39 protein-coding genes are annotated in these 48,635 nt (G+C 42.0%); 30 read left to right on the forward strand and 9 right to left on the reverse strand.

Annotated features, from left to right (window positions below):
- A partial coding sequence (locus tag KUG63_RS03835; protein ID WP_287554111.1) for a DUF1731 domain-containing protein occupies positions 1 to 361 on the forward strand: 361 nt, incomplete at its 5' end.
- Between the two features lie 14 nt (positions 362 to 375).
- Positions 376 to 1,395: a ferrochelatase gene (gene hemH, locus KUG63_RS03840; RefSeq protein WP_287554113.1), complete on the forward strand. Its 1,020-nt coding sequence runs from the start codon at positions 376 to 378 to the stop codon at positions 1,393 to 1,395.
- Positions 1,396 to 1,497: 102 nt separating this feature from the next.
- Here the strand turns inward: hemH and KUG63_RS03845 are convergent, their stop codons facing one another.
- Positions 1,498 to 2,949: an NAD-dependent succinate-semialdehyde dehydrogenase gene (locus tag KUG63_RS03845; RefSeq protein WP_020932856.1), complete on the reverse strand. Its 1,452-nt coding sequence runs from the start codon at positions 2,947 to 2,949 to the stop codon at positions 1,498 to 1,500.
- Between the two features lie 314 nt (positions 2,950 to 3,263).
- Between KUG63_RS03845 and KUG63_RS03850 the strand changes: the two genes are divergently transcribed.
- The 3 genes from KUG63_RS03850 to KUG63_RS03860 all read left to right on the forward strand — a co-directional run bounded on the left by KUG63_RS03850 (position 3,264) and on the right by KUG63_RS03860 (position 6,244).
- Positions 3,264 to 4,226: a dihydrodipicolinate synthase family protein gene (locus KUG63_RS03850; RefSeq protein ID WP_016389700.1), complete on the forward strand. Its 963-nt coding sequence runs from the start codon at positions 3,264 to 3,266 to the stop codon at positions 4,224 to 4,226.
- Between the two features lie 5 nt (positions 4,227 to 4,231).
- Positions 4,232 to 5,245, forward strand: coding sequence for a ketopantoate reductase family protein (locus KUG63_RS03855; RefSeq protein WP_020932854.1), 1,014 nt, complete (start codon positions 4,232 to 4,234; stop codon positions 5,243 to 5,245).
- A 93-nt stretch (positions 5,246 to 5,338) separates the two neighbouring features.
- On the forward strand, positions 5,339 to 6,244 hold the full coding sequence (locus KUG63_RS03860) for a DMT family transporter (RefSeq protein WP_016389697.1): 906 nt from the start codon (positions 5,339 to 5,341) through the stop codon (positions 6,242 to 6,244).
- Positions 6,245 to 6,455: 211 nt separating this feature from the next.
- On the opposite strand, the gene KUG63_RS03865 is transcribed toward KUG63_RS03860, so the two are convergent.
- A complete protein-coding gene (locus KUG63_RS03865) occupies positions 6,456 to 7,325 on the reverse strand; it encodes a bile acid:sodium symporter family protein (protein WP_016389696.1) in 870 nt (289 codons plus the stop codon).
- A 216-nt stretch (positions 7,326 to 7,541) separates the two neighbouring features.
- Here KUG63_RS03865 and htpG point away from each other — a divergent pair, with 216 nt between their 5' ends.
- Positions 7,542 to 9,446 (forward strand): molecular chaperone HtpG, encoded by a 1,905-nt coding sequence (gene htpG, locus KUG63_RS03870; RefSeq protein WP_015005485.1) that lies wholly within the window; start codon positions 7,542 to 7,544, stop codon positions 9,444 to 9,446.
- Between the two features lie 607 nt (positions 9,447 to 10,053).
- Here the strand turns inward: htpG and queF are convergent.
- On the reverse strand, positions 10,054 to 10,443 hold the full coding sequence (gene queF / locus KUG63_RS03875; RefSeq protein WP_016389693.1) for a preQ(1) synthase: 390 nt from the start codon (positions 10,441 to 10,443) through the stop codon (positions 10,054 to 10,056).
- A 134-nt stretch (positions 10,444 to 10,577) separates the two neighbouring features.
- Here queF and smc point away from each other — a divergent pair, with 134 nt between their 5' ends.
- From smc to KUG63_RS03960, 17 genes are all read left to right on the forward strand, one after another.
- A complete protein-coding gene (gene smc / locus KUG63_RS03880) occupies positions 10,578 to 14,078 on the forward strand; it encodes a chromosome segregation protein SMC (RefSeq protein WP_287554117.1) in 3,501 nt (1,166 codons plus the stop codon).
- A 32-nt stretch (positions 14,079 to 14,110) separates the two neighbouring features.
- Positions 14,111 to 14,806, forward strand: a complete 696-nt coding sequence (locus KUG63_RS03885; protein ID WP_020932851.1) for a cell division protein ZipA C-terminal FtsZ-binding domain-containing protein — start codon at positions 14,111 to 14,113, stop codon at positions 14,804 to 14,806.
- Positions 14,803 to 16,824, forward strand: coding sequence for an NAD-dependent DNA ligase LigA (gene ligA / locus KUG63_RS03890; RefSeq protein WP_020932850.1), 2,022 nt, complete (start codon positions 14,803 to 14,805; stop codon positions 16,822 to 16,824). The genes KUG63_RS03885 and ligA overlap by 4 nt, the downstream gene beginning before the upstream one ends.
- 16 nt (positions 16,825 to 16,840) lie before the next feature.
- Positions 16,841 to 17,974: a sensor domain-containing diguanylate cyclase gene (locus KUG63_RS03895; protein ID WP_020932849.1), complete on the forward strand. Its 1,134-nt coding sequence runs from the start codon at positions 16,841 to 16,843 to the stop codon at positions 17,972 to 17,974.
- A gap of 257 nt (positions 17,975 to 18,231) precedes the next feature.
- A complete protein-coding gene (gene gyrA / locus KUG63_RS03900) occupies positions 18,232 to 20,808 on the forward strand; it encodes a DNA gyrase subunit A (protein WP_015005492.1) in 2,577 nt (858 codons plus the stop codon).
- 19 nt (positions 20,809 to 20,827) lie between these two features.
- Complete coding sequence (gene serC, locus KUG63_RS03905) at positions 20,828 to 21,910, forward strand: 3-phosphoserine/phosphohydroxythreonine transaminase (protein WP_020932847.1); 1,083 nt, start codon at positions 20,828 to 20,830, stop codon at positions 21,908 to 21,910.
- A gap of 32 nt (positions 21,911 to 21,942) precedes the next feature.
- Entirely contained in the window at positions 21,943 to 23,106 is a 1,164-nt protein-coding gene (locus KUG63_RS03910) for a phosphoglycerate dehydrogenase (RefSeq protein ID WP_015005494.1), read from the forward strand.
- A 9-nt stretch (positions 23,107 to 23,115) separates the two neighbouring features.
- A complete protein-coding gene (gene pheA / locus KUG63_RS03915; RefSeq protein ID WP_015005495.1) occupies positions 23,116 to 24,198 on the forward strand; it encodes a prephenate dehydratase in 1,083 nt (360 codons plus the stop codon).
- 34 nt (positions 24,199 to 24,232) lie between these two features.
- Positions 24,233 to 25,354 (forward strand): histidinol-phosphate transaminase, encoded by a 1,122-nt coding sequence (hisC, locus tag KUG63_RS03920; RefSeq protein WP_020932845.1) that lies wholly within the window; start codon positions 24,233 to 24,235, stop codon positions 25,352 to 25,354.
- 1 nt (position 25,355) lies between these two features.
- A complete protein-coding gene (locus tag KUG63_RS03925) occupies positions 25,356 to 26,225 on the forward strand; it encodes a prephenate dehydrogenase (RefSeq protein ID WP_020932844.1) in 870 nt (289 codons plus the stop codon).
- A gap of 6 nt (positions 26,226 to 26,231) precedes the next feature.
- Positions 26,232 to 27,533: a 3-phosphoshikimate 1-carboxyvinyltransferase gene (gene aroA / locus KUG63_RS03930; protein WP_287554122.1), complete on the forward strand. Its 1,302-nt coding sequence runs from the start codon at positions 26,232 to 26,234 to the stop codon at positions 27,531 to 27,533.
- Positions 27,530 to 28,204, forward strand: coding sequence for a (d)CMP kinase (cmk, locus tag KUG63_RS03935; RefSeq protein ID WP_020932842.1), 675 nt, complete (start codon positions 27,530 to 27,532; stop codon positions 28,202 to 28,204). Before aroA ends, cmk begins: the two co-directional genes overlap by 4 nt.
- A gap of 134 nt (positions 28,205 to 28,338) precedes the next feature.
- Positions 28,339 to 30,006 carry a 30S ribosomal protein S1 gene (rpsA, locus tag KUG63_RS03940; protein WP_015005500.1) on the forward strand — a complete coding sequence of 556 codons (1,668 nt, stop codon included), beginning with the start codon at positions 28,339 to 28,341 and terminating at the stop codon, positions 30,004 to 30,006.
- Between the two features lie 60 nt (positions 30,007 to 30,066).
- Entirely contained in the window at positions 30,067 to 30,369 is a 303-nt protein-coding gene (locus KUG63_RS03945; protein ID WP_015005501.1) for an integration host factor subunit beta, read from the forward strand.
- A gap of 120 nt (positions 30,370 to 30,489) precedes the next feature.
- Positions 30,490 to 30,780: a lipopolysaccharide assembly LapA domain-containing protein gene (locus KUG63_RS03950; protein WP_015005502.1), complete on the forward strand. Its 291-nt coding sequence runs from the start codon at positions 30,490 to 30,492 to the stop codon at positions 30,778 to 30,780.
- 4 nt (positions 30,781 to 30,784) lie between these two features.
- Positions 30,785 to 31,924 (forward strand): lipopolysaccharide assembly protein LapB, encoded by a 1,140-nt coding sequence (gene lapB, locus KUG63_RS03955; protein WP_287554125.1) that lies wholly within the window; start codon positions 30,785 to 30,787, stop codon positions 31,922 to 31,924.
- Between the two features lie 133 nt (positions 31,925 to 32,057).
- Complete coding sequence (locus KUG63_RS03960; protein ID WP_287554126.1) at positions 32,058 to 32,321, forward strand: ComEA family DNA-binding protein; 264 nt, start codon at positions 32,058 to 32,060, stop codon at positions 32,319 to 32,321.
- Between the two features lie 63 nt (positions 32,322 to 32,384).
- Here the strand turns inward: KUG63_RS03960 and KUG63_RS03965 are convergent, their stop codons facing one another.
- The 6 genes from KUG63_RS03965 to KUG63_RS03990 all read right to left on the reverse strand — a co-directional run bounded on the left by KUG63_RS03965 (position 32,385) and on the right by KUG63_RS03990 (position 41,165).
- Positions 32,385 to 34,169 carry an acyl-CoA dehydrogenase C-terminal domain-containing protein gene (locus KUG63_RS03965; protein ID WP_287554128.1) on the reverse strand — a complete coding sequence of 595 codons (1,785 nt, stop codon included), beginning with the start codon at positions 34,167 to 34,169 and terminating at the stop codon, positions 32,385 to 32,387.
- A gap of 2 nt (positions 34,170 to 34,171) precedes the next feature.
- Positions 34,172 to 36,496, reverse strand: a complete 2,325-nt coding sequence (locus KUG63_RS03970) for a 3-hydroxyacyl-CoA dehydrogenase/enoyl-CoA hydratase family protein (RefSeq protein ID WP_287554130.1) — start codon at positions 36,494 to 36,496, stop codon at positions 34,172 to 34,174.
- The gene (locus KUG63_RS03975) at positions 36,496 to 37,632 is read right to left on the reverse strand and encodes a thiolase family protein (protein ID WP_015005507.1); all 1,137 of its coding nucleotides are present in this window, start codon (positions 37,630 to 37,632) and stop codon (positions 36,496 to 36,498) included. Before KUG63_RS03975 ends, KUG63_RS03970 begins: the two co-directional genes overlap by 1 nt.
- A 486-nt stretch (positions 37,633 to 38,118) precedes the next feature.
- Entirely contained in the window at positions 38,119 to 39,780 is a 1,662-nt protein-coding gene (locus KUG63_RS03980; protein ID WP_287554132.1) for an AMP-binding protein, read from the reverse strand.
- A gap of 75 nt (positions 39,781 to 39,855) precedes the next feature.
- The gene (locus tag KUG63_RS03985; protein WP_287554143.1) at positions 39,856 to 40,134 is read right to left on the reverse strand and encodes an outer membrane protein transport protein; all 279 of its coding nucleotides are present in this window, start codon (positions 40,132 to 40,134) and stop codon (positions 39,856 to 39,858) included.
- A complete protein-coding gene (locus KUG63_RS03990) occupies positions 40,131 to 41,165 on the reverse strand; it encodes an OmpP1/FadL family transporter (protein ID WP_287554134.1) in 1,035 nt (344 codons plus the stop codon). The genes KUG63_RS03985 and KUG63_RS03990 overlap by 4 nt, the downstream gene beginning before the upstream one ends.
- A 120-nt stretch (positions 41,166 to 41,285) precedes the next feature.
- Between KUG63_RS03990 and KUG63_RS03995 the strand changes: the two genes are divergently transcribed.
- The 7 genes from KUG63_RS03995 to KUG63_RS04025 all read left to right on the forward strand — a co-directional run bounded on the left by KUG63_RS03995 (position 41,286) and on the right by KUG63_RS04025 (position 48,538).
- Positions 41,286 to 42,113: an enoyl-CoA hydratase/isomerase family protein gene (locus KUG63_RS03995; RefSeq protein WP_287554136.1), complete on the forward strand. Its 828-nt coding sequence runs from the start codon at positions 41,286 to 41,288 to the stop codon at positions 42,111 to 42,113.
- An 18-nt stretch (positions 42,114 to 42,131) separates the two neighbouring features.
- Positions 42,132 to 43,397 carry a nucleotide sugar dehydrogenase gene (locus KUG63_RS04000; RefSeq protein ID WP_287554138.1) on the forward strand — a complete coding sequence of 422 codons (1,266 nt, stop codon included), beginning with the start codon at positions 42,132 to 42,134 and terminating at the stop codon, positions 43,395 to 43,397.
- A 180-nt stretch (positions 43,398 to 43,577) separates the two neighbouring features.
- The gene (rnr, locus tag KUG63_RS04005; RefSeq protein ID WP_287554140.1) at positions 43,578 to 45,830 is read left to right on the forward strand and encodes a ribonuclease R; all 2,253 of its coding nucleotides are present in this window, start codon (positions 43,578 to 43,580) and stop codon (positions 45,828 to 45,830) included.
- On the forward strand, positions 45,830 to 46,585 hold the full coding sequence (rlmB, locus tag KUG63_RS04010; RefSeq protein WP_015005513.1) for a 23S rRNA (guanosine(2251)-2'-O)-methyltransferase RlmB: 756 nt from the start codon (positions 45,830 to 45,832) through the stop codon (positions 46,583 to 46,585). The genes rnr and rlmB overlap by 1 nt, the downstream gene beginning before the upstream one ends.
- Before the next feature lie 317 nt (positions 46,586 to 46,902).
- Entirely contained in the window at positions 46,903 to 47,331 is a 429-nt protein-coding gene (gene rpsF / locus KUG63_RS04015) for a 30S ribosomal protein S6 (protein ID WP_016389668.1), read from the forward strand.
- A 32-nt stretch (positions 47,332 to 47,363) separates the two neighbouring features.
- The gene (rpsR, locus tag KUG63_RS04020; RefSeq protein WP_015005515.1) at positions 47,364 to 47,600 is read left to right on the forward strand and encodes a 30S ribosomal protein S18; all 237 of its coding nucleotides are present in this window, start codon (positions 47,364 to 47,366) and stop codon (positions 47,598 to 47,600) included.
- A gap of 35 nt (positions 47,601 to 47,635) precedes the next feature.
- Positions 47,636 to 48,538 carry a DUF2232 domain-containing protein gene (locus tag KUG63_RS04025; protein ID WP_020932830.1) on the forward strand — a complete coding sequence of 301 codons (903 nt, stop codon included), beginning with the start codon at positions 47,636 to 47,638 and terminating at the stop codon, positions 48,536 to 48,538.
- Positions 48,539 to 48,635: the final 97 nt, after the last annotated feature.

A 48,635-nucleotide genomic window follows, 5' to 3' on the forward strand; every position in this document is an offset into this window, starting at 1 on the left:
ATTAGGCCTTGGGGGAAAGCTCGGCTCTGGTCAACAATACATGCCTTGGGTGCATATTAACGATATGGTACGCTTGCTGGCGTTCCTTGCTGATAACGAGCAAGCCCAAGGGCCATTTAATGCGTGCTCTACTAACCCAGTACGTAACGATGAACTTACCAAAACCTTAGCGCAGACCCTACATCGTTATGCGTTTATTCCAATCCCTGCTTGGTTACTTAAAGGCGTATTAGGTGAAATGTCTGGCTTATTATTAACAGGGCAACGAGCCATTCCCGAGAAAGCTCATGCAATGGGTTTTAACTTTGCTTATTCTGATTTACAAACAGCGTTAACAGATATTTTACAAACCAAACACTAACAGCGGACGACATAATGACAAACAAAGCAGTATTATTGGCTAACTTAGGATCACCAGACAATACCGATACAGCCTCAGTTCGGCGCTATTTAAATCAATTTCTAATGGACCCCCACGTTATTCAGTTACCGTGGTTATTGCGCCGAATGATTGTTAGCCTGTTTGTATTACCAACGCGGCCAAAAGCTTCTGCTGAAGCCTATAAAAGTGTCTGGATGAATGAAGGTTCGCCGTTGATTGTTTTATCAGAGCGGCTTAAAAACGCATTGCAATCTCAATTAGATATGCCTGTTGCAATGGCCATGCGCTATGGCAAGCCCAGTATTGAGACGGAATTATTAGCGCTCAGTCAACAAGCCGGTATAGAAGAAGTCCTGTACATCCCACTGTATCCACATTTTGCCGATAGTACCGTCACCACCTCTATTGAAGAAGCCGAGCGGGTTATTAAAGAACACGATCTAAACATCAAGCTTAACGTTGTTGCACCGTTTTATGACCAACCTGACTATATTAATGCCTTAGTAAACAGCGCCCAGCCTTATTTAGAGCAAGCCTACGATCACATCGTTTTTAGTTATCACGGCCTACCCGAATCGCATATTACAAAACGTGACCCAACGGGCCAACATTGCCTGCAAAGTGCAGACTGTTGCCAACGCCCAAGCGAAGCGCATAAAACCTGTTATCGCCACCAAGTGATGCGCACCACGCAATGTTTTGTAGAACAGGCGCAAATAGCACCCGAAAAATACTCGGTTAGTTTCCAGTCTCGGCTTGGCCGCGCTAAATGGTTAGCGCCTAATACAGAGGACCGCTTGCGCGAACTGGCCCAATCAGGCGTTAAAAAAGTATTGGTGATTTGTCCCGCTTTTGTCACAGACTGTTTAGAAACACTCGAAGAAATAGCCATTCGTGCAGACGAGGTGTTTAAGGAAGCAGGGGGGGGCGAGTTACAGTTAATTCCGTGTCTTAATGATCACCCTGCATGGGTTAATACGCTAGGGGCGTGGTGCGAAGCGAAGGAGGGATAAAAAGCTTAAGCTTGGAACAATATCCTTGTATTTAATCGCAGTTTCAATAATGGGTGACTGAGTAAAAGCGACATTAATACTTTAACCTTGGCCCCGAATTGTTTACATGTTGCCTAGGCATAAATACTTGATTTCTACAAACTCATCGATACCATATTTAGAGCCTTCGCGGCCAATACCAGACTCTTTAACGCCTCCAAATGGCGCGACTTCTGATGAAATAATGCCCGCATTGATGCCAATAATACCTACTTCAAGCGATTCAGCAACTTGCCACACACGCTTAATGTTTTGTGAGTAAAAATAAGCGGCTAAGCCAAAAGGTGTATCGTTAGCAAGCTCAATGGCTTGCTGGTCTGTTGTAAAGCGATAGAGCGGGGCAACGGGGCCAAATGTTTCTTCATGAGTGATTTTCATCGCCGGAGAGACATTGCTTAATACGGTGGGTTGAAAAAAGAGCCCGCCTAATTCATGCGACGCTCCACCGGTTAGCACAGAAGCGCCTAATTGAACGGCGTTATCAACGTGTTCTTTAACTTTATCAAGTGCTGCGGTGTTAATCAGAGGTCCTTGCTCTGCGGTCGGCTCAATACCATTTGCAACAGTGAGTTGACGTACTGTTGCGGTTAGCTTTTCGGCAAATTCATCATATATACTGTCTTGAACAAATATTCGATTTGCACAGATACAGGTTTGCCCTGTGTTCCTAAATTTACTGGCCATCACGCCTTCAATAGCGGCATCTAGGTCGGCATCATCAAAGACAATAAAGGGTGCATTTCCACCTAATTCAAGGCTTATTTTTTTGATCGTATCTGCGCATTGGCGCATTAAGGTTTTGCCAACCTCTGTAGAGCCCGTGAATGAGAGTTTACGTACGATGGGGCTTGATGTTAGTTCTTCACCGATGGTGCTGGCTTGTCCGGTGACGACATTGAACACGCCAGGTGGTATTCCAGCTTGATCGGCTAATTCAGCCAGCGCGAGTGCAGAAAAGGGCGTTTCCGATGCTGGTTTAATGATAACGGGGCAACCAGCTGCTAGAGCCGGTGCGCATTTACGTGTGATCATCGCATTTGGGAAATTCCAAGGTGTGATCGCTGCAACAACGCCAATAGCCTGCTTGATGACGATGATTCTTTTATCATTACTGGGGGCGGGAATGGTGTCGCCGTATACTCGTTTTGCTTCTTCAGCAAACCACTCAACAAAACTAGCTCCGTATAATATTTCTCCACGTGCTTCGTTGATAGGCTTGCCTTGCTCTGTTGTCATTATGGTAGCAAGGTCTTCTTGATTGTCGATAATTAATTCAAACCATTTTCTTAGAATACTAGAGCGGTCTTTGGCGGGGCGTTTTTGCCATTTTTCCCATGCAGATTGAGCGCATAAAATAGCGTCTTGAGTTTGTTTTGCAGTAAGCAAAGGGACATGGCCTATAAGCTCATTATTTGCTGGGTTATAAACAGCAAGCCTTTGGTGGTCAGTACTATCTACCCATTGCCCGTTGATAAACGCGTGTTGTTTGAAAAGCTTTCTATTTTCAATGTGCATGATTTTATAGCGGCTTTATAAGACAGAAGATCATAGTAATATAAATTTAAAGGATTAAAAGCTTAAAGCAAATATTATTAGCATCGCGTTTTTAATTCTTACTACTGCAAATATTTAAGGGTAGGCCATGGCTTAATGCTCAATCTTGCAGTAAGGGAGTGTCAAGCTGATTGATTAAATATGAGCTGGGGTTATGATGTTAGAACACCTTGCAAATATCAAATAAAGGAGTAATGGTGAAGCAGTAATAAAAACAGTGGTAGATGTCATTGTGAAGTGCTAAAAAAATAATAAAGACTAAACAGGGGAAGAGCATGAATTACAGCAGAGAAACAGCGAAACAGTGGGCGAATGAACACATTAAGGGTTTGTTTATGTGTCCTATTTCACCAATGAATGATGACTTTACTTTTGATGAAGAAGGGATTCGTGAAAATATTGAAGCATTTATTGAAATGGGTGTGGATGGTCTAGTAGTGGGTGGTTTCATCGCCGAGTGCTGGAATGCAACGCTAGACGAATGGTACCGTTATCATGAGGTGGTTGCCGAAGCAGTTAATGGGCGGATTCCCTTATTTTCAATATTATTGGACCCCAGTGCTTATCAAACAATTGAAAAGATGAAGCGCCTAGAAGTACTTGGCTATGACGGTGTAGAAGTGATAAACCCCGTTGTTCAACTCAAAAGTGATGATGAAATTTATAATTGGTTTAAATTTATCACCGATAGCTCGGATTTGGCGGTTGTGCTATACAGAACGCCGGTTTCCGGCAAAGTACTCGGCTGGGATTTACTACAACGTTTGGCAGACCTGGAGACTGTTGTAGGAACAAAACAGGGCGTTATGAATCGCGTGGAAACGTTAAAAATTCGCAGCATCATTCGCCCTGATTTTATTGTAGCTGACCCGTTTGAATCTGTTTTTTGTGATGACCTGCGAAAGGGTGGGCAAACAGTATTTGGTGAGCTGTCTTATATTTTGTATGGCAAAAAACGTCATATCGTCAAAGATTATATGGCCTTGTCGGCAGCAGGCAAGTGGGAAGAAGCTTATCAAACAAGTGCACAGTTAAACGATATTCGAGAATTTTATAATGAAGTGTTTATTTGGGATGTAGTGCAAACATTCACCTATGCCAGTGCCTTAGCTAGTATGAAGGCATGGTTTGAAGAGATTGGTTTAAAAGCCGGGCCTATTCGTCCCCCTATCGAGCAATGCACGCCTGCACTAAAGGCGCGTATTCAGTCAACATTAAAAGAATTGGGCGTGAGTTAAATATAATGAAAAAAAAATTGCATATTTGCATACATGGCGCAGGCGGTTTGGGCTCTGTAATAGGGGGGTATTTAGCTAAATCTGGGCATCAAGTAACATTAATTGGTCGGCAAGCACATGCAGATGCTATCAATCAAAAAGGCCTGCAAATGGTTGGGCGCTTAGGTGACATGTTAATTAAGGATAATTTAAGTGCCGTTACCGTGCCGGATCAAGTAGAAGGCGTTATTGACTACTATATTTTATTAACCAAGGCCAAAGATGCACGGACCGCCTTAAATGATGCCGAAGTTTTAGTTAATCAAGTTAACTGTGCGTTAACGATGCAAAATGGTGTTGGTAAAGAGGCTTTGTTGATTGAACGTTTTGGTGTTGAAAAAGTGATTGGTGGCTCAACGATTGAAGGGGGTACTTTGCTTGCGCCAGGGAAGGTTAATAATCATGTCAGCGCGCCAATAACAGCCTTTTTTGGTGAACTTGATGGCGGCACTACAGAGCGAACCGAGCTATTAGCCGAGGCCTTTAGTGGGGCAAATTTAAAAGCAGAATCTGTTGACGATATTAATCACGTTTTATGGGAAAAAGCGGTTCAGGTATCTGGCGCGTCGGCCTGGGCTGCTAGTACGTTAAGTGCAAACCCAGCGCTAGATTACGCTGATGGTATTTCAGTACGCGAAGGGGCTGAGCATTATGTAACGATTGCCAAAGAATTAATTGATGCCTACAAAGCAATGGGATATGTTCCACAGGATTTTTATGCGCCTTTTTCTTTTCTTAAAGTATTGGATGACGCTACGTTTGAGGATGCTGTTCAAGTTTGCCTTGATTTAGGTGTGCATATGAAAACCTTGCGTCGGGGTATCCGGACATCAATGCATGAAGATGTTATTAATGGCAAATTGACAGAAGTAGATGCTTTGTTTTTACCTTTAATTGAAGCAGCAAAGGAAAATAACGTGGCAATCCCTACCTTCGTTGGTGCATATCGTGTTATTAAAACTATCGACAGCCTACGTTAGAGGTAAAAAAATTACAGGGCTTAGGTGCATTTGTTTAGTGCTTATAAGGCAAGTAGCGTGTAAGGTGTCGAGCCAACTTAAGAATTGATAGTCATGGATAAAGAAACAATAAAAGCATTACTGTATTTAAATGTTGCCAGTATTTTATGGGGGGGTAATGTTTTTTTTGGCAGTTACTTAAAAGACTTTTTAGGTCCATGGAGCATCATGAGCGTGAGAATGCTGATTGGTAGCTTTATATTTTTGTTTTTACTGCACCAAGCAGGGCACCTTAAAGGAGTGACCCGCTTACTCGGCTGGAAAGAGGTGTTTTTAATTGCATTGTCGGGAACAGTTGCCTATCAAGCAACCGTGTATTTTGGTTTGCGCTATACAACGGCCATTAATGTGGGTTTGATTAATTCGCTAGCGCCGATTGCTGTGGCTTTTGCAGCAGCGTTTTATTTAAAAGAAAAGTTAGGCCGTCAACATTGGATAGCGGCGTTTGTTTCGGTTATTGGCTTGGTATTTATTTTGAGTAAAGGGAGCATGGAGAGCCTTTATGCGTTGAGATTTAATAAGGGTGACTTATTTATTTTAGGGTCCATTTTTATTTGGGCCGTTTATAGTATTGCGGCGAAACTGGCAATGGCGAAGGTTACCCCTTTAGTAGTAACAGCCTTGGGTATTTTATTATCAACTTTCATTGTGATCCCGTTGGGGGTGTATGAAGCCAATTACCTTATTAAGCCGGTTATCAATGCTGAGGTTATTATGGCAGTTGTGTTCATAGGTATTGGTCCTACGGTGCTGTCTTTGCTGTTTTGGAATAAGGGAGTGATGATTATTGGTCCAGCTCGTGCGTCATTATTCCTTAATATGGTTCCAATTTATGTAATCGTCTTGTCGTCGCTTTTATTGGACGAAGTACTGCACGATTACCAGTTAATAGGTATGGTATTAATTATTGGTGGCAGCTTATATGCCAATAGGCAAAAGGTTGTTAGCAAGAAAGATTGATATTTCTTTGTGCTGACTGGGTGATGAGTGATTATTTGAATGAAGCCGAGTTGTATTTGTGTTATCTAGGTTTTGTTAAGTCGGGTTAACATACTATAAACACATTATTGTGTAAGGCTTCTGATGAAACCGTACGGTAAAAACTTTTCAATACATGTACTTAGGTCTGCTATTTGACGAATGGGCGAGCCAATAGTCAGATAATGTTCTGTTATATGTTAGCTTTTTGCAGCCTATCAACTCTGCTTGTCGTTAAGGCGTAGAGCCATAAAATGATAACCATGGTGACCCCATAAATAGAAGGGACCATCGCCACATCGGCATTGTTGAGTAAAAAAGGGCTAATAGCAATGGTGACACCTAGCATTGCATTTTGCGCACCTACTTCAATGGAAAGCGTTTTGGTTTGGGGCCTTTCAAGTTTTGCAAATTTAGCGATACCGTAGCCCAGTAATATAGACAGGATATTCAGGCAGATAGTTAATAGACCCACTTGTACGAAGTGTTCAAACCAAGACCCACCGTTTTGCATAAAAATCCCAACAATCAGGAAAGGCAAGAAAGCACCACAGCCTCTTCGCACCCATTGTTTAGAGGCTTTCGCAAAGCGTGGCGCATATTGTAATACCAACATGCCGCAGCTGACAGGTATGACGGTAATCAACATGATTTGGCTGGCTGTTTTCAGAAGAGGTAAACTCAGCTGAATGGTTTCATCGTTAAAGTAGATCATGCTTAGGTTAAGAATAACCGGTAACGTAAAGACGGTGATTAGGCTGGAAATGCTGGTCATCGTGACAGATAGTGCTAAATCGCCTCGTGCGATCAGGGTAAACATATTAGATAACACACCACCAGGGCATAGGGTTAATAACATAATGCCAATGGCTATAGCGCCACTTAGATTTAATGTATAACACAATATAAATCCAAGCAGTGGCAACATAATTAATTGCCCTATTAAGCCTGCCAAAGCGGCCTTTGGAATGGTAAAAACTCGGCTAAAATCTTGGATAGTGAGTCCAAGGCCCATGCCAAACATCAGTAAAGTTAAGAGAATAGTAACAAGGTAGCTGATCATGATATTTTTTTTATAGTTATCTTTTATCAGTATAGTCTTATATGTAAAGCAATGCTAATCAAGCCAGTTTTTGCTCAGCGCTTGGGCTGTTAATAGGCTTGCTGATTGATTTCGCGTTGTGAAATTTTAAGGCCTTGGTGAGAGGGCTTGAAAAATATTTCGCAAGACCCCATATCTGGATTTGCAAATAAACTTGATGGATAAAAGGTAACTTTAATGAGTGAAACAATAGAAAAGAATGAAAAACAAACGCTAGGCTTTGAGGCGGAAACGAAACAAGTATTAGATTTAGTGATCCATTCGCTTTATAGCAACAAAGAGATTTTTTTACGTGAATTAGTCTCAAATGCATCAGATGCTGCAGATAAATTACGTTTTTCGGCACTGTCTAATGAAGAATTATATGAAGGTGATGGTGAGCTGAAAGTTCGTTTGTCAGTTGATAAAGAGGCGCGAACGCTAACAATTTCCGATAACGGCATTGGTATGACGGTAGAGGAAGTAAAGAAAAACATCGGCACCATTGCGCATTCAGGTACTAAAAAGTTTTTTGAGTCATTAACGGGTGATGAAGGCAAAGATAGCCAAATGATTGGCCAGTTTGGTGTCGGCTTTTACTCTGGTTTTATCGTAGCTGATAAAGTGACAGTGGTAACACGCAAAGCAGGCGAAGATAAAAGCATGGGCGTTCAATGGGAATCATCAGGTGAAGGTGAATACACTATTGAAACCGTAGAAAAAGCGGCACGAGGCACCGATGTTATTTTGCATTTGAAAGAAGGTGAAGACGAGTTTTTAGAGTCATACCGTCTACAGGCCATTATTCATAAGTTTTCTGAGCACTTGGATATTCCGATTGTGATGAAAAATGAAAACAAGGATGAAGAGAAAGAAGATGAGCCAGACGATATTACCGTTAATAGTGCTAAAGCGTTATGGACAAAAGCAAAAAATGATTTAACCGAAGAAGACTATCATGAGTTTTACAAACAAACACTTCACGATTATCAAGACCCACTTGCCTATACACATAGTAAGGTAGAAGGTAAAAATGAATATACATTGCTGTTGTATGTGCCTGCAAAAGCACCATTTGATATGTGGGATAGAGAAGCAACCAGTGGTGTAAAACTATATGTAAAGCGTACTTTTATTATGGAAGGTGGCGAATTAATGCCACGTTACTTGCGTTTTGTTAAAGGTATTATTGATTCAGACAGCCTGCCGCTTAACGTTTCGCGTGAACTACTACAGCAAAGCAAACAGATTGATCTATTAAAAGCCGGCGCGGTTAAAAAAATATTGTCGTTGATTGAAGGATTGTCTAAAAACCACCCTGAAAAATTTGATACCTTCTGGGCAGAGTTTGGCGCAGTCTTGAAAGAAGGGCCTATCGAAGATGTAAAAAATAAAGATCGGATTGCTAAATTATTACGTTTTGCTTCCACAAAAACTGAGGGTAAACAAACCGTAACCTTGGCTTCTTATATTGAAAATATGCAAGAAGGCCAAGACAAAATTTATTACCTAACGGGAAGTGCCTACTCAACTGTTAAAAATAGCCCACACCTTGAAGTGTTTAAAAAGAAAGGTATTGAGGTGCTGTTATTGACCGACCATGTTGATGAATGGTTAGTTCAGCATATGCCAGAGTTTGACGGCAAGTCTTTACAATCAGTCGCTAAGGGTGATCTTGATCTGGATTCATCAGATAAGGATGAAGCGGATAAAAAGACCGATGATAAGAAAGAGGATGAATCGCTAAACAGCGTGCTTGAGCAAATCAAAAGCACGTTAGATGGTAAGGTTAAGGATGTGCGTGTTAGTTCAAGGCTAACCGATTCACCTGCTTGTCTGGTTGCAGATGAACATGAGATGGGCGCACACATGGAGCGCATTATGAAAGCGGCAGGCCAAGACATGCCGACCAGTTTGCCAATCTTCGAAATCAATGCAGACCATGCACTTATTCAACGCCTAAAGGATGAAGCGGATGATGAGCGCTTTGCTGACTTATCGAACTTGTTATTTGAACAAGCGTTGTTGAGTGAGGGTGGTCAGTTAGAAGACCCGGCAACATTTGTACACCGCTTAAATAAATTACTGCAATCTTTATTGTAAAAAGTAAAGTTCTTTTTCAATGCTAAAAAGAAGGCGGCCAAATGGCCGCCTTTTAAGTATGTGAGATATAAATCTCACAAGGGAAGGGGCTAAAATTTTAAATACAGGTTGAGTCCTGGGTTGTAGTAATTAAGACGGTTTAAGGCATTATTAAACCGATGGCCTGATTGGTAATTATTGTAGTGATAATGCTTTGGCCGGTAACTGTTATAATTATAATACTTAGGGTGGTTGTTATAGTTTGAATAACGGCGGTCGCGGTAATTATGCTGTGAATGCTTATTCGAATGTTTTCTTGCCTTCCAATGTTGCTTTGTCGAGTAGCCGTTTTGGTGTTTATTATGTGAATAGTGCTTGTTATGGTGGCTTGAAAAGCCAGTGTTACGATCGGTATGATCTGAGCGATCAGAATGTCTTCTGTCAGCTAACGTGTCCGCGCTTATTGTTAACAAAGAACAAAAAATAATAGCGGAAATAATATGTAGTGATTTCATCATCTTATCCTTAACTGCAAAAGCAGTTCTGTTAATGTGCAGTTAAAGGATAAGACTTAGTGATGAATTGAAACTGAATGCTGGCCTTGATGCAGAAAAGTTCGTTCGTTTTTTTACGGTAGTTGCACAGGCGTGCTAGGTTCCCAGTTACTATCCTTATGTTCAGCGACGACCGTGGTATAAACACCACCTCGTACATTAAACTCGGCTGAAAGGCGCATAAAACGTGGCTCACAGGCTTTAACCAAGTCTGCCAAAATGGAGTTGGTTACCGCTTCATGGAAGGCGCCTTTGTCTCGGTAAGACCAAATATAAAGTTTAAAGGATTTTAGTTCGATACAGCTTTCGTTAGGCACATACTCAAGCGTCAGTGTTGCAAAATCAGGTTGTCCCGTTTTTGGGCATAAGCAAGTGAACTCAGGGGTGTCTATGCGGATCGTGTAGTCACGCTCAGTATTTGGGTTAGGAAAGGTTTCTAAGTCGGTATTAGGTTGTGTGCTCATTAAAATATCATTGATGTTGTCTTTAAAAGCGCATTTTACATTGAATATAAAGCGAAGGGTGTTAATCGGCTTTTTTATCGGCTAAATTTACCAGTATTCTTTGTGAAAAAAGTACATTCCTGTATTGTTATTCGATGCGCTTGGAAAAAATAAAACTATCCGGTTTTAAATCATTTGTTGATCCAACGACCATTCCTTTTTCTAGTGATTTGGTCGGTATTGTTGGGCCTAATGGTTGTGGTAAATCAAATGTGATCGATGCCGTTAGGTGGGTGCTTGGTGAAAGTTCAGCAAAGCATCTGCGTGGTGACCAAATGGCTGATGTGGTTTTTAACGGTTCAACAACGCGTAAACCGGTTGGCCAAGCATTTGTCGAACTTATTTTTGATAATACCGATGCCACCATAACAGGTGAATTTGCTGGCTATCAACAAATAGCCTTGCGGCGACAAGTGAATCGGGAAGGGCAATCGGTATACTTTTTAAATGGCACGCGCTGTCGGCGTAAGGATATTACAGATTTATTTCTGGGTACTGGGCTCGGGCCACGTAGTTACGCAATTATTGAACAAGGTACCATTTCACGCTTGGTAGAAGCGAAACCAGATGAACTGCGTGTGTTCCTTGAAGAAGCGGCCGGCATCTCGAAATATAAAGAGCGACGTCGTGATACTGAAAATAGAATGCGCCGTACCCGAGAAAATTTGGAGCGTATCGCTGATCTTTGTGATGAAATTGAAAAGCAATGTCGTCATTTAAAGCGTCAGGCCACTACGGCCGAACGTTACAAGCTCTTAAAAGCAGAAGAGCGTCAATTTAAAGCACAGTTATTGGCATTACGTTGGCAGCGGCTTGATGAGCAAGATGAGGGGCAGCTTAAAGCCATTAAATTGCTTGAATTAAAAGTGGAGCAGACGCTAGCTGCACAGCGAGAGCTGGAAAAAAATATAGAGCAGCAACGTGAGCAGCATAGTCTGCAGCAGAAACAGCTAGGCGAAGTTCAGGCGGAGTTTTATGCGACCGGGTCAGAGATCGCCAAGGTTGAACAAGCTCTGCAGCACCAACAAAGCTTAAAAAAACAGCATGAGTCAGAATTGGAAAATGTTAGCAAATTGCTGACGCTGTCGACACAAGAGCAAGACGAAGGTGATAGAAAATTGGCAGAAACAAATGATGCCATTAAGAAAAGTGAAGCTGAACTGGTTGAGGTAAAGCAACGGTTAGAAACAGCGAATAAAACGCTAGCTGATCAAGAACAAGCAATGGCAGATTGGCAGCAATCATGGGATGAATTTACTTATCGAGTAGCCGAGCCTAAAAGAAGCATTGATGTTGAAAACGCTAAAATAGCTCAGCTTGACAGACAACTTTTGCAAGCGTCGAAACAATTATCTAAGTTTACAAACGAGCAAAAAACACTTCAGGAAGCTTTGGAACGTGTTGACTTAAGCGACCTTGAAAAACAACATGCTCTGTCTGAAACTCAGCAACAAAAGAGTCAATCAGCAGTGCAAGAGAATCGCGAAAAAATGGCTAGCATGCAGTCGTTAATTCATCAAGAAAGTGAGCTTTTAGCCGACTTGCGTGCTGAAAAGTCACGTTTAACGGCAAGGGTTGAATCAATAACTGTTTTGCAGCGCTCTAGTTTAGGTGAGCCAGATGAAACGGAAAGGCAGTGGTTAAAGGGCCTAGGCTTAGCGCAAGCACCTAAGTTAATTGAGAAAATAGACGTGGTAACTGGCTGGGAAAAAGCAATAGAAACAGTCTTGGGGGTAAGGTTACAGGCAATTTGTACTGAGGGTATGGATGCTGTCGTTGATGCTGGCATGCAATACCCAGTTGATGGCTTAACATTCTTTGATACAACGGTTAAGTCTCAACAATCACCTTGTAAAACGTCGTTAGCGAGCCTGATTACCTCTGATTTACCCGCAATGGCTTTGCTGAAAAATGTTCATTTTGCTGAAACGCTGGAGCAGGCAAAAGTCTTAATGAATGAATTAAAAGAGCATGAATCAGTTATCACTAAAGAGTGTGTTTGGCTGCATGTGGATAGTATTTATTTTCAGCATAATGCGCAAAAAGATAGTGCCTTGGCGCTAGAAAAAGAGAAAAAAGAGTTAACTCAACAATTGCACGTGGTGTCGACTAATGTTTTAGATAAAGAAGGTTGGTTAATAAAGGCGCGAGACGAGGTGTCTGAGCTCGAGAAGCAAGGTATTGAGTTGCGCCAACAAGAAGGCAATGCAGTCAGGCAAGTGTCGCAGTTGTGGATGCAGATAAATGAACAGCGTTCAAAACTGGAGATGGCGACGCAAAGGCTGGCAGAGCTAGAGGTTGATATTAATCAGCTCGTTGAGAACCAAGCGACCGATCAAGAGCGTTTAACAGAAAGCAAACGCGTATTGGAGCAGGCCATTGGTCAATCAGCACAAATAGAAACACAGCGTGCTGCATTACAAAAAGAGCGTTCAGTTAAAAAAGACCTCTTAGATAGGATAAAGCAACAAGTGCATAGTTCGCGTGAACGAGTGCATTCATTGATGTTAAAGATCGAAGCGCAACGTTCATCACAAGCGCTGATTGTTCAAAATGCTGAGAGGGTTAACGAGCGTTTGCTTCATGCAAAAGAAAAAGTGGCGGAATTGCAGGCTCAATTAACCATGAGCGATGAGCCAATAGAAGAAAAGGAAGTGACTTTGGCTGATCTACTTAAAAATCGAGTTGCTATTGAAAAACGTCTTGTAGAAGTCAGGACTACGGCTGAATCGACAGAACAAACAATTAGAAACTTGGAAACAACGCGTCATGAATTTGAGCAACTAGTGCAACAGGCAAGGGACAACACGTCTGCCGCAAAAATAGAACATCAGGCTATCTTGGTGCGAAAACAAACCTTAATTGAGCAGCTTGAATCATCGGGCGTTGAGTTGGCTGACACATTGAATGAGATGCCCAAGGATGCAAATGAGACTCATTGGCAAGAGCAGGTGGATGCGCTTGCTGAAAAAATAAATGGTTTGGGTCTAATCAACCTGACGGCAATTGAAGAGTATGAAACACAGTCTGAAAGAAAGCAGTACTTAAATGATCAGCAGCTTGATTTGACCGAGTCGTTGAGGATATTGGAAGAAGCGATTGATAAAATTGACCGAGAAAGCAAAGCGCTTTTTAAAGAAACGTTTGACAAAGTAAATGCAGGTTTTGAAAAACGGTTCCCAAAACTATTTGGTGGTGGGCATGCGTATTTGCAGCAAACAGGCGAAGATTTGTTGGAAACCGGCGTAACGGTAATGGCGAGGCCACCGGGCAAACGTAATAGCTCAATCCATTTGTTGTCAGGTGGCGAAAAGGCACTGACGGCCGTGGCCTTAGTCTTTTCAATCTTTGATTTAAACCCATCGCCTTTTTGTATGCTAGATGAAGTGGATGCGCCATTAGATGAGGCAAATGTTGGTCGTTTTGCTGAACTGGTTAAAGAAATGTCAGATAATGTTCAAATGATTTTGATTACACATAATAAATCAACGATGGAAATGGCTCAGCAGCTAGCTGGGGTCACCATGAAAGAACCGGGCGTATCGAGATTGGTTACCGTTGATTTGGAAGAAGCCGCTAAAATGGCAACTGGTTAAACGCTAAATAAACGAATTTTTAAGGATGGAAAATGGAAGAAAACTCGTTAAGGTTAATATTGCTCTTAGTGGGTATGGTCATATTGTTGGGGATATATTTTTATGACGTGCTAGAAAAAAAGAAAGCGACCGTTCAACAAGAAGAGCTAGATGACTCGGCATTTGATGAGCGAGTGGATCCGGTGATAGGTGGTGAACCGTCCTTTTCTGCGGTATTGGATGAACAGCAGGCCCCGACCATTCATGAGCATGTGGACGTGCCTGAAGCGCAAGAGTCAGACCCTTCACCCGTTGATCCAGTGGAGGATGTGCCAGTGGCAGAGCAGGCATTGGTCATTCAACTGGTTGTTTTGCCTCATAGTGGCGGCTCGTTATTGGGTACAGCTTTGATAGATGCGTTTACAGCCTTAGGTCTTGAGTTCGGTGATATGGGGATTTTTCATTATTACCAGCGACATGATGGTGTTGAGGCGCAACAGTTTCACGTGGCAAATATATTAGAGCCAGGCACTTTTCCTGTGGGTAATATGACTGAGTTTGAATCAACAGGGATCATATTATTTTTTCAAGTCAGTGATGTCGCGCAACCAAGTGAAGCGTTTGAAAATATGTTGAATGTGGCGCGTGAATTAAGTCAGCGCCTAGAGGCGAGGTTGGTCGATGCTGAAATGAACGAGTTGAGACCAGATAACATTATGAAAATTCAGTCACAGCTTTCTAATTTATGACAATGCATGACGATGTTAAGCGACGTGTGCAGACGCTACGTGAAGAGATAAATCAACATAACCAGAATTATTATCAGTACGACGCACCAAAAATTCCTGATGCCGATTACGATGCCTTATTGCGAGAGCTTCAGTTATTAGAGGCTGAAAACCCAGAGCTAATGAGTGATGATTCGCCGACGCAGCGCGTCGGTTCAGCCCCGTTAGACTCATTTCAGCAGGTAGAGCATGCGGTGCCGATGCTGTCATTAGATAATGCCTTTGACGATGATGAGTTTGAGGCATTTGATAAGCGAGTGCGAGAGCGAGCTGACGGGGTTGAAGACATCGAATACCTTGTCGAGCCGAAATTGGATGGCTTAGCTATTTCTTTGTTGTATGCGGACGGTGTGTTAGTACGCGCTGCAACAAGAGGGGATGGTAAACGAGGCGAAGACGTTACCGAAAATGTTAAAACTATTGGTGCCATTCCACTCAGTTTAAAAGGCGATAATCTACCATTGAGTCTAGAGGTCAGGGGTGAAGTGTTTATGCCGTTGTCTGGTTTTCAGCAGCTGAATCAACAGGCATTGGCGTTAGGTGAAAAGCCTTTTGCTAATCCAAGAAATGCCGCTGCAGGTAGTTTGAGGCAGCTAGATTCAAAAATAACAGCAACCCGTCCACTGGCTTTTTATAGCTATGGTATTGGGGTGGTAGAGGGTTACGAGCTACCGCAGACACAACAGGCGCTGTTTCAGCTGTTGGCTACATGGGGTTTGCCAGTGAGTGATCAGGTGACGACGGCAAGGGGCATGCAGCAATGTCACCAAGCCTATCAAGTGTTGGCGCAAAAAAGAGCGCTATTACCTTATGAGATTGACGGGGTCGTTTATAAAGTTAACGATTTTGCCTTACAGAAAGCCATTGGTTTTGTGTCAAGAGCGCCGCGTTGGGCAATAGCACGTAAATTTCCAGCACAAGAAAAAATGACCGAAGTAATAGGGATTGATGTGCAAGTGGGTAGAACAGGAGCCATTACGCCGGTTGCTCGATTGGCACCTGTTTTTGTTGGTGGGGTTACCGTTACGAATGTCACGTTACATAACGAAGGTGAAATGCGCAGGAAAGATGTTCGTGTGGGTGATACGGTGATTGTCAGGCGTGCCGGCGATGTGATTCCAGAAATTGTTTCTGTTGTATTGGAAAAGAGAAAGCCTGCATCGCAGCTTTTTGAAATGCCAATGTCTTGTCCTGTGTGCGGGTCAACAGTGGAGCGCGCGGAGGGAGAGGCGATCGCACGTTGTCCAGCTGGCTTGTTTTGTCGTGCTCAAGTGAAAGAGTCGATCAAGCATTTTGCCTCACGTAAGGCGATGGATATAGATGGGTTGGGTGACAAGATTATTGAGCAATTAGTCGCTCAGGATTTAGTTAAAACGCCGGCTGATTTGTATCGATTAACTCACGAGCAGTTGTCGAGTTTGGAGCGAATGGCCGATAAGTCTGCCAGTAATATTATCGCGGCACTTGAAAAAAGCAAGGTAACGACCCTGCCGAAGTTTCTGTATGCGTTGGGTATTCGAGAAGTAGGCGAGGTGACTGCGGCAAGCTTATCGAGCTATTTTGGACAGCTGGATGTGATACAGAGTGCCACTGTTGAAGAGTTGGAGAAGGTGCCTGATGTTGGGCCTATTGTTGCACAACATATCGTGGCTTTCTTTGAGTTGGCGCATAACCGTGAGGTAATAGCGAGCTTGAAAAACTTAGGGGTTAGTTGGCCCAATGTTGAAGCAGTTCCCCAAGATGATCAGGCTTTATCAGGTAAAGTCTTTGTGTTGACCGGTACATTGTCGACGATGGGGCGTATTGAAGCGAAAGAAGCCTTGCAATTATTGGGTGCAAAAGTGACTGGAAGCGTCTCGAAAAAAACCGATTATGTTGTTGCCGGGGAGGATGCTGGTTCAAAGTTGAAAAAAGCCCAGTCGCTAGGGGTGACGGTACTATCAGAAGACGATTTAATAAAGCTAATAGCAAAGGACTGAATATAACTGTAACGCTATGGATGCCGATTTAGAAACGCAAGTTTGCGTGTTACAAAGCCATATGGATGGCATGATTTCGCGTGCGCAAAAGAATGAGGAAATGTTGAAACGTTTTCAAGACTTGGAAATGCGTTTATTGTCACTGAATTCTTTACGTGAATTAATTGAGCATATTAACGACGATGCCCAATTAGCCTTTAATCTCGACTCTTTATCGTTGGTGCTCGCAGATGAAGATGATGAGATAAAGCAGTTTCTTACCGAGGATGGTTTTAGGTTTGATGAATACCCGAATATTATTTTTTTATCTAAGGGAGGGGTGTTTAAAGATGAGCTGGGTTTGTCTCAACGAATTTTGCTAGGCGCTGCTAATGATGTCCTACCCCAGGTTTTTTGGCCAGCTAATAAAACAGCGCCAAAGACAGTAGCGATTATTCCTCTTGTGCGGCGTGGTATTTATCTGGGCTGTATGGTGTTTGGTAGTGAAGATGAGGGACGTTTTCAAGTAGAAATGGCGACATATTTTTTGGAGCGTCTAGGTAAGGTGATGAGCGTGTGCATGGAAAACACGCTGAATTATGAACAGCTCAGGCGCACTAGCCTATTTGATACGCTGACAGGGGTGAATAATAGGCGGTTCTTTGAACAACGGATGGATGAAGAGATACTTCGCTGCTTAAGAACGGGTGATAGTCTGTCGTGTTTGTTTATTGATATAGACTTTTTTAAGGCGGTGAACGATAACTTTGGGCATCAAGTAGGTGATCTGGCGCTTCGACACGTGGCGGAGACATTACGTGGTCAATTGCGAGCAAATGACATTCTGGCGCGTTATGGTGGTGAAGAGTTTGTGGCGATATTGCCAACTGCCTCTGAGAAGAAGGGTATTGAAGTAGCAGAAAGGATGCGGCAGTCGGTTGCTAATGCCTCAATAGAAATGGCCGGCGAAAGTTCACTAGCGCTGACCGTTTCAATTGGTGTTTCAACGTTTGTTGTTGCAGAACCAGGGTTATCTAAGCCTTTGGGGGCTAGTCAGTTAATAGACGTTGCCGATAAGGCTTTGTATCAGGCAAAAAAATCTGGGCGTAATCTCGTGCGTAGTGGTGGAGAAGTAAAGTCGTGCTCAGTTGTTGATAAAAGAGCCGAGTAGCCGCAGGGTTTGTTTCTATGGTTCAGTATAGGGCGTAGCGGCTTCTTAAGGCCATATTTTATGGCGATGTAATGGCGAAAGCTTAGAAGCATTGTTTTGTGCGGGCAAACAAAGTTATCAAGAGCACCGTTTTTCGGGTATAATTTCGGCTTTATTTAGCATGAATTTTTTGGCGATAAAAAGCTGATGTGAAGTATATTTTTATCGCTTTCTTAATGTTTTTTTGAATTATTTGGCATCCTAGGAGATACCGATACATGTCTGAGCTTGTAAAAGAAACGATCCCCGTCAATATTGAAGATGAGATGCGCCAGTCTTATTTAGACTACGCGATGAGTGTTATTGTTGGGAGAGCCTTGCCAGATGTACGTGATGGCTTAAAGCCAGTGCACCGTAGGGTGTTGTACGCAATGAATGTGTTGAACAACGATTGGAATAAACCTTATAAGAAATCCGCCCGTATTGTTGGGGATGTTATTGGTAAATATCACCCTCATGGTGATACCGCTGTGTATGACACCATCGTTCGGATGGCACAGCCTTTTTCTATGCGTCATATGTTGGTGGATGGTCAGGGTAACTTTGGTTCAGTTGATGGTGATTCTGCAGCGGCGATGCGGTATACCGAAATCAGAATGTCAAAGTTGTCGCATGAAATGTTAACTGACCTAGATAAGGAAACAGTTGATTTTACTGCTAACTACGATGAATCAGAGCACGAACCCAGTGTGTTGCCTGCGCGTGCTCCTTTACTGCTCATTAATGGTTCGTCTGGTATAGCGGTGGGCATGGCGACGAATATTCCGCCACATAATCTTGCGGAAGTAACCTCAGCATGTCTGCGTTTGATTGAGGAGCCTGAAACAACCATTGATCAATTGCTGGAATATATTCCAGGGCCTGATTTTCCAACGGCAGGTATTATCAATGGTGCCACCGGTATTCGCGAAGCTTACCAAACAGGCCGCGGAAAAATTTACCTACGTGCGCGTTACCATGTTGAAGGCGAAGAAAGCTCAAATAGTAAGCTGTCTATTATCGTCACTGAATTGCCGTATCAAGTAAATAAAGCACGCTTGATGGAGAAAATTGCTCATCTTGTCAAAGATGGCAAGCTAGAAGGTATTTCAGGCCTGCGTGATGAGTCAGATAAAGACGGCATGCGTATGGTGATAGAGCTTAAACGTGGCGAAGTGCCTGAAGTGATTATCAATAATTTATATCAACACACGCAACTTCAGAATGTGTTCGGTATTAACATGGTGGCGCTGATCGATGGTCGCCCTAAATGTTTGAATCTTAAGCAAATCCTTAATGCGTTTATTGATCATCGACGTGAAGTCGTAACGCGCAGAACAATTTATGACTTACGTAAAGCGCGTGAGCGTGCTCATACCCTAGAAGGGTTAGCGATTGCGTTGTCGAATATTGATGAAATGATCGCGATGATTAAGGCAGCAAAGACCCCCGCCGAAGCAAAGGTGAGCTTGCTGGGAGCAGCTTGGGAGCCTGGTTTAGTAGCTGACTTATTATCAAAAGCAGACTCAAGCCGTTCTCGCCCAGATAAGCTTGAAGAGCAATATGGCATTGTTGATGGGCGTTATCATTTATCTCCTGCGCAAGCGCAGGCTATTTTAGAGTTGCGCCTGCACCGTTTGACAGGGCTTGAGCAAGATAAGATTCTTCAAGAATATAAAGATCTTCTTGTTGTAATTGATGACCTTTTAGATATTTTGGCGAACAGGGATCGCTTGATGTCAGTGATCAGTGAAGAGCTGAAAGCACTGATAGAAGAATATAAAGAAGAGCGTAGAACAGAAATTGTTGATAAGTTTTTAAACCTCACGGCAGAAGATTTAATTACCGAAGAAGATATGGTGGTGACTTTGTCGCATGAGGGTTATGTGAAATCACAGCCGCTTACTTCATATACTGCGCAACGTCGTGGTGGAAAGGGTAAAACAGCCGCAAACACAAAGAATGAAGACTTTATTGATAAGCTGTTTATTGCCAACACACATGACACGGTTTTATGTTTCTCGAGTAAAGGGAAAGTCTATTGGTTGCGCGTGTTCAATTTGCCGGTGGCCAGTAGGGTTGCGAGAGGTAAACCGATTGTCAATTTGCTGCCGCTAGACAGTGACGAACGTATTAACGCTATTTTGCCAATTCGTGAGTTCAATGAAGATGAATATATTTTCATGGCTACTGAATCGGGCACGGTTAAAAAGACCCATATTAAAGAGTTTGAAAAACCCCGTGCGAACGGCAAAATTGCTATTGATTTGCGTGATGACGATACCTTGGTTGGCGTTGCAGTCACCGATGGCGAAAAAGACGTTATGTTATTTGCTAGCTCAGGCAAGGTAGCTAGTTTTAAAGAGGCAGATGTTCGGGTGATGGGACGTACAGCAAGTGGTGTTCGGGGTATGCGTTTAAAAGATGAAGAACATATTATTTCATTGATTATTTCAGAACCAGGCACTGTTTTAACATTAACCCAAAATGGTTACGGTAAGCGCACAAAAATTGAAGAGTATCCGATTCATAAGCGTGGTGGGCAAGGGGTTATAGCAATGCAAACCAGTGAACGTAATGGTGCGTTGGTCGGTGCTGTCTTGGTAGATGAAAGCGACGAGCTAATGCTGATCACCGATGGCGGTACATTGGTTAGAACGCGAACCAGTGAAATATCAATTTTAGGGAGAAATACACAAGGTGTTCGTGTTATTCGTCCCGCTAAGAATGAAAAAGTCATCGGTTTAGATCGTATTGCTAGCTTAGATGATGAAGAGGGTGAAGAAGTCGCCCTTGATGAAGAAATTACAGATTAATTGTTTTAAGGAGAGTTAGATGTCCCGTGTATATAATTTCAGTGCCGGCCCGGCTGCAGTACCTGTAGACGTATTGAAAAAAGCCCAACAAGAAATGCTTGAGTGGCATGACTCGGGTATGTCTGTTATGGAAATGAGTCACCGTGGTAAAGACTTTATTTCAATTGCAGAAAAAGCAGAAGCCGATGTTCGAGAACTAATGAACGTTCCTGAGAACTATAAGGTTCTATTTTTACAAGGTGGTGCAACAACCCAATTTTCAATGGTGCCGATGAATTTACTTCGCGGTAAAGAAAAAACCTGTTATGTCAATACAGGTGCTTGGTCTAAAAAAGCCATTAAAGAAGCTAAAATTCATAGCAATGTGCACATTTCGGCCAGCTCAGAATCGACTAACTTCACTACAATCCCAGCAGTAGACAGTTGGGATGTTGATCAAAATGCGGCCTACTTGCATTACACCAGTAATGAAACCATTGGTGGTGTTGAATTTCACTCTATACCCGATGTAGGTGATATAGATTTGGTTGCGGACATGTCATCAAATATTTTATCTAGAGAGTTTGATGTCAGTAAGTTTGGTGTCATTTATGCTGGCGGTCAGAAAAATATGGGGCCATCGGGTATAGCGCTTACAATAGTGCGCGACGACTTGATTGGCAATGTGAAAGCCGGTTCGCCGTCCATGATGGATTATAAAAATCATGCAGATGCAGGGTCAATGTTTAATACACCTGCCACCTACAGCTGGTACTTAATGGGCTTAGTGTTTGAGTGGATAAAAGAGCAAGGCGGTGTGTCAGCGATAGAAGCACAAAATGTTCGTAAGGCTGAAAAACTTTATGCTGCGATTGATAACTCAGATTTTTATGCAAACCCTGTCGAGTTGACCTCACGATCAAGAATGAATATTCCATTTACCTTGGCAAATGCTGAATTAGAAGGCTTATTTTTAAGTGAAGCTAAATCAGCTGGCCTAGTCACTTTAAAGGGTCATCGATCAGTAGGGGGTATGCGTGCCAGCATTTATAATGCAATGCCAGAAGAAGGGGTTGATGCATTGATCAGTATGATGGCTGAGTTTGAAAGAACAAAGGCATAGACAAACAGTTAATAATTTATAGGTTAGTAAACATGTACAAAATACAAACATTGAACAACATTTCTGTAAAAGGCCTTGAGAAATTTCCAAGAGAGACCTATGAAGTGGCCTCTGAAATTCAAAACCCAGATGCTTATATGCTGCGTTCTTTAAAGCTGCATAATGTAGATATACCTGAAAGTGTTTTAGCAATTGGACGGGCCGGTGCCGGTGTTAATAATATACCCATTGAGAAAATGAGTGCACGAGGTGTTCCTGTGTTTAATGCACCAGGCGCTAATGCAAATGCGGTAAAAGAATTAGTTTTAACAGGTATGCTTTTAGGTTGCCGAAATATATGTCAGGCGTGGGAATGTGCAAAAAACCTTACAGGCGATGACGAGTCCATTAGTAAAGAAGTAGAGCAAGTTAAGAAAAAATTTGTAGGCTTTGAATTACCAGGTCGTACATTAGGCGTTATTGGCTTAGGTGCGATTGGCACATCCGTGGCGAATATGGCGCGAGATTTAGGCATGAACGTTGTAGGATATGACCCAGCGTTGACTGTTGAGCGTGCGTGGCAGCTATCATCATCTATTGAGTCTGCAAATACAGTCGATGAGTTGTTAGCAAAGTCTGATTTTGTGACGATCCACGTGCCGTTTAATGAGGGAACAAAGAACCTCATTAATGCACGTCGTATTAACACGATGAATGATAATGCGATTATTTTGAATTTTTCTCGCAATGGAATTGTAAATGATGAAGACGTTGTTGAAGCGTTAAATGCCGGTAAGCTGTATTCATACATTTGTGATTTTCCAAGTAACCTATTAAAAGATCACCCGCGTGTCATTACCTTGCCACACCTTGGGGCTTCTACAGGGGAAGCTGAAGAAAATTGTGCAATTATGATTGCTGATCAATTAAAGGATTTCCTAGAAAATGGAAATATCAAAAACTCGGTGAATTTTCCACAAGTCAAGATGCCACGAGTGAGTGGTTACCGTATGGCTATTGCAAATTCTAATGTACCTAATATGGTTGGGCAAATTTCGAGTATTCTTGCGGAAACAGGTCATAACATCTTAGATTTATTGAATAAATCAAGAGGCGACTTGGCGTATACCTTATTAGATGTGGATACAGAAATTACAAAAGACGTCGTTGATCAAATTAAAGCCATTGATGGTGTTCTATCTGTTAGAACGATTTAAGAGGTGAGCATGGGTGTTAATGATTCATTATCTGAGTTAAGAGGCGCTATCGATGAGCTAGATAGTCAATTATTAACCCTGTTTAATCAGCGAGCTGATTTGGCAAAAGCGGTTGCGGCTGTAAAGTTACGTGAAGGAGAAACGGTAGATTTTTATCGTCCAGACCGTGAGGCTTCGGTCTTAAGGCGTGTTAAGGAGCAAAATCCAGGGCCTTTAAAAGATGAGCATGTGGCACGAATTTATCGTGAATTAATGTCATCGTGTTTGGCGCTGGAAAAGCCGCTGACGGTGGCTTACCTTGGTCCGTCAGGCACCTTTACGCAAGAAGCTGCCTTAAAACATTTTGGACATGCTGTACGCACTGTTGAGACGGCGACCATTGCTGATATTTTTCATGAGGTGGAAAATGGAGAGGCTCACTATGGTGTGGTGCCGGTTGAAAATTCTACTGAAGGTGTGATTAGTCATACGCTAGACATTTTCATGAATTCAGCCTTACAGATTTGCGGAGAAGTAGCGTTAAGGATTCATCATCATTTGTTGACCAATGTTGAAGCACTAGACCAAGTTAAGGTGGTTTATTCGCACCAACAATCCTTGGCGCAATGCCGGCAGTGGCTTATGTCGCATTTACCCGGCGTAGAAACTATAGCGGTAAGCAGTAATGCTGAGGCGGCACGTCTTGCGAGTGAAGAAGGGGCTGCGGCGATTGCGGGTGAAATAGCATCTGATTTATACCAATTAAATATGTTGGCCAGCAATATTGAAGATGAGCCAAATAATACAACACGGTTCTTGGTCATCGGTCAGCAAGAAGTACCACCAAGTGGCGATGATAAGACCAGCATGATGATTTCTACAAAGAACATTGCTGGTGCTTTGCAAAGTGTATTAGCACCGTTTGCATATGCAGGTATTAGTCTAAATAAAATAGAATCTAGACCGTCAAGGCAAGCAGCTTGGGACTATGTATTCTTTGTTGATATTGATGGTCATCAAGACGATGAAAAAGTGTCCACAGTATTACAAGAATTGCTGCCTAATGTGAATCTATTAAAAGTATTAGGCTCTTACCCCAAAGCGGTTATTTAAAAATAAAGTAAAGGGTTGCCGGAAAGCAATAATAATGTCTATAAAAAATAATTTTTGTGATTTGGCGTTTGAGCCTATTAATGGCCTGTTCCCCTATCAGCCCGGGAAGCCTATTGATGAATTACAGCGTGAGCTGGGACTTGATAATATTATTAAGTTAGCCTCAAATGAAAACCCCTTGGGCCCAAGTGAGAGGGTTAAAAAAGCGATACAGAACTCGTTGAATGATATTTCAATGTACCCTGATGGCAACGGTTTTTATTTAAAAAAAGCCTTGTCAGAAAAACTCGGTGTAAACGCTGATATGATTACACTGGGTAATGGTTCAAACGATGTTCTAGATGTTATTGCTCGGGTGTTCTTAAGCATGGGGCGAGAATGTATCTACTCTGAATATGCGTTTGTTGTGTACTCCATAGCTACGCAATCTGTAGGTGCTACTGCACGAGTCGCTAAAGCCCGTTTGCCTGATGAGCTTGACGCTTATGGGCACGATCTTGAGGCGATGGGGAAGTTAGTTAGTGAAAAAACGTCAGTTATTTTTATTGCTAACCCAAATAACCCCACAGGAACGTGGATAGAGCCAGACCAATTGGAGCAGTTCTTAAAGAAAATACCTAAGCACATTATTGTGGTTCTTGATGAAGCATATTGCGAATACTTGGAACCACAAAATGTCGTTGATACAACCCGTTGGCTACAGCGCTATCCAAATTTGATTATTACCAGAACTTTTTCAAAAGCATATGGGCTAGCTGGGCTGAGAATAGGTTATGCGGTCAGTCATCCGGATATTGCCGATTTGCTCAATAGGGTGAGACACCCATTCAATGTAAATTCTTTGGGCTTAGTTGCTGCCGAGGCTGCGTTACAAGATGATGCCTACATTGATAAAAGCCGTGAATTAAACAAACAAGGTTTACAACAACTCGCTAATGGTTTTGAGAAACTAGCGCTGAGCTATATCCCTTCTGCTGGAAACTTTATCTCGCTAAATGTCGGTGAAAAAGCGGCAGATATTTACACGAAATTACTGCATGAGGCGGTCATTGTACGCCCTATAGCAGGGTATAACATGCCTGACTATCTTAGAGTATCAGTTGGCTTAGCCGAAGAAAATGAGGTTTTATTAAGTGCGCTGAAGAAGGTGATCTAGCATGTTTAAGAAAATGTGCATCATTGGTGTTGGCTTAATTGGCGGCTCTATTGCAAGGGCATCAAAGAAAAACAACTTATGTGAAGAAGTTATTGGCGTAGGGCGAAGCGAGAAGCATTTACAAAAAGCAGTTGAATTAGGTGTTATTGATGGGTATGAGCTGTCCATTCCATTAGCGACAAAAAACGCTGATATTATCGTTATATGCTCACCTGTTGGGGCTTTTGAATCAATTTTCCAGCAACTAAAAACCACATGGTCAAAAGAGTGCTTGTATACGGATGCTGGCAGTACAAAAGCTAGCGTTTTAGACGCTTTAGAAAACGTTTTTGCTGGGGTGCCCAGTAACTTTGTGCCAGCGCATCCGATTGCAGGCTCGGAAAATAACGGTGTAGAAGCATCCAGTGATCGTTTATTTGAAGGAAAACGTAGTATCCTTACGCCCACTGAGTCGACAGATCAGCAGCTCACTGACCTATGTCAAACATGGTGGGAGAAAATGGGTGCAGAGGTGTCTATAATGAGTCCTCGGCATCACGATGAGGTGTTTGCTGCGACAAGTCATTTACCCCATGTATTAGCGTTCTCATTAGTAGAAGTACTGAAAAACAAACAAGATGAACGTGAGATATTTGAATACGCTGCCGGTGGATTTAAAGATTTTACACGTATTGCATCAAGTGACCCAGAAATGTGGGCGGACATCTGCCTAGCAAATGGGCCTGAGTTACTTAATGTAATGAAAGAGTTAGAGCAACTTAACCAGAAGATATCATCGTTAATCGATGCAAAAGATAAACAAGGTTTATTAGAGATATTTAAATCAGCACAAAGTGCGCGGAAATATTTCTTAAGCCTTCAAAAAAAGTAAAATTCAATGAATACAATGTTATCAAGCCTCAGTCAGGGACTAAAGGGGCAATTTCGTGTCCCTGGCGATAAATCAATTTCACATCGAGCTATTATGTTAGGTAGCTTGGCAGAGGGTGTCACGCAAGTCAGTGGTTTTTTAGAAGCCGAAGATGCCTTGGCAACCTTAAAAGCATTTCAACTTATGGGTGTTGATATTGAACGATTAGGTGAAGGTCGGCTACGAATAAATGGAGTCGGTTTGCATGGGCTTAAAGCGCCGCAAGAAGACTTATATGTTGGTAATTCAGGAACCTCGATGCGCTTATTATCGGGTATATTGGCTGGCCAAAAATTTGACAGCACGCTGACAGGTGATCATTCATTAACCAAACGTCCAATGCGTCGGGTCTTAGACCCACTATCATTGATGGGTGCAGCAGTTGAAAGCACTGATGCAGGTACATCACCTTTAAAAGTTCATGGTGGCGCGCCCTTGCGTGGTATTCAATATAAGATGCCAATGGGTAGCGCCCAAGTGAAGTCGTGTTTGCTATTAGCGGGTTTATACGCAGAAGGCACAACAGAGGTGATTGAGCCTGCAATTACTAGGGACCATACAGAACGTATGTTGAAGGGCTTCGGCTACTCGGTAAAAACGGAAGGCAATGTGGTTTCAATAGAAGGAGGAGGGGCACTAAAAGGTATGTCAATTGATGTGCCGGGTGATATTTCTTCGGCAGCATTTTTTCTTGTGGCGGCCTCGATTACACCCAATTCAGATATTACACTCCAACATGTTGGCGTGAATGCAACACGGACAGGCATTATCGATATTTTATTAAAGATGGGCGCCGATATTCAGTTACTAAATGAAAAAGTAGTGGGTGGAGAAAAAGTAGCAGACATACGGGTCAAAAGCTGTCAATTAAAAGGTATAGAAGTACCTGAAAATTTAGTTGCTTTAGCCATAGACGAGTTTCCAGTCATTTTTGTTGCCGCTGCTTATGCTGAGGGTCAAACAATCGTAACGGGCGCCGAAGAGTTGCGTGTAAAAGAGAGTGATCGGATTCAAACAATGGCTGATGGCTTACAAACATTAGGCGTAGATGCCCAGGCTACAGCCGATGGTATGATTATTAATGGAGGGGCTGTGCAAGGCGGAGAAGTAGAGAGTTTTGATGATCATCGAATCGCGATGGCGTTTGCGGTAGCTGGTCTACAGTCAAGGGGAGCTATTAAAATTAATAATTGCGAAAATGTAGCGACGTCCTTCCCTAATTTTGTTGAGTTAGCGACTCAATGTGGTTTTGAGTTAGCGGCAAAATGAGTAATATAATTCCAGTTTTAACAATTGATGGTCCAAGTGGTTCAGGAAAAGGCTCTATTTCCAAGCGTATTGCTGAAAAATTAGGCTGGCGTTATTTGGATAGTGGTGCACTATATCGCGCACTGGGTGTAGCAGCGATCAGGTCTAAAGTGGATCTTAAGAATGAAGACGCGCTTGCAGATTTGGTTAGAGATATTGAATTAGAGTTTAAGCGAACAGAACTGGGAAACTGGTCGGTTTTGCTAAACGGGCAAGAAGTACAGAATGAATTACAAACCGAACAGGTTGGGGATGTTGCTTCAAAAATAGCGGTATTTAAGAGAGTGCGAGATGGTTTGTTAGCTAAGCAACAATCTTTTTTGAAGCCGCCAGGCTTAGTCGCCGATGGAAGAGATATGGGGAGTGTTGTATTTCCAACTGCGACACACAAAGTGTATTTGACAGCAAACGCGGCCGAGCGTGGAAAAAGGCGTTATAAGCAGTTGATTGAAAAAGGAATAAGTGCTAACCTGACTGATGTTATTCAAGATATTGAGCGAAGAGATGAGCGAGATAAAAATCGCCGTGCTTCTCCGTTGGTAGTGCCGACAGATGCTGTTTACATAGACTCATCTCTTTGCACTATAGAAGAGGTTGTACAGCAAGTTCTAAATTTACTGAAAAACAAATAAAACGTATCCGACAGTTTGGGTACTCTCGTTACCGAGAAATAAAGGTGGTTTGAGCTCGAATGACTCAAGCCTTTTTTTAACTTAACCCTTTTTTTAAGGTCTTAGGACGTTAAAAAATTTATAAAGAGAACATCATGAGCGAAAATTTCGCAGAACTATTTGAAGAAAGCATTAAGTCCGCTGAACTAACACCGGGCACACTGATCACCGGTTTAGTAGTGGATATTACTAACGACTCAGTTATTGTTAACGCAAACCTGAAATCAGAAGGCAATGTGCCACGTTGGCAGTTTGTTAACGCCTCTGGTGAGCTAGAGGTTGCGATTGGCGATGAAGTTGAAGTTGTATTGGATATGGTGGAAGACGGCTTAGGCTCAACACTATTATCGAGAGATAAGGCGAAAAAAGCTGCAGCCTGGAAATTCCTAGAAAAAGCAGCAGAAGAAAAAGAAACAGTAATAGGTGTTATCACTGGCAAAGTACGTGGTGGCTTTACTGTTGAAGTAGGTGGCTTAAGTGGCTTCTTACCAGGATCACTTGTGGATGTACGTCCACTTAGAGATACAACCTTCTTAGAAGGCAAAGACCTTGAGTTTAAAGTCATCAAATTAGATGAAAAACGTAACAATGTTGTTGTCTCTCGTCGAGCAGTTCTAGAAACAGAATACAGCGCAGAGCGTGAAGCATTATTAGAAAACTTGAAAGAAGGCGCTATCCTTAAAGGGGTTGTAAAAAATCTTACCGATTACGGTGCATTTATCGATTTGGGCGGCGTAGATGGTTTGTTACATATTACCGATATGGCTTGGAAGCGTGTTAAACACCCATCCGAAGTGATCGAAATCGGTCAGGATATTGAAGTTCTTGTGCTTCGTTATGACGAAGAGAAGAAACGTGTTTCACTTGGCATGAAACAGTTGGGTGAAGATCCTTGGGTTAATATTTTAGACCGTTACCCAGTTAACTCTAAACTGAGTGGTAAAGTAACAAACTTAACAGATTACGGTTGCTTTATTGAAATTGAAGACGGCATCGAAGGTCTTGTTCACGTGTCAGAAATGGATTGGACTAACAAAAATGTTAACCCAGCTAAAATCGTATCATTAGGTGACGAAGTTGAAGTGATGGTGCTTGAAATTGATGATACTCGCCGTCGTATTTCATTGGGTATGAAACAATGTAAAGGAAACCCATGGGAAGACTTCTCAGCGATTCATAAGAAAGGCGACAAAATTAAAGGCCTTATTAAGTCTATTACTGACTTTGGTGTCTTTATTGGATTGGATGGTGATATTGACGGTTTGGTACATTTGTCTGATATTTCTTGGGATGAGAAAGCTGAAGAAGACCTGCAAAATTACAAAAAAGGAATGGAAATTGAAACTGTTATTCTAGCGATTGACTCTGAGCGTGAGAGAATCTCATTAGGCATTAAGCAGTTAGAACAGGATCCTTTCCAAGAGTTCTTGGCATCGAATGATAAAAATAGTCTTGTCAAAGGAACGGTAAAAGAAGTTGATGCGAAAGGCGCGGTTATTCAATTAGCAGAAGGTATTGAAGGCTACTTACGTGCTTCAGAGCTTAATAGAGACCGAGTGGATGATGCTAGAAACTTACTGACCGAAGGGGATGAGGTTGAAGCTAAATTTATTGGGGTTGATCGTAAGAACAAAACCATTAATTTATCTGTAAAAGCTAAAGATGATGATGAAGAGAAAGCAGTATTGAGCGACTACTCTGCTCAAAATGCTAGCACACCGACATTGGGTGATATCTTTAAGAACTCCATGGAAGATAAGTAAAAAGAGTCGAACATTAGGCGGGATAATGTATTCCGCCTAATGTCTACTTAAGGTGATAACGTGACAAAATCAGAATTAATTGAAAAATTAGCAGATCAGCAAGTACATCTGCCCTATAAAGATGTTGAGTTGGCTGTAAAATGCATCTTAGAAAGAATGAGTAGGGCGCTATCCTCTGGTGAAAGAATTGAAATTAGAGGGTTTGGTAGTTTTTCGTTGCACTATCGTCCACCAAGAATTGGTAGAAATCCGAAAAATGGCGAATCGGTTGCCTTATCAGGGAAGTATGTTCCTCACTTTAAACCGGGGAAAGAACTAAGGTCTCGGGTAGATAATGCAAAAGAAAGTTACAGAATTAAATAAAAAAAGCCCCTTTTAAGGGGCTTTTTTTTGCTCGAAGAAAAGAACTAAATATAATTTTAGCTTGTTATAATCAAGTACACATTGTTTGATAAGCTACATATAAAGGCTAAGAAGGTGCGTATGAAATTCATATATTTATTAGTTTTCGTGATTGTTCTAGTCGTGGGCTTTGTACTATCCGTTTTAAACTCCGCGCCTATCAAAATTAACTATTACTATGGCTGGCTTGAGATGCCACTCTCTTTTGCGTTACTGTCAGCGTTTATATTAGGTGCCGTGCTGGGGTTAAGCTCAAAAATTTGGAGTAATTTGATGTTACGACAACGTTACTCGAAATTGTCAAAAGAAGCGGCAGTTACCAAAAAAGAAGTTTCTAGTTTAAGAACATACCCCGCTAAACAGATAAATTAATTGAATGTTTGAATTTGCAATAATGCTGTTACCGGTAGCAGCAGCCAGTGGATGGTACGTAGCATTTAGACATTATAATGCGAAGTTAAAAAAGCCTTCTAACGAATATGAAGGCTTTTTTAAAGGCATCAACTATTTGTTAAATGAGCAGCCTGATAAGGCGATTGATGTTTTTATTGATTTATTAGAAGTAGATGATGAAACCATAGAAACGCACCTTGCATTGGGTACGTTATTTCGTCAGCGCGGTGAAGTAGAAAAATCCATCCGTCTACATCAAAATCTTATTGCGAGGCCTCAAATTAGCCTAGATACGCGAGCCAATATTTTAAATGAACTCGGTTTGGATTATATGCGTGCCGGACTACTTGATCGAGCCGAGAATATTTTTCTTGAATTAGAAAAAATGGAGCTTCATGAAGTTAATGCGGTTCGACAATTATTGTCTATTTTTCAACAAGAAAAAGAATGGTTAAAAGCGATAGACTATGCGACAAGACTAGAATCAATCGAATTCAAAAAGCAACCTTTACTACTGTCCCATTTACACTGTGAAGCAGCACTATTGTATCGTTTTGAAGAGGATGCGGATATTATCAAAAGCCACTTGAGAAAAGCGCTTAAAATCGATCCATTGTGTGTCAGGGTTAATATTATTAGTGCGGAAATTGAGGTGGCTAAAGGTGAGTATAAGCAAGCATTGAAATTATTGTTAAAAATAATGGATCAAGATAGAAAGTTTGTGCCTGTATTTATTGATTTAATACTTAACTGCTATGACCGACTAGGCCGGTCAAAACAAAAATTTGATTTCTTGTCTGAACTTCAACAGAACAATGAATCAACCATTGTTGACAGTCGCTTTTTAGATGTGCTGTTGGAACACAAAGGCTTGGAAGAAGCATCTGCTTTCATGCATAAAAAGTTACGTCAACATCCGTCGAAAAGTTATTTGAAATTGTATGCAGGGATTACACGTCCGGATAAAAATACCGAGCTTGAGTTCTTAAAAAGTATTATTAAACAGTTTGATAATGATGTACAAAATTTTCAATGTAAACAGTGTGGGTTTACTTCAGTTGATTTAAATTGGTGTTGTCCAAGTTGTCAAGACTGGGGGGTTATTGAACCGATCGAAATATAAAAGGTATTCTGTAAGTCTTTACCGATAACACTTTAAGGTTTTACGTATAGACGTAGGCTATCTAAATAGACGAAAGTAAATACGGTTGTATGGAATAAGGATGTTTAATCAACGTAAATGAATAAGGATATTTATGAAAAAGATTATTATAGTATTGGTTTCATTAAGTTGTTTTTGCTTTTCTTTCATGGCATTGGCAGTAAATATAAACACAGCGGATGCCGATGATATTGCAAAAGAACTTAAAGGTGTTGGCCCAGCTAAAGCAGAAGCGATTGTTAATTACCGTGAAAAAAATGGTACCTTCAAAAGCCTGAAAGAACTGACTAAGATAAAAGGTATAGGCGCGTCTACGGTCGATAAAAATCGTGAAAATATTCAACTGGATGTAATGTAGAGCTTTTCATGGAGTGAAAAAGCCCTGTTAATTCAGGGCTTTTTTATGCTCATACCTTGATGGTTAAAACTGCTCTTCCTTAAGGCTCATGGTGCTATTACAGCCAGCCAAGATGTTAGACAGTAGAGAGCCTGTTTGAGGCAAGAGGCGTTGCATATAAAATAGGCCTGTTTTGAGTTTTGCATCGTAAAAATCGGCACTCATTTCGCCTTTACGATAGGTGATTTGTTCAGCCATTTTTGCCCACATATAACCAAGAGCGACTAAACCAAACATATTTAGGTAATCGCTAGCAGCGCTAGCAGCTTCATCTGGGTCTGATAACCCTTTTTGTGCAATAAAGAGAGTTGCTTGTTGTAATCTTGAAAATGATTTCTGTAAGGGTAATATATAGGCTGTTAACAGCTTATCGCTAGCATATTGCTCAAGAAAGTTAGAGATGGGGTGAAAGAAATGCCGTAAATATTTACCCATTTGCTCGGGTAATTTTCGACCGACTAAATCAAGCGCTTGAATACCATTTGCACCTTCATAAATTTTACTAATTCTTGCATCTCGTAAATACTGTTCCATTCCATTTTCACGGATATAACCATGGCCACCGTATACTTGTATACCTAGGCTAGTGACTGTTTCTCCAATATCAGTAAGAAATGATTTAAAGACCGGTGTTAATAAAGAAACAAGCTCATCTGCTTCTTGCCTTTGTTGTTTGTTATCAGCATGCTGGGATAGGTCAAGTTTGTAAGATAACCAGCTACTTAAGGCTCGCGCACCTTCTGTGTAAGCCTTCATTGTCATCAGCATGCGTCTAATGTCAGGGTGAACGATCAGTGGGTCGGCAGCTTGTTCGGGGTACTTTGCTCCACTAAGAGCTCTGCCTTGAAGACGTTCTTTAGCGTAATCTTTAGCACTGCAATAAGAGGCTTGAGCAATGGCCAAGCCTTGAATACCAACATGGAGCCTAGCGCTGTTCATCATAACAAACATCGCTTTCATCCCTTTGTTTAGCTCGCCAACAAGAAAACCTTTCGCGTTATCAAACTCTATAGAGCAGGTGGATGAGGCGTTAATTCCCATTTTATGTTCTATTCCGCTACAAAAAACACCGTTGAGTTCTGCCAGGGTTCCATCATCATGAACGTTGAACTTGGGCACTAAAAACAAACTAATTCCTTTGATTCCTGAAGGGGCATCTGGGGTTCTTGCTAATACTAGGTGTATTATGTTTTCTGTTAAGTTATGCTCGCCAGCGCTAATAAAGATTTTACTGCCGGAAAGGTGATAATTACCCTCACTTTGTGGAACCGCTTTTGTTCGAATAAGCCCTAAATCTGTGCCACATTGAGGTTCTGTTAAACACATTGTGCCACTCCATTGCCCGGAGACCATATTAGATAGAAATTTTTCTTTTAAATCTTCGTGGGCAAATTTTTCGATAGCGTTATAGGCACCAATAGTTAACCCCATGTACATGGTGAATGACATATTGCTTGAAATAAGCATTTCATCAACGGCATTGGCAATATAATGAGGTAAGCCCTGTCCGCCGTATTTAGGATCACAGGTTAAATTCCCCCAGCCAGAGGCTGTCATTTCTTGATAGGCTTCTTTAAAACCATCAGGCGTTGTAACGACGCCATCATGGTATGTGCAGCCTTGTTCATCACCCGCTTTATTTAAAGGAAATAATAATGTTTCGGACACCTTTCCAGCCTGTTCAAAAATAGCATCTGTCAGGTCTGTCGTCATCTCTGAGAAAGTAGGTATGTTACTGAGTTCGTCAGTTTCTAAAAATTCATTTATTAGATACTTAATGTCGTCAATCGGCGCTTTTAATGTAGCCATGTTTAGTTCCTCAGCGGTTTGCCAGTTTCTAGTGTGTGCTGCATACGATCTAATGTATTAGTATTTTTGATCAGTGTTACAAAGGCTTGGCGTTCGAGTGCATATAAATCATCTTCAGTATGTAGTTCAGTAATATCAGTGTCACCTCCACTCAATACCATAGCTAATTGGTCGGCAACGGTGCTGTCGTAGGGTGTTGCTTTACCTGTATTAACAAAATTGTTAACGGCTAAATTAAGCGCTATACGTGCGGTGCTGCCGGGTAGTGATACCTCAGCTTCTTCAGGAGCAAGGTAGCCCTCAACCAGTTCTAAGGCTTTGTGTTTTGCGTCAAATAATAAGCGTTCACGATTCATCGTGATGCCATCTGTTGGGCGCATGAATAAGTGGCTTTTCGCTTCTTCTGCTGAGCTGGAGACGGTGGCAGTGCTGATTAATTCGAATGCTTTGCTGATCGCTGGCATGGGACCTTTAGCCCGTTTTGGGTTTAGCATCCAGCGGGTTAATAGTTCTTTACAGCCTCCCCATGATGGAATAAGCCCAACGCCTACTTCAACTAAGCCGAGGTAAGACTCTGCGTGTGCTTGAATGGCATCACAATGAAGCAAGCTTTCGCAGCCGCCTCCAAGAGCCATTCCAGATGGTGCACCAACAACAGGAAAGGGGGCGTATTTCATGGCTTTGTAGGTATCTTGCCCTGATTTCACCATCTGATTTATTTGTGGCCAAGCGGCTGTGTTAGCAGCAAATAAGGCTAAACCAATGTTGGCGCCAACAGAGTAGTTGTCGGCTTCATTGTATAAAACTAAGGCTTTGTAATTAGTTGGAATGACCTCAACTGTACTACCAATCAGAGCTAAAATATCAGGGTCAATCGAATTCATTTTGCTGTGAAACTCTAAACAGAGAACACCATCACCAATATCCCATAGACTTGCGGATGAATTCGACTTGATAGGGCGTTGGCTTTGCTTGATATCGGTTAATGTTAAAACCCCCTCGTGTTTTTCTACCGGACGATACTCACCGGCAAGGTTTAAGCTTAACGCCTGCTCGTTTTCAAAGGAGTAAAAGGTTTTTCCTCGTGCTGCTAACAAGAACGGTGGGATGGGTTGTTGGTTATCGTTTAGTTTATTGATAAACCAATCAACCCCGACTTTATCGAGCAGTTCGAACGGGCCATACTTCCAGTTATAGCCTAGCTTCATAGCTCGATCGATGGATTCAATATTGTCGCTTATTTCTGGAACTAAAGAAGCTGAGTAACACAAGGTTTTTGATAAAACTGACCAAGCAAATTGACCACCTTTGTCATCGAATGAAACCAGTTTTCGTAGATCCTTTTTAACTGAAGGTTTTAGTGACTCTAATGTTGTTTGCTTGTGTGGGGCATATTCTCCAGTTATTAAGTTAATAGACTCTTTGGTTTTTTTACCGTTTAACGTACTGAGTCTATAAAATCCACCTTTTCCCTTGCGGCCTATATAGCCATCGGTAATCATTTTTTTTACGATGTCTGGAATAACCGTTTGTTCTTGAAATGGGTCGTGCTTAGGTAAGGAGTGAACCATGGACTCTAAAACATAGGGCATGATATCAATGCCCACTAGGTCCATTAAGCCAAAAATGCCTGTTTTAGGAACGCCCATTGGTGTGCCCGCTAGGCTGTCGGCCTCATCTACGGTTAGCTTTAGGCGAATGGCATCTAGTAAGGCAGTTTGTATCCAATATGTACCAATTCTATTAGCAATAAAGCCGGGTGTGTCATGGCACTTGACGACCCCTTTGCCTAGTTTGTAATCACAAAAATGACTTAAGCATTCCACAACTTTTGGCTGTGTATCTGGCCCGACAACCATTTCTAATAATCGCATATAACGAGGTGGGTTGAAAAAATGCGTGATGAGAAAATGACGTGAGAAGTCTTTGGATGTTCCAGCTGTTAAATCGCTAAGAAGGAGTGTGGAGGTATTAGATGAAATGATGCAGTCTGGTTTACGTATTGCGTCAATTTTTTTGTATAAATCTTGTTTCAAATCTAAGCGTTCAACAATTACCTCTATTATCCAATCTACAGTGGCTAAATCATTGAAATTGTCCTCTAGGTTTCCAGGTGTAATGTTTTTGGCGTTACGTTTATGCATTAACGCAGCTGGTTTTGTATTCAATAATTTTTTCAGGGCAGTTTGAGCAATGATGCTGCGATCTTCGGCACCCTCAGGAACGATGTCTAATAACAAAACTTTTTTACCGGCATTCGCAATCTGGGCTGCAATGCCGCTGCCCATTACGCCTGCGCCAATGACGGCGATGCTGTCTATTTTCATTAGAGAGACTCCAGGATAGTTGCAATACCTTGCCCGCCGCCAATACATTGAGTGGCTAATGCATAGTGTTTGTTTTCGCGCTTTAATAAAGCGGCTGCTTTTCCTGTGATTCTAGCGCCTGTCGCACCCAGAGGGTGACCGAGAGCAATGGCGCCACCATCAATATTAACTCGATTAATATCAACCTTAAGTTCTTGAATACAAGCGATAGACTGACTGGCAAAGGCTTCATTAATTTCAATGATGTCTATATCTGTAATCGTTAAGGATGCTCTTTGTAAGGCCTTTTTGGTCGCGAAAATTGGTCCTAGGCCCATTGTTTCGGGAGCGCAACCGGATACAGCAATGCTGTTAATTCGAGCCAAAGGCGTTAATTTATTTTGTATGGCGTACTCTTCGCTGCAAACTAATGTTGCTGAAGCGCCATCAGTCAGCGGGGAAGAGTTGGCCGCCGTTACGGTTCCGTCAGTAGAGAAAGCGGGCTTTAATCCTGCCATCTCTTCGATGCTGGTATTTGCTCGGATGCAGCCATCCATCTCAACAATGATTGAATCACAGTCTATGGGGATGATTTCATCTTTAAAGCGGCCTTGTTGCTGAGCGGCGGCAGCTTTTTGTTGGCTAGCAATGGCAAACTCGTCTTGTTGTGAGCGTGACAATTGGTATTGTTTCGCAACGTTTTCAGCTGTTTCCCCCATGCTGATATAGGCTGCTGGTAGGGTGTTGAATAAGGCTGGGTTTGGCATAGGGTTATACCCGCCCATGGGAATGCGACTCATTGATTCAACGCCAGCACAGATAAAGGCTTCTCCTGCATTCATTTGAATAGCACCGGCAGCCATATGAATGGCTTGCATAGAAGAGCCACAAAAACGATTAACTGTGACCCCGGCAACACTGTTGGGTATTCCTGCCATTAAACCACTCAGTCTGGCGATATTAAGACCTTGTTCGCCCTCTGGGAAAGCACAGCCCATTATAATGTCTTCTAGTGAGCCTGAGTCGATGCCTGTTTTGCTAACTAGGCCGGCGATCACTTGAGAGACCAGGGTGTCTGGCCTTAGGGTTGCTAAAGCGCCCTTATGGGCAAAAGTTTGGGGTGATCGTACGTAAGCTGCTATAACAACATTTTTCATGATTTGCTCCATCTGATGGCAGGTTGAATGCTGAGAGTTTTTGAGACGGTGGGTTAGGTTTGTTTACGTTTTGCATGTTTTTTTCAGTCCCATGTCGACGCTCAGTGAACGGCCTAATGTGGCCTGCTGAGCTGATAAGTAGAGGGGTTATATGTGTTGTTTGTTCTGTAGGACTGTTATATGACGCCGTAAAAACGTTGATATTAATGAATGAATAGCGAAAAGGTTTAGCGCAAAGCGTTAGCCACTTATGTGTGTAACCGTTATAAGGAAAGGTGAGGTTAAAAATAGGACTTTTAGAGTTTTTAAAGCGGCTCGTTTTATAGCGTGCTAGCGTATAAGTTCTAACATTTGCAATGCCAGTTATCGTTATTGCTATGTATAACGTGTCATGTTTCATATTATGCCTAATATGCAATATGCGCCTGCCTTATAGTAACGTCAATTGAACAAGCGGGTAGATACAAAAACGCAACTTGGCATTGACTATAAAGACCGAAGTTCACGCCTTAAAACCTTACCGACATTGGTTTTAGGTAGTTCATGAATAAAAACAATTTTATCGGGTGTTTTATAGGCGGTAAGGCTCTTTCTGCAATGTGCCAGTAGTTCGCTTTCTGTTAATGATTGGTCTTTTTTGACAACAAACGCTTTAACAGCTTCACCACGTAGGTCATCGGGTACGCCAATAACGCCACATTCTAAGACGCCTTTATGTTCAACAATAACGCTTTCTATCTCGTTTGGGTATACGTTAAAACCAGAGACTAAAATCATGTCTTTTATACGGTCGACAATGTAGAAAAAGCCATTACCATCCATTTTTGCAACATCACCGGTTTTAAACCAGCCATCGTTGGATAGGACTTCTGCGGTATCTTCTGGGCGATTCCAATAACCCTGCATAACTTGTGGGCCTTTAACGCAGAGTTCCCCCGCTTTACCATCTGGAAGCGTATCACCCTGGTCGTTTATTAGTTTGCAATAGGTTGATGGAATGGGGAGACCAATACTGCCGTTAAATTCTTCCAAATTTAAAGGGTTAATACAGACAGCGGGTGAGGTTTCGGTTAAGCCAAATGCTTCTACAAGCGTGCATCCGGTTATTTTCTTCCATTGAGCAGCGACGGCTGGTTGTACCGACATGCCGCCACCTAATGATATTTTAAGTTGGGTGAAGTCTATATCTGCAAAGCCAGGTGTATTAATAAGAGCATTAAAAAGCGTATTCACTCCAGTTATGGCGGTAAATGGGGTGTTGCTAAGTTCTTTAACGAAGCCTTTGAAGTCTCTTGGGTTGGTAATTAATATATTGTTTGCGCCCGCCTCCATAAAGACCAGACAATTAGCAGTAAGGGAAAAAATGTGATAGAGCGGCAAAGCAGTAATAATAGCTTCACGGCCCGGTAGTACGTCATTTTTTATCCATTCGGATGCCTGTAACATGTTAGCAACCATGTTTTTATGCGATAACATGGCGCCTTTGGCAACACCAGTTGTGCCGCCTGTGTATTGCAGAAATGCAATATCATGATGGCTAAGTGGTGTTGGTACAAAGTCCTGGTTTGATCCTTCAGATAAGACGGTTTTGAATGAAATGGCGTTGGGTAGAGTGTAAGGAGGGACCATTTTTTTTAGATATTTAACCGCCCAATTGATGAGAATAGATTTAGGGAAGTTAAGCATGTCGCCCATTTTGGTAACAATAATATGCTCAATATCGGTATCAGTTACAGCTGCTTGAACTGTGCTGGCGTAGTTTTCAACAACAATAATCGCCTTGGCACCAGAATCTTTTAGTTGGTGGTGTAATTCACGAACGGTATAAAGCGGGTTAGTATTAACGACTGTTAGGCCAGCTCGCAAAACACCAAAAATTGAAACAGGGTTTTGCAGTAAGTTTGGCATCATAATGGCAACACGTTCTCCTTTTTCCAGCCCAAGTTTATTTTGTAAATAGGCGGCAACTGATTCTGTAGCATCGCTAAACTCGGCATAGCTAATTGTGGTGCCGAAATTGCTAAAGGCTGGGAGGTTTGCATACAACTCCACACTGTGTTCAAAGATCTCGACGAGAGAGTTATATTGATGAATATCAATATCTGAATTTACACCATAGGGGTAACTGGTTAACCAAGGCCTATCCATGATGTTCTCCTTTGTCGATTAGGCGTTTAAGTATGTTGATATCGGTTTTTATAATGGCTATAAACGTCTACTGGTCTACATATTCCAGCGCAGTTGTACGCTGATAATATCAGCATCAGACTCATAGTCTCCTCTAACAGCGCTAAGTTCTGCTGGGTTAAGTCCAGTGGCTTCAGAAGATCTATTGATTTTTGTGTCCGGTACGAAGAGGTGAGCATAGCCCGCGTCAAGAGATAAATTATCGGCAAGTTGGTAACTAGCGCCAATGGCTAACCAATATCGGTCATTATCAGGGAAGCGTGAAGAACGGGAAGATGCATTTCTTGCAGCGCCTTCATCGTAAGCTGCGCCTATGCGGTATGTCCAAGGGCCCCCTCTGTTGAATAGGTAGCACCAAGAGACAGACGAATATTGTCTTTAAGTCGTAAGATATCGGTGCTATCTGCTTTAAGTGGGTTATCAAACATAATGACTAGAGCAGGCACAGAGCTCCAGCCGACCCAAGTGGCATCCGCCATAATATCAATACTATCATTCCATTGGTGGTGGATGCTTAATGATGCACTGGCGGGCAGATCAGGTTGAACGTCTAAATGGGTATCTGCTAAAACAAGGTCTAAATTTAAAGCGGGTGTAATATTACGGAAATCGGCATCGCCTTCAAAGTCATGCTTTATTTCTGATCGATAGGAAAGCCCAATGCGTGTTTTATTGGTTATGTTGTACAGTGCTCCTAGGTTAAAACCATACGATATGTCATCGGCCTCTAAGTGAGAAAAGCCGTCAGGAATAGCTCCTAAAACAGAAAAATCTACCTTATTATTTAAAGTGGCCTCAATGTATTGAATGCTGATGCCAAAGCCAAGTGAGAGGTTCGTTGTGGCTTTCCAAGCTACGGAGGGGTTGATATTAACGGTAACAATTTCAGACTCAATCGCCTGATACTTTCCAATCCAGTCAGCGCCATATTTTGTTGCAAGTCCAAACGGTGAGTTAATGCCTACGCCCACTTTGACATCATTATCTAGGCTGTGGACATAGTAAAAATTGGGTACATAGGCAAAACGTCCGCCGTCTTCTGAGCCATCTGCAAAGTTGCTAGCGCCAGCAGAGTTAGTGCTTCCGTCGTCATCAAAATCAAATGAAGGCGCGATAAAGTGCATGCCGAGTACCATTTGGTTGCCTTTAATACGCGTCATGCCCGCTGGGTTAAACCAAATGGTCGAGGCGTCTTCAGCAGAAGCTGCGCCACCTGCAAAGGCGTTCCCCAAACCAAATGCGCTTTGTTCGGCGACACCGAAAGCGGCTGAGTGAGACATTGGAGAAAAAAAAGGTAATGTAAACAGGGTGGATAAAGCAAAAACTTTAATAGAGCGAGTATTCATGTTACATCCTCCAGTCATTTACTTTTGTAATTAGTATTTTTATAAGTAACGCAATCCTTTTTTATGCCAATTATTAGAAAAGGTCAAATTTAGTTGCAAAAGAATAAGATCAAGGACACCATGCTTAATATTAAAATTATTAGGAATGAACAGATGTCGTCAGTTTTAGTGGAAAAGAAAGACGGTGTTGCTTGGCTTATTTTGAACCGACCTGAAAAGCTAAATGTGGTTGGTTCAACAATGCCGGCTGACTTACTGTGCTGTACTGAGGGGTTGAAAAATGATGAGAGCATTAAGTGTGTCATTGTCACCGGTGCGGGAGATCATTTTATGGCTGGGGGCGACATTGATTACTTCAAATCACTTGTAGATGCTTACGCAATAGAGGGTGAGTCAGCATTACCGGGTGATATGTTTGATAATTTGCATCAGGCAATATTGAATCTTGTCATGATGGAAAAGCCCGTTATTGCCTGTGTTAAGGGAGCTGTTGCAGGGTTTGGGTTAAGTTTAATGTTAGCGTGCGATATGGTGGTGGCGGCGGATAATTCAGTGTTCTCCGTTGCATATTGTAAAATTGGCACTACACCTGATGGTGGCATGAGTTATTTCTTACCGCGAGCAGTTGGTCAAAAAAGAGCGCTGGAGTTATCACTAACTGGGCAACGTTTCTCCGCAGAGCAAGCTGAACGTTGGGGAATGGTTAATCGAGTTGTCGCTGTCGAGTTGCTAGAGACAGAGTCAATGACTCTTGCCGAGTCACTATGTAAGGGGCCGAAAGATGTTTTAGCAAGAACCAAGCGTTTATTTAACCAGACGTATGAGACCAGTCTAAAAGATAGATTAAATGAAGAAGCGGATAACTTTTTTTTGAGTATGTTAAAAGAGGATTTCGCCGAAGGGGTTACCTCATTTTGCGAAAAGCGCCCAGCAATTTTTAAAGAATAAATAGAGGGTTAGTGCAAAATGACATTTAATGTCGCCGTGATAGGCCTTGGTTATGTTGGTTTGCCATTAGCCGTTGAGTTGGGTAAACAGTTTCCAACGGTTGGCTTTGATATTGATAATGAGCGTATTTCTGCATTACATAAAGGCTCTGATGTTACCTTGGAAATATCAGCTGAAGAGATCAGTGCTGCGAAGCAATTGAGATTTACAGCAAAGGCAGATGAAATATCGGCTGCGAATATCTACATTATTACGGTTCCCACGCCGATAGATAATGGTAATAACCCAAATTTAACACCGATTAAAGAAGCGACAAAAGTGGTGGCTAACTACCTGGGCAAAGGGGATGTTGTTATCTATGAGTCTACAGTGTACCCGGGGGCAACAGAAGAGGTTTGTGCGCCAATTCTTAGGCAGATATCAGGGCTGACATATAACGAAGAGTTCTTTTGTGGTTATAGCCCCGAGCGCATTAACCCGGGGGATAAAACACGTAGTTTAACGTCTATTGTTAAAGTAACATCTGGCTCAACGCCGGATACCGCAGCGCTAGTGGATCAGCTTTACCAGTCAATTATTTCAGCCGGCACTTACAAGGTTAGTAGCATCAAAGTGGCTGAAGCATCCAAAGTTATTGAGAATACACAGCGCGATATTAATATAGCCCTTATGAACGAATTGGCGCATATTTTTAGCCGTATTGGTATAGATACAGAAGAAGTACTTGAGGCTGCAGGGACAAAGTGGAACTTCTTACCCTTTAGGCCAGGTTTAGTTGGCGGGCACTGTATTGGAGTTGATCCATATTATTTGGCGCATAAAGCAGAAACACTTGGGTATCACCCGCAATTGATTGCTGCTGGACGACGGATCAATGACAAAATGGGGTCGTTTGTAGTCAGTGAAGTGCTGAAACTTATGGCCAAAAAGCGTTTGAGTATTGTTGGTGCTAACGTGTTAATAATGGGTTTATCGTTTAAAGAAAACTGCCCAGACCTACGAAATACCCGTGTAATAGGCATGGTTGAGGAGCTTGAATCATACAATGCTAACGTCGAGGTGTACGACCCTTGGGTAAACGTTGATGACTTAAAAAATGAACAACAACTTAAGGTGATAAAGCAGCCGACTAAAGGATCGTACGATGCCATTATTATTGCTGTGTCGCACGATCAATTTAAAGCCCTGGGTGTGAATTCTGTTAGAGCCTTTGGGAAGCCTAATCACGTGTTGTATGACATCAAGTATTTGTTTGCTTCAAATGAGACAGATGGGCGGTTGTAACAAACAGGAATGAATGTTTGTGTTCTCGACGCGCATTAAGGCTGATCAGTAAAATACGCTACTAATTTGAATTTGCCTGTTATGTGTGGCCAATACTTGCATCGCTTTATTGGCGAGGGGGGGTATTAAAAGTAGCTTAAGGTAACTATGGCTTGCAAACTGAGCGTGTGGGCTTTAGGCTTGTCAACTCTATTATTAACTTTCCCATTAGTGTCTAAACAGAAGCGAAGCAATAAATTGTCAAACAACGAGACAACGTCTTTAGGTAGTAAAGACCCTATCAATAAAACCCAACTTATCAATTATTTAACTCAGCAAAAACGTCCGCAAAGTTGGATAGATATTGTTAGTGGGTTGAATGTCCAATCAAAGCGTGAAAAGAAAACAGTGTCGCGCCATTTATCTGAGATGTTGAAATCCGGCCAGTTGCTATTTAATCGAAAAGAGCAATATTGCTTGGTGCAACAAAGTGATCTTGAAACGGGCATAGTCATAGGTCATGCGGACGGTTTTGGGTTTTTAAAACGTGATGCGGGTGGTGACGATATGTTTATCCCTCCACATGAGATGCGAGCGTTAATGAACGGTGACCGCGTGGTAGTTAGCCGTGGAAAATTGAATCGTCAAGGAAAGCTTGAGGCGCGAGTGGTTGAGGTGCTAGAGCGGAAAGTTAAGACAGTCGTTGGGCGATTTTTTGATGTGATGGGTATTTTTCATGTTGAAGCAGAAAATAAACGGATTTTCCAGCATATTTTCATTCCCCCCGAGGCGACGTTAGGTGCTAAAGACGGCCAGATAGTGATGGCTCAGATCACCCATTATCCTTCTTCACGTACGCAAGCTATCGCCAAGGTGATTGAAGTGATGGGTGACCATATGGCGCCTGGCATGGAGATCGATATGGCCATTCGCTCTTACGAATTGCCAAACAGTTGGTCGCAGGCGGTATTGGATGAGGCTCAGCGTTTCGATACCGGTGTTGTTGAGGCCGACTTGGCCGACCGTAAAGATATTCGTAAATTACCTTTTGTAACCATTGATGGTGCAGATGCTCGCGACTTTGATGACGCGGTGTTTTGTAAAAAAATGGCGAAAGGTTGGAAGCTATGCGTGGCGATTGCCGATGTGTCTCATTATGTAAAGCCACAAAGTGCAATTGATACAGAGGCGTATGAGCGTGGAACATCCGTATATTTTCCCGAAAAAGTTATCCCAATGCTGCCCGAAGTGTTATCAAATGGTTTGTGTAGTCTAAATCCACAAGTAGATCGTTTATGCGTGGTTTGTGAAATGCGAATCGATGAGCAAGGAACGGTTACATCAACCAAGTTTTATAATGCCGTAATGTATTCACATGCACGGTTAACCTATGATGAAGTCGGGTTGATTTTTGACGAGGCAGCACCTGAATTATTGCTTAAGCATAAAAAATTACTGCCTCATTTAAAAGAATTAAGGGCGCTCTATGAAGTAATGAAAGGTGCTGCAGATGAACGTGGTGCGCTTGAGTTCGATACATTTGAAACACGCTTTGTTTTTGATAAAGGTCGAAAAATCAAGGCAATTGAGCCGGTTGTTAGGCATGATGCCCATCGGCTTATAGAAGTGTTTATGATTGCAGCGAATGCATCAACAGCTAACTTTTTAGCGAAACACGAAATGCCTAATTTGTTGCGTATTCATGAAGGCCCCAGTGTTGATCGTTTGTTGAAATTGAGGGGGTTCTTGTCAGAGTTGGGTTTGAGTCTAGATGGCGGAGAAGAACCAAAACCGCAACACTATAAACAGTTAATTGCGAGCATACAAAACAGGCCAGATGCCCATTTGATTGAAATGGTGATGCTGCGCTCAATGTCTCAAGCGATGTATGGCCCAGAACAACAAGGGCATTTCGGCTTGGCGTTAGAACTGTATGCGCACTTCACGTCGCCTATTCGCCGTTATCCTGACTTATTAACGCATCGTGCCATTAAGCACGTTATCGCAAAACAAAAGGCAGGGAGCTTTACCTATTCAAAGAGTGATATGACGCTATTTGGTGAGCATTGTTCTTTTTGTAGTAGGCGAGCAGACGAGGCAACACGTGATGTGGAGAGTTGGCTGAAATGTGAATTTATGATGGACAAGATTGGCCAAGAATTTAGTGGTGTTGTCTCTTCAGTGACCTCCTTTGGTTTGTTTGTAGAACTAGATAAGATTTTTATCGATGGTTTGGTTCACGTTACTGGCTTAGGTGATGATTATTACCACTTTGATGCCAGTAAGCATCGTTTGTTAGGCGAGAGTACCAATAAATCATTTCGTTTGGGCGATCGACTAAAAGTAAAGGTGGTTAAAGTAAGCTTAGATGATAAAAAAATTGATTTGGCATTGGCGGGTGTAGAGCAAAAGAAAAAAATTGTGACTAAACGTCGTAGGAAGAAGAAACGCTAATGGCTGAAGTGCAAAAAATTCATGGAATTCATGCTGTTCAAGCGCTTATTAAAGCGAGGCCTGATCATATCGTTAATGCATGGATGGATCGACAGCGCAAAGATGCAAAGCTGCAAGCAATAAAACAAAGTCTGGATGAGGTTGGTATTCGCGTTGACTATGTTGATAAGAAAACATTAGAGAAATTGTCCAGCAATGCAAACCATCAAGGTGTTTTGTTAACCGCTAAATTGCCACAAGAACGAACAGAAGAGCAACTTAAGAAGGCGCTTAAAGAACAACAAGACCAAGCATTTTATTTAGTGTTAGACCAAGTGACCGACCCGCATAATTTAGGGGCTTGTTTAAGAACAGCGTTGGCCGCAGGGGTGCAAGGGGTTATTGTGCCAAAAGATAATGCCTGTCGCTTAAATGCGACTGTTTGTAAAGTAGCCAGTGGTGCTGCTGAATTGCTTCCGGTCTATCGTGTGACCAACTTAGTGAGAACCTTGAAATACCTTAAGACTGAAGGGGTTTGGGTTAGCGGGGCTGCTGGAGAAGCAACAAAAGATGTTTTTGAGGCTGAATTGACCGGGTCTGTAGCGATTGTGATGGGAGCAGAAGGTAAAGGCTTGAGGTCTTTAACGCAACAGCAATGCGACCAATTAATTAAAATACCGATGTCCGAAAAAGTGGAAAGTCTAAATGTTTCTGTTGCTACGGGTATTATTTTGTATGAAGTGCTTAGACAAAATCAACGATCATTGAATTCATAAAAAATCAGTCAGGCATCAACCCTTATAAGTGTTCATCAGAATAAGCAAAAGAGCCTGTTGAATAAAACAAGTCTGTTTGGTTGGTTTTTGGGTCGTTGATGAGCCGACAAAGTTTGCTTAAGGCGTTTAAGCAGTAAAGGGCTTGTTTAAAAACTGAGCCGTTTCTATGGTTAACAGTTTAACTATTAGAGCTAACTTGATTTGCAGTACTGATACCTGTAAAATCGCGCGTTCGAAATTGTAGCTTGTATGATCAGACTACAATCCTTGCCTTACCTGAGTGTGTCAGGAAGGCTGATAATCCTAAAGGAAATAAAATGAGACATTACGAAGTTGTATTTTTGGTTCACCCGGATCAAAGTGCGCAAGTTCCTGCAATGGTTGAGCGTTATAGCGCATCAATAACAGAGCGTGGCGGAAACATTCATCGAGTAGAAGATTGGGGCAGAAGACAGCTTGCATACCCCATTAACAAAATCCATAAAGCACATTACACATTGATGAACATCGAGTGTGATCAAGCGGCTCTAGAAGAATTAGAAAAAGCCTTCAAGTTTAATGATGCTGTGATTAGAAATATGATCATGCGTCGTGATGAAGCAACGACAGGTACCACACCACTTGCCAAGTCAAACGAAAAAGAAGCGGCTAAACCCTATGTAAAGCCAGTTGAAAAGAAAGCTGAATCATCAGCCGAAACAACAGAAACGTCTGAGCCTGCTGCTGAAAAAGCAACAGACGCATAGACACTGTACAACGTATAATTTAAGGAATAGACATGGCATTTGATAAAGGTTTTAGACGCCCACGTTACTGCAAATTCACTGCAGAAAATGTAAAAGAAATTGATTACAAAGATTTAGATACATTAAAAGAATATATGACCGAAACTGGGAAAATTATTCCTGCACGTGTGACGGGTGTTAAAGCAAAGTACCAACGTCAGTTAACGGCTGCAATTAAGCGAGCTCGTTTCTTATCGTTGATTCCATATTGCGACGCGCACGAACGGTAGATTTATGTCGCGAGTAATCGCGGGCTAAGCCTTGTATGATGAAAGCAGTAGCAACATTTATTATGCAAGGTGGTCGGCAGGCCACCATTGTTTCAGCAACGATGGCAATTTTGTCATTGTTAATGCCGCCATTATTAATCATTAGCGTTGCCTGTGTTTGCTTGGTAACATTAAGAAATGGGTCTGCTGATGGGCTTAGGGTTGTAATTGGCTCAACCGTCGCGACTGCGTTAATAGGCTATATAGTATTAGGAACATCGTTAGTTTCTTTTACATATTTGTTTATTATGTGGTTACCTGCTTTTTTGATATCGCTGGTATTACGAGAGACAGGGGAGCTAAACAAAGCACTTGAGTTTTTAGTCATACTTGGGATGTTAGCGGTAACGGGGCTTTATTTAACAATAGATAACCCTGCACAGCTATGGGCAACAGGCATTCAAGAGGTTGTTAAAGCCCTTGCAGAACAACAAGAGTTGCCGGTAACCGAGGCAGAACTTGAAGAAGGTTTGCTGTTCTGGTCTCAGTACATTACTGGTGTTGTAGTGGCCGGTACGCTTATTAGTTTACTGATGAGTTTGCTGTTAGGCAGATGGTGGCAAGGCTTGTTATTTAATGAAGGTGGTTTCGACAAAGAGTTTAGCCACCTTCGTTTATTACCACGTGATGGGTTAGTATTCGCAATACTGGTTGTGTTAGGCGTGTTATTAGACGGACAGTTTGCCGAATATATATTGAACTTGGATATACAAGTTCTTTTATTGTTTTTTATAGTTGGTGTGTCAGTGGTACATGTAGTAATCAAGGGTAGAGGTGGTAGCCGTTATTTGCTCTTTGTTTTTTACATGGCGATATTTTTTGTGCCACATTTGATCTTGCCTTTGGTGTTGATTGGCTTATCAGATGTTTGGATGGATTGGCGTCAGCGGTTTGTTTGAATCGCACGCTGAGTTAAATTTTAAAATAAATAGGATTTAGTAAAGATGAACATTATTCTTCTTGAAAAGGTAGCAAATTTAGGTAACTTGGGTGACA

This window comes from Cycloclasticus sp. (genome assembly GCF_019090545.1).
Classification (GTDB): Bacteria; Pseudomonadota; Gammaproteobacteria; order Methylococcales; family Cycloclasticaceae; genus Cycloclasticus; species Cycloclasticus pugetii.

What these genes read in the sequence shown, in the direction of transcription:
- hemH (WP_287554113.1), top strand. Translation starts at nt 376, where the DNA reads ATGACAAACAAAGCAGTATTATTGGCTAACTTAGGATCACCAGACAAT.
- KUG63_RS03845 (WP_020932856.1), bottom strand. Translation starts at nt 2,949, where the DNA reads ATGCACATTGAAAATAGAAAGCTTTTCAAACAACACGCGTTTATCAAC.
- KUG63_RS03850 (WP_016389700.1), top strand. Translation starts at nt 3,264, where the DNA reads ATGAATTACAGCAGAGAAACAGCGAAACAGTGGGCGAATGAACACATT.
- KUG63_RS03855 (WP_020932854.1), top strand. Translation starts at nt 4,232, where the DNA reads ATGAAAAAAAAATTGCATATTTGCATACATGGCGCAGGCGGTTTGGGC.
- KUG63_RS03860 (WP_016389697.1), top strand. Translation starts at nt 5,339, where the DNA reads ATGGATAAAGAAACAATAAAAGCATTACTGTATTTAAATGTTGCCAGT.
- KUG63_RS03865 (WP_016389696.1), bottom strand. Translation starts at nt 7,325, where the DNA reads ATGATCAGCTACCTTGTTACTATTCTCTTAACTTTACTGATGTTTGGC.
- htpG (WP_015005485.1), top strand. Translation starts at nt 7,542, where the DNA reads ATGAGTGAAACAATAGAAAAGAATGAAAAACAAACGCTAGGCTTTGAG.
- queF (WP_016389693.1), bottom strand. Translation starts at nt 10,443, where the DNA reads ATGAGCACACAACCTAATACCGACTTAGAAACCTTTCCTAACCCAAAT.
- smc (WP_287554117.1), top strand. Translation starts at nt 10,578, where the DNA reads ATGCGCTTGGAAAAAATAAAACTATCCGGTTTTAAATCATTTGTTGAT.
- KUG63_RS03885 (WP_020932851.1), top strand. Translation starts at nt 14,111, where the DNA reads ATGGAAGAAAACTCGTTAAGGTTAATATTGCTCTTAGTGGGTATGGTC.
- ligA (WP_020932850.1), top strand. Translation starts at nt 14,803, where the DNA reads ATGACAATGCATGACGATGTTAAGCGACGTGTGCAGACGCTACGTGAA.
- KUG63_RS03895 (WP_020932849.1), top strand. Translation starts at nt 16,841, where the DNA reads ATGGATGCCGATTTAGAAACGCAAGTTTGCGTGTTACAAAGCCATATG.
- gyrA (WP_015005492.1), top strand. Translation starts at nt 18,232, where the DNA reads ATGTCTGAGCTTGTAAAAGAAACGATCCCCGTCAATATTGAAGATGAG.
- serC (WP_020932847.1), top strand. Translation starts at nt 20,828, where the DNA reads ATGTCCCGTGTATATAATTTCAGTGCCGGCCCGGCTGCAGTACCTGTA.
- KUG63_RS03910 (WP_015005494.1), top strand. Translation starts at nt 21,943, where the DNA reads ATGTACAAAATACAAACATTGAACAACATTTCTGTAAAAGGCCTTGAG.
- pheA (WP_015005495.1), top strand. Translation starts at nt 23,116, where the DNA reads ATGGGTGTTAATGATTCATTATCTGAGTTAAGAGGCGCTATCGATGAG.
- hisC (WP_020932845.1), top strand. Translation starts at nt 24,233, where the DNA reads ATGTCTATAAAAAATAATTTTTGTGATTTGGCGTTTGAGCCTATTAAT.
- KUG63_RS03925 (WP_020932844.1), top strand. Translation starts at nt 25,356, where the DNA reads ATGTTTAAGAAAATGTGCATCATTGGTGTTGGCTTAATTGGCGGCTCT.
- aroA (WP_287554122.1), top strand. Translation starts at nt 26,232, where the DNA reads ATGAATACAATGTTATCAAGCCTCAGTCAGGGACTAAAGGGGCAATTT.
- cmk (WP_020932842.1), top strand. Translation starts at nt 27,530, where the DNA reads ATGAGTAATATAATTCCAGTTTTAACAATTGATGGTCCAAGTGGTTCA.
- rpsA (WP_015005500.1), top strand. Translation starts at nt 28,339, where the DNA reads ATGAGCGAAAATTTCGCAGAACTATTTGAAGAAAGCATTAAGTCCGCT.
- KUG63_RS03950 (WP_015005502.1), top strand. Translation starts at nt 30,490, where the DNA reads ATGAAATTCATATATTTATTAGTTTTCGTGATTGTTCTAGTCGTGGGC.
- lapB (WP_287554125.1), top strand. Translation starts at nt 30,785, where the DNA reads ATGTTTGAATTTGCAATAATGCTGTTACCGGTAGCAGCAGCCAGTGGA.
- KUG63_RS03960 (WP_287554126.1), top strand. Translation starts at nt 32,058, where the DNA reads ATGAAAAAGATTATTATAGTATTGGTTTCATTAAGTTGTTTTTGCTTT.
- KUG63_RS03965 (WP_287554128.1), bottom strand. Translation starts at nt 34,169, where the DNA reads ATGGCTACATTAAAAGCGCCGATTGACGACATTAAGTATCTAATAAAT.
- KUG63_RS03970 (WP_287554130.1), bottom strand. Translation starts at nt 36,496, where the DNA reads ATGAAAATAGACAGCATCGCCGTCATTGGCGCAGGCGTAATGGGCAGC.
- KUG63_RS03975 (WP_015005507.1), bottom strand. Translation starts at nt 37,632, where the DNA reads ATGAAAAATGTTGTTATAGCAGCTTACGTACGATCACCCCAAACTTTT.
- KUG63_RS03980 (WP_287554132.1), bottom strand. Translation starts at nt 39,780, where the DNA reads ATGGATAGGCCTTGGTTAACCAGTTACCCCTATGGTGTAAATTCAGAT.
- KUG63_RS03990 (WP_287554134.1), bottom strand. Translation starts at nt 41,165, where the DNA reads ATGAATACTCGCTCTATTAAAGTTTTTGCTTTATCCACCCTGTTTACA.
- KUG63_RS03995 (WP_287554136.1), top strand. Translation starts at nt 41,286, where the DNA reads ATGCTTAATATTAAAATTATTAGGAATGAACAGATGTCGTCAGTTTTA.
- KUG63_RS04000 (WP_287554138.1), top strand. Translation starts at nt 42,132, where the DNA reads ATGACATTTAATGTCGCCGTGATAGGCCTTGGTTATGTTGGTTTGCCA.
- rlmB (WP_015005513.1), top strand. Translation starts at nt 45,830, where the DNA reads ATGGCTGAAGTGCAAAAAATTCATGGAATTCATGCTGTTCAAGCGCTT.
- rpsF (WP_016389668.1), top strand. Translation starts at nt 46,903, where the DNA reads ATGAGACATTACGAAGTTGTATTTTTGGTTCACCCGGATCAAAGTGCG.
- rpsR (WP_015005515.1), top strand. Translation starts at nt 47,364, where the DNA reads ATGGCATTTGATAAAGGTTTTAGACGCCCACGTTACTGCAAATTCACT.
- KUG63_RS04025 (WP_020932830.1), top strand. Translation starts at nt 47,636, where the DNA reads ATGATGAAAGCAGTAGCAACATTTATTATGCAAGGTGGTCGGCAGGCC.